This is a genomic window from Frankia sp. AiPa1, assembly GCF_023243075.1.
Classification (GTDB): Bacteria; Actinomycetota; Actinomycetes; order Frankiales; family Frankiaceae; genus Frankia.
Genome location: NZ_JALKFZ020000140.1, coordinates 115,343 through 173,013, shown reverse-complemented (window position 1 = coordinate 173,013; position 57,671 = coordinate 115,343). Strand labels below are relative to the sequence as shown.

The 57,671-nt window shown below is 71.3% G+C and carries 47 protein-coding genes (2 of these 47 running past the window's edge); 32 read left to right on the top strand and 15 right to left on the bottom strand.

Translation table 11 applies throughout. The features are described 5' to 3' along the window. On the bottom strand, positions 1-718 hold the 5' portion of the coding sequence (locus MXD95_RS15150; RefSeq protein WP_250641266.1) for an LLM class F420-dependent oxidoreductase. 239 nt of this gene lie to the left of the window's left edge; only the first 718 of its 957 coding nucleotides appear in the window; the start codon lies at positions 716-718; the stop codon falls past the left edge of the window. Between the two features lie 95 nt (positions 719-813). Next, a complete protein-coding gene (locus MXD95_RS15145) occupies positions 814-2,247 on the bottom strand; it encodes a FadD3 family acyl-CoA ligase (protein ID WP_250641265.1) in 1,434 nt (477 codons plus the stop codon). 460 nt (positions 2,248-2,707) lie between these two features. Between MXD95_RS15145 and MXD95_RS15140 the strand changes: the two genes are divergently transcribed. From MXD95_RS15140 to MXD95_RS15065, 16 genes are all read left to right on the top strand, one after another. Further along, on the top strand, positions 2,708-3,514 hold the full coding sequence (locus tag MXD95_RS15140; RefSeq protein WP_250641264.1) for a TauD/TfdA dioxygenase family protein: 807 nt from the start codon (positions 2,708-2,710) through the stop codon (positions 3,512-3,514). 229 nt (positions 3,515-3,743) lie between these two features. After that, positions 3,744-6,074: a branched-chain amino acid ABC transporter permease gene (locus tag MXD95_RS15135; protein ID WP_250641263.1), complete on the top strand. Its 2,331-nt coding sequence runs from the start codon at positions 3,744-3,746 to the stop codon at positions 6,072-6,074. Beyond that, positions 6,071-6,898, top strand: a complete 828-nt coding sequence (locus MXD95_RS15130; protein ID WP_250641262.1) for an ABC transporter ATP-binding protein — start codon at positions 6,071-6,073, stop codon at positions 6,896-6,898. Before MXD95_RS15135 ends, MXD95_RS15130 begins: the two co-directional genes overlap by 4 nt. Next, on the top strand, positions 6,895-7,605 hold the full coding sequence (locus MXD95_RS15125) for an ABC transporter ATP-binding protein (RefSeq protein ID WP_250641261.1): 711 nt from the start codon (positions 6,895-6,897) through the stop codon (positions 7,603-7,605). Before MXD95_RS15130 ends, MXD95_RS15125 begins: the two co-directional genes overlap by 4 nt. Then, positions 7,602-8,717: an NAD(P)H-dependent amine dehydrogenase family protein gene (locus MXD95_RS15120; protein WP_308301498.1), complete on the top strand. Its 1,116-nt coding sequence runs from the start codon at positions 7,602-7,604 to the stop codon at positions 8,715-8,717. The genes MXD95_RS15125 and MXD95_RS15120 overlap by 4 nt, the downstream gene beginning before the upstream one ends. A 237-nt stretch (positions 8,718-8,954) precedes the next feature. Further along, positions 8,955-9,905, top strand: coding sequence for an oxidoreductase (locus tag MXD95_RS15115; protein ID WP_250641260.1), 951 nt, complete (start codon positions 8,955-8,957; stop codon positions 9,903-9,905). Between the two features lie 341 nt (positions 9,906-10,246). Next, the gene (locus MXD95_RS15110) at positions 10,247-11,473 is read left to right on the top strand and encodes a toxic anion resistance protein (protein ID WP_250641259.1); all 1,227 of its coding nucleotides are present in this window, start codon (positions 10,247-10,249) and stop codon (positions 11,471-11,473) included. Between the two features lie 131 nt (positions 11,474-11,604). Further along, the gene (locus tag MXD95_RS15105) at positions 11,605-12,126 is read left to right on the top strand and encodes a hypothetical protein (RefSeq protein WP_250641258.1); all 522 of its coding nucleotides are present in this window, start codon (positions 11,605-11,607) and stop codon (positions 12,124-12,126) included. Then, complete coding sequence (locus MXD95_RS28545) at positions 12,126-13,745, top strand: TerD family protein (protein ID WP_285223642.1); 1,620 nt, start codon at positions 12,126-12,128, stop codon at positions 13,743-13,745. The genes MXD95_RS15105 and MXD95_RS28545 overlap by 1 nt, the downstream gene beginning before the upstream one ends. 209 nt (positions 13,746-13,954) lie before the next feature. Next, a complete protein-coding gene (locus MXD95_RS15095; protein ID WP_250641257.1) occupies positions 13,955-15,166 on the top strand; it encodes a cytochrome P450 in 1,212 nt (403 codons plus the stop codon). Positions 15,167-15,244: 78 nt separating this feature from the next. After that, positions 15,245-16,195 (top strand): alpha/beta hydrolase, encoded by a 951-nt coding sequence (locus MXD95_RS15090; protein WP_250641256.1) that lies wholly within the window; start codon positions 15,245-15,247, stop codon positions 16,193-16,195. Continuing rightward, a complete protein-coding gene (locus tag MXD95_RS15085; RefSeq protein WP_250641255.1) occupies positions 16,192-18,123 on the top strand; it encodes a flavin-containing monooxygenase in 1,932 nt (643 codons plus the stop codon). Before MXD95_RS15090 ends, MXD95_RS15085 begins: the two co-directional genes overlap by 4 nt. Positions 18,124-18,250: 127 nt before the next feature. Further along, on the top strand, positions 18,251-19,366 hold the full coding sequence (locus MXD95_RS15080) for a YihY/virulence factor BrkB family protein (RefSeq protein ID WP_250641254.1): 1,116 nt from the start codon (positions 18,251-18,253) through the stop codon (positions 19,364-19,366). An 81-nt stretch (positions 19,367-19,447) separates the two neighbouring features. Next, positions 19,448-19,702 carry a hypothetical protein gene (locus MXD95_RS15075; protein ID WP_250641253.1) on the top strand — a complete coding sequence of 85 codons (255 nt, stop codon included), beginning with the start codon at positions 19,448-19,450 and terminating at the stop codon, positions 19,700-19,702. Positions 19,703-19,879: 177 nt separating this feature from the next. Beyond that, positions 19,880-20,587, top strand: a complete 708-nt coding sequence (locus tag MXD95_RS15070; RefSeq protein ID WP_250641252.1) for a transporter substrate-binding domain-containing protein — start codon at positions 19,880-19,882, stop codon at positions 20,585-20,587. Then, positions 20,584-20,760: a type 2 periplasmic-binding domain-containing protein gene (locus MXD95_RS15065; protein WP_250641251.1), complete on the top strand. Its 177-nt coding sequence runs from the start codon at positions 20,584-20,586 to the stop codon at positions 20,758-20,760. The genes MXD95_RS15070 and MXD95_RS15065 overlap by 4 nt, the downstream gene beginning before the upstream one ends. On the opposite strand, the gene MXD95_RS15060 is transcribed toward MXD95_RS15065, so the two are convergent. Continuing rightward, complete coding sequence (locus tag MXD95_RS15060) at positions 20,739-21,359, bottom strand: GNAT family N-acetyltransferase (protein WP_250641250.1); 621 nt, start codon at positions 21,357-21,359, stop codon at positions 20,739-20,741. The genes MXD95_RS15065 and MXD95_RS15060 overlap by 22 nt on opposite strands. A gap of 169 nt (positions 21,360-21,528) precedes the next feature. On the opposite strand from MXD95_RS15060, the gene MXD95_RS15055 reads away from it, so the two are divergent. Next, a complete protein-coding gene (locus tag MXD95_RS15055) occupies positions 21,529-22,500 on the top strand; it encodes an oxidoreductase (RefSeq protein ID WP_250641249.1) in 972 nt (323 codons plus the stop codon). 25 nt (positions 22,501-22,525) lie between these two features. Here the strand turns inward: MXD95_RS15055 and MXD95_RS15050 are convergent, their stop codons facing one another. Further along, positions 22,526-22,915, bottom strand: a complete 390-nt coding sequence (locus MXD95_RS15050) for a PPOX class F420-dependent oxidoreductase (RefSeq protein WP_250641248.1) — start codon at positions 22,913-22,915, stop codon at positions 22,526-22,528. Positions 22,916-22,995: 80 nt separating this feature from the next. Next, positions 22,996-23,775 carry an SDR family oxidoreductase gene (locus MXD95_RS15045; RefSeq protein ID WP_250641247.1) on the bottom strand — a complete coding sequence of 260 codons (780 nt, stop codon included), beginning with the start codon at positions 23,773-23,775 and terminating at the stop codon, positions 22,996-22,998. Between MXD95_RS15045 and MXD95_RS15040 the strand changes: the two genes are divergently transcribed. Then, on the top strand, positions 23,762-23,947 hold the full coding sequence (locus tag MXD95_RS15040) for a hypothetical protein (RefSeq protein WP_250641246.1): 186 nt from the start codon (positions 23,762-23,764) through the stop codon (positions 23,945-23,947). The two genes, MXD95_RS15045 and MXD95_RS15040, sit on opposite strands and share 14 nt — an antisense overlap. 360 nt (positions 23,948-24,307) lie before the next feature. Beyond that, on the top strand, positions 24,308-25,951 hold the full coding sequence (locus MXD95_RS15035; protein ID WP_250641245.1) for an FAD-binding oxidoreductase: 1,644 nt from the start codon (positions 24,308-24,310) through the stop codon (positions 25,949-25,951). Positions 25,952-26,104: 153 nt separating this feature from the next. Here the strand turns inward: MXD95_RS15035 and MXD95_RS15030 are convergent, their stop codons facing one another. The 4 genes from MXD95_RS15030 to MXD95_RS15015 all read right to left on the bottom strand — a co-directional run bounded on the left by MXD95_RS15030 (position 26,105) and on the right by MXD95_RS15015 (position 29,595). Next, entirely contained in the window at positions 26,105-26,482 is a 378-nt protein-coding gene (locus MXD95_RS15030; RefSeq protein WP_250641244.1) for an antibiotic biosynthesis monooxygenase family protein, read from the bottom strand. Beyond that, positions 26,479-27,528: a 3-hydroxyacyl-CoA dehydrogenase family protein gene (locus tag MXD95_RS15025; RefSeq protein ID WP_250641243.1), complete on the bottom strand. Its 1,050-nt coding sequence runs from the start codon at positions 27,526-27,528 to the stop codon at positions 26,479-26,481. Before MXD95_RS15025 ends, MXD95_RS15030 begins: the two co-directional genes overlap by 4 nt. 9 nt (positions 27,529-27,537) lie before the next feature. Further along, entirely contained in the window at positions 27,538-28,737 is a 1,200-nt protein-coding gene (locus MXD95_RS15020) for an acyl-CoA dehydrogenase family protein (protein WP_250641242.1), read from the bottom strand. Between the two features lie 102 nt (positions 28,738-28,839). After that, positions 28,840-29,595 (bottom strand): TetR/AcrR family transcriptional regulator, encoded by a 756-nt coding sequence (locus MXD95_RS15015; protein WP_250641241.1) that lies wholly within the window; start codon positions 29,593-29,595, stop codon positions 28,840-28,842. Positions 29,596-29,688: 93 nt separating this feature from the next. Between MXD95_RS15015 and MXD95_RS15010 the strand changes: the two genes are divergently transcribed. Further along, complete coding sequence (locus MXD95_RS15010) at positions 29,689-31,335, top strand: MFS transporter (protein ID WP_250641240.1); 1,647 nt, start codon at positions 29,689-29,691, stop codon at positions 31,333-31,335. An 87-nt stretch (positions 31,336-31,422) separates the two neighbouring features. Here the strand turns inward: MXD95_RS15010 and MXD95_RS15005 are convergent, their stop codons facing one another. Together MXD95_RS15005 and MXD95_RS15000 are read right to left on the bottom strand one after the other, a co-directional pair. After that, positions 31,423-32,313, bottom strand: coding sequence for an AfsR/SARP family transcriptional regulator (locus tag MXD95_RS15005; RefSeq protein WP_250641239.1), 891 nt, complete (start codon positions 32,311-32,313; stop codon positions 31,423-31,425). A 664-nt stretch (positions 32,314-32,977) separates the two neighbouring features. Then, the gene (locus MXD95_RS15000) at positions 32,978-33,970 is read right to left on the bottom strand and encodes an MBL fold metallo-hydrolase (RefSeq protein ID WP_250641238.1); all 993 of its coding nucleotides are present in this window, start codon (positions 33,968-33,970) and stop codon (positions 32,978-32,980) included. A 173-nt stretch (positions 33,971-34,143) separates the two neighbouring features. Between MXD95_RS15000 and MXD95_RS14995 the strand changes: the two genes are divergently transcribed. The 5 genes from MXD95_RS14995 to MXD95_RS14975 are packed head-to-tail and all read left to right on the top strand — an operon-like array spanning position 34,144 to position 40,259. Further along, positions 34,144-34,722: a nuclear transport factor 2 family protein gene (locus MXD95_RS14995; protein ID WP_250641237.1), complete on the top strand. Its 579-nt coding sequence runs from the start codon at positions 34,144-34,146 to the stop codon at positions 34,720-34,722. Between the two features lie 38 nt (positions 34,723-34,760). Continuing rightward, positions 34,761-36,362, top strand: a complete 1,602-nt coding sequence (locus MXD95_RS14990; RefSeq protein WP_250641236.1) for an ABC transporter substrate-binding protein — start codon at positions 34,761-34,763, stop codon at positions 36,360-36,362. Continuing rightward, positions 36,359-37,432, top strand: a complete 1,074-nt coding sequence (locus MXD95_RS14985) for an ABC transporter permease (RefSeq protein WP_250641235.1) — start codon at positions 36,359-36,361, stop codon at positions 37,430-37,432. Before MXD95_RS14990 ends, MXD95_RS14985 begins: the two co-directional genes overlap by 4 nt. Next, positions 37,432-38,451, top strand: coding sequence for an ABC transporter permease (locus MXD95_RS14980; RefSeq protein WP_250641234.1), 1,020 nt, complete (start codon positions 37,432-37,434; stop codon positions 38,449-38,451). Before MXD95_RS14985 ends, MXD95_RS14980 begins: the two co-directional genes overlap by 1 nt. Further along, positions 38,451-40,259, top strand: coding sequence for a dipeptide ABC transporter ATP-binding protein (locus MXD95_RS14975; RefSeq protein ID WP_250641233.1), 1,809 nt, complete (start codon positions 38,451-38,453; stop codon positions 40,257-40,259). Before MXD95_RS14980 ends, MXD95_RS14975 begins: the two co-directional genes overlap by 1 nt. Positions 40,260-40,308: 49 nt before the next feature. Here the strand turns inward: MXD95_RS14975 and MXD95_RS14970 are convergent, their stop codons facing one another. From MXD95_RS14970 to MXD95_RS14955, 4 genes are all read right to left on the bottom strand, one after another. Beyond that, on the bottom strand, positions 40,309-41,190 hold the full coding sequence (locus MXD95_RS14970; RefSeq protein WP_250641232.1) for a DUF1684 domain-containing protein: 882 nt from the start codon (positions 41,188-41,190) through the stop codon (positions 40,309-40,311). Then, the gene (locus MXD95_RS14965) at positions 41,183-42,127 is read right to left on the bottom strand and encodes an aromatase/cyclase (RefSeq protein ID WP_250641231.1); all 945 of its coding nucleotides are present in this window, start codon (positions 42,125-42,127) and stop codon (positions 41,183-41,185) included. Before MXD95_RS14965 ends, MXD95_RS14970 begins: the two co-directional genes overlap by 8 nt. 65 nt (positions 42,128-42,192) lie before the next feature. Next, complete coding sequence (locus MXD95_RS14960) at positions 42,193-42,978, bottom strand: SDR family NAD(P)-dependent oxidoreductase (RefSeq protein ID WP_250641230.1); 786 nt, start codon at positions 42,976-42,978, stop codon at positions 42,193-42,195. Between the two features lie 104 nt (positions 42,979-43,082). Next, positions 43,083-44,162 carry a ketoacyl-ACP synthase III family protein gene (locus tag MXD95_RS14955; protein WP_250641229.1) on the bottom strand — a complete coding sequence of 360 codons (1,080 nt, stop codon included), beginning with the start codon at positions 44,160-44,162 and terminating at the stop codon, positions 43,083-43,085. A 248-nt stretch (positions 44,163-44,410) separates the two neighbouring features. On the opposite strand from MXD95_RS14955, the gene MXD95_RS14950 reads away from it, so the two are divergent. From MXD95_RS14950 to MXD95_RS14920, 7 genes are all read left to right on the top strand, one after another. Beyond that, positions 44,411-45,457 carry an acyltransferase domain-containing protein gene (locus MXD95_RS14950; RefSeq protein ID WP_250641228.1) on the top strand — a complete coding sequence of 349 codons (1,047 nt, stop codon included), beginning with the start codon at positions 44,411-44,413 and terminating at the stop codon, positions 45,455-45,457. Positions 45,458-45,576: 119 nt separating this feature from the next. After that, positions 45,577-46,848, top strand: a complete 1,272-nt coding sequence (locus MXD95_RS14945) for a beta-ketoacyl-[acyl-carrier-protein] synthase family protein (protein ID WP_250641227.1) — start codon at positions 45,577-45,579, stop codon at positions 46,846-46,848. After that, complete coding sequence (locus tag MXD95_RS14940; protein WP_250641226.1) at positions 46,845-48,146, top strand: ketosynthase chain-length factor; 1,302 nt, start codon at positions 46,845-46,847, stop codon at positions 48,144-48,146. Before MXD95_RS14945 ends, MXD95_RS14940 begins: the two co-directional genes overlap by 4 nt. A gap of 6 nt (positions 48,147-48,152) precedes the next feature. Next, positions 48,153-48,413 (top strand): acyl carrier protein, encoded by a 261-nt coding sequence (locus MXD95_RS14935; protein ID WP_250641225.1) that lies wholly within the window; start codon positions 48,153-48,155, stop codon positions 48,411-48,413. Between the two features lie 572 nt (positions 48,414-48,985). Beyond that, positions 48,986-51,859: a vWA domain-containing protein gene (locus tag MXD95_RS14930; protein WP_250641224.1), complete on the top strand. Its 2,874-nt coding sequence runs from the start codon at positions 48,986-48,988 to the stop codon at positions 51,857-51,859. 55 nt (positions 51,860-51,914) lie between these two features. Further along, positions 51,915-55,094: a tubulin-like doman-containing protein gene (locus tag MXD95_RS14925; protein ID WP_250641223.1), complete on the top strand. Its 3,180-nt coding sequence runs from the start codon at positions 51,915-51,917 to the stop codon at positions 55,092-55,094. Then, positions 55,091-57,671, top strand: the 5' portion of a protein-coding gene (locus MXD95_RS14920; RefSeq protein WP_250641222.1) for a hypothetical protein. It continues 842 nt past the right edge of the window; only the first 2,581 of its 3,423 coding nucleotides appear in the window; it begins with the start codon at positions 55,091-55,093; its stop codon lies beyond the right edge, outside the window. Before MXD95_RS14925 ends, MXD95_RS14920 begins: the two co-directional genes overlap by 4 nt.

Sequence of the window (57,671 nt, the reverse complement as noted above, 5' to 3'; positions counted from 1 at the left end):
CCTCGCCGAGGATCCGGTTGGCCCGCTCCCGGGCGACGTCGACCTCGTCCGGCCGGCACAGGCAGACCGGAATGCCGGCGACGATCCGCGGCGCCGGCCGCCCCGCCTGCTCGGCCGCCCGGGTGATCCGCGGTGCGATGTGCTCGGCGATCGCGCGGTCGTCGGCCAGCCACAGCACGGTGCCGTCGGCACGCTCGCCGGCCAGGCGCAGCATCACCGGGCCCAGCGCGGCCACCAGCAGCGGCAGCGGTGCCACCGGGCCGATCTCCAGCGGGTTGTGCACGGTGTACGTCTCGTTCTCGACGTCCACTGGCCCGGGGCCGTGCAGGGCGCTGGCCAGCACCTCCAGGTAGTCGCGGGTGAGCGCGGCGGGCCGCTCGTAGGGCAGCCCGAGCATGTCCCGCACGATCCAGTGATGTGACGGGCCGACGCCGAGTGCCAGCCGGCCGCCCGTCGCCGCCTGAGCGGACAATGTCTGACGGGCAAGCGCGATCGGATGCTGGGCCGGAAGCGGCACGACCGCCGTGCCCAGCTCGATCCGCTCGGTGTTCGCCCCCATCAGCGCCACCGCGATCAGCGCGTCGAAGTCGGAGGGAACCTGCGGGACCCACGCCGTGTCCATCCCCGCCTGCTCGGCCCAGCGGACATCGTCGATCATCCGTCCGACCTTGCGCGCCGTGTCACCCCGCTCGGGGCCGATCATCACGCCGAACCGCACGTACCCTCCCAGTGATCGCCATCCAGGCTGGCCGGCCTGGTCATCAGGGCCGGCCGGCTCCGACGTCCGGCCGCCTGGTCCCGCCGACGCCGGGCTCAGCGCAGGCGGTCCTTCATCACCTTGCCGCTGGCGTTCAGCGGCAGGGCCTCGAGGAACACCACGGAGCGCGGCACCTTGTAACCGGCGAGCCGCTGCTTGCTCCAGGCCGTCAGCTCGCTGGCCGACAACGGAGCGCGGGCGACCACGAACGCCCGGCCCACCTCGCCCAGGCGGTCGTCGGGCACCCCGATGACGGCGGCCTGGGCGATGGCCGGATGCTCGAGCAGTACGCCCTCGATCTCGGCCGGGTAGGCGTTGAAACCGCCGACGATGAACATGTCCTTCTTGCGCCCGACGATGCGCAGGCGGCCCCGCTCGTCGAGAGTGCCGGTGTCACCGGTGCGCAGCCAGCCGTCGGCGTCGATCGCCTCGGCGGTGGCGACCGGGTCGTCGAGATAGCCCTGCATGACCGAGTAGCCGCGCACCAGCACCTCACCGTCATCGGCGATGCTGACCTCGACGCCGTCGCAGGCGGTACCGACCGTGGTCGCGATGTCCTCGAACGAGTCCCCGGGCCGGGACGCGGTGGCCGTGCCGGCCTCCGTGAGCCCGTACCCCGTCATAATCGACTGGAACGGCAGCTCGGCCTTCATCCGCCGGATCAGCTCGACCGGAATGTCGGCGGAGCCCGTCACCGCGCAGCGCAGCGACGACAGATCGTGCTTCCCGGCGCCCTCGAGCAGCGAGTGGTACAGCGTCGGCGGACCGGGCAGCATGGTGACCCGCTCGCGCGCCACCACCTCGCGGACCCGGTCGACGTCGAAGACCGCCATCGGCAGCATGGTGGCGCCACGGGTCAGCGACGCCACCAGGCCGGCCTTGTAGCCGAAGGTGTGAAAGAAGGGATTGACCAGCAGGTAGCGGTCGCCCTGGCGCAGATCCGCGAGGTCGCACCATTCGTCATACAGCCGCAGCGTCTGCCGATGGTTCATCATCACGCCCTTGGGGCGCCCGGTGGTCCCCGAGGTGAACAGGATGTCGGCGACGGCGTCGCCGTCGACCTCGCGCTCGAGCGGGCGACCGCCGGCCAGGGCGTCCGACGTGATGTCGATCGCGCGGATGCCGGGCGGGGCGGTGTAGTCGCGCCCGAGGAAGCCCGGCGAGACCAGCACCGCCGCCGCGGCGCTGCGGGTCAGGACGTCGGCCGCCTCCCGCGCCGTCCACCGGGTGTTCACCGGGACGAGCACACCCCCCGCGGTGAGCACACCGAAGGCGGCGACGATCCACTGCGCGCTGTTGGGCGCCCAGATCCCCACCCGGTCGCCGGGGCGCACGCCCATCGCGTCCAGAGCGCCCGCCGCCCGGCGGACCCGCTCGGCAAGCTCGGCGAAGGTGATCCGCTCAGCCCCGTCGACGACCGCCTCGGCGGAGCCGAACCGCTCGCCGGCGCTCCGCACCAGCTCGGGGATCGTGTTCCAGCTGCCCTGCACATCCGCTCCTCGGTCATGGTGGCGAACGCGACCACGGGGTCTGGCGCTCGCCGCGGTACGCGCGCCAGCGGAGCCGACCGGGGTTCGCCCCGGCATCCACCCACCCCTCGACTACTGGAAACTACATTCTCGATATACGATAATCAACCTGCATCTAGCGAGAGCACTGGCCTTGCCCGTGGGAGAACGGGAGGCGCAGCCCGGTCGCGGCCGGCCCGGACTCGACCGGCCTGGCCAGCACGGCCCACTCACCCCGGAGGGTTCCATGGCCGTGACCCGTGGTCACAGACCTCGCATTTTTGGCGCCGCGAGTCCACCAGCAGGCATGATCTACGGATCACGGTGGCCCTGTACCGGGGCAACCGTGATCCGCCAGGCACCGCGTGGCGACGACGAGCGCGAGGGGTTATGTCCGAAAGCACCAGAGAATATAGTTTCCATCGCTAGAAGGGAGGTTCCCATGGCCGAGACCAGGGCGCTCAGCCCGCACCTGGGAGTGGAGGTCACGGATGCCCGGGACCTGCTCGATGACACCGTGATCGCCCGCTGCCTCGAGGCACTGAAATGGCGGGGGGTTCTCCTCGTCCGGGGCGCGGACCTGGACGACGCCGGTCAGCTCGTGCTCAGTCACCGGCTGGGTGAGGTCGTGGCGCCGGGCGGCCGGGAGATCTTCACGATCACGCTCGACCCGGCGAAGAACCCTTCGGCCGAATACCTCAAGGGCACCTTCCACTGGCACATCGACGGCACCACCGACCCGATCCCGGCGAAGGCCACCACGCTGACCGCCCGGCACGTGGCGACCTCCGGCGGCGGCACGCAGTTCGCCAGCACGTACGCCGCCTTCGAGAGCCTTCCGGCGAAGGAGCAGGAGCGCTACGAGCAGCTCCGGGTCGTGCACAGCTTCGCCGCCTCGCAGCGGCTGGTGAACCCGAACCCCACCGAGAAGCAGGAGGCCGGCTGGAAGACCGTGCCGGCCCGCGAGACCGCGCTGGTCTGGCGCCGCCATGACGGCCGGCGGTCGCTGGTGATCGGCGCCACCGCCGACCACATCGTGGGGATGGATCCGGACGACAGTCGCGCGGTACTGGACGAACTGCTCGACTGGTCCACCCAGGAGCGGTTCCGGTACCACCACGACTGGCAGGTCGGTGACCTGGTGATCTGGGACAATACGGGTATTCTGCACCGTGCCATGCCCTACGATCCGGCGTCCGAGCGGCTGATGCACCGCACCACGATCGAAGGCGAGGAAACCCTCCAGTGAGGACCACACCGATACCCACCCTCAGGGAAAAGGCACCGATGCCGCGTATTCCCGGTCAGAGCACCCGCTTACCCGAGGGAAGGTCACCTATGACACGCGTTCCCGGTCGAACCACCCGCTTATCCGCCGTGGTGGCGACCCACCGCGCTGCCGTGCTGCCGGGACGCGCGGACACCCTGCCCCGCCACGGCCACGGCCACGGCCCCTGCTGACCGGGACGGCACTCGCCATGGGATCCGAATCCAACTCGATCGGGCATGACTTCTTCCAGGCGATCCTGCAGGGCACCCCACCGGGTGCCGTGTACGCACTGGTCGCGCTGGGATTTGTCCTCACCTACAAGACGTCCGGCGTGTTCAACCTGGCCTTCGGGTCGCAGGCGTACATCTCGGCGGCGATGTACTTCAAGGCGCGGCAGGAATGGAACTGGCCCACCGTCCCGGCGGTCATCGTGTCCGTCTTCCTGCTGGCGCCCGCGATCGGACTGATACTCGAACGGCTGATCTTCCGGCCGCTGCGCACGGCGCCGCCGCTGTCGAAACTCGTGGTGGCGATTGGCCTGGCGGTGGCCATGCCCTACCTGTTCGACATCATCGCCGACTTCCATCCGCAGTCGGGCGCGACTCCGGTGGGCGTGGTCCCCAACGGCGCGGGGGTCTTCTACGATCCCTTCGGAGTGTACGCGTTCAGCCGCAATGAGTTGGTGGACATGGGTGTGGCGGTGATCGCACTCGTCGGGCTCGGTGCGCTGTTCCGCTTCGGCGGGATCGGGTTGCGGATGCGTGCGGTGGTCGAAAGCCCCCGGATGACCGAGCTGAACGGCATCGCCGCGGACCGGGTCTCCGCGCTGTCCTGGGCGCTGTCCTCGCTGTTCGCCGGCATCTCCGGAGTTCTGATCGCGCCGCGGTTCAACACGCTGGCCGCGGCGGACTTCTTCAGCCTGATGGTGGTCGCGATCGCGGCGGCGGCGGTGGGCCGGCTCGTCAGCCTGCCCAGGGCGCTGGCCGGCGGCCTCGGCCTCGGCATCGTCATCGCCCTGCTGAACACCTACCTCCCGCGCTGGTCGGACACCCACGCCTGGGTGAAGACGGTGCAGGACAACCTCACCCCGTCGGTGCCGTTCGTAGCGCTGTTCGCCGTGGTCGTCCTGGTGCCCAGCATCCGCCGGTCCCGGGAGGCCGGCGACCCACTGGCCGGCGTCGAACCGCCGCCGCCGTCACAGCGCGGCGCTCGTCGCGACCCGCGGAGCAAGCTGATCAGCGGGGTCATCGGCGCGGTGCTGCTCGTCATCGTGGCGTCGGTGGTCCTCAGCCGCGGCGACCAGCTCTGGGTCTATCTGGTCACCCAGGCCGTCGTGGTGAGCATCATCTTCCTGTCCATCACAGTGATCACTGGAATGGCGGGGCAGATCTCGCTGTGCCAGGGTGCCTTCGCCGCCATCGGCGGGTTCACCGTGTTCCAGATGGCGAACCGGTACGACCTGCCGGGCACGCTGAGCATGCTGATCGGCGCGGCCATCGCCGCCGTCGTCGGGGCGATCCTGTCGCTGCCGGTCCGCCGGCTCGGCGGAATCTGGACGGCTATCGCCACCCTGGCGTTCGCGTTCTTCGTTGACGCCGTCGTGGTGAAGCTGCCGTTCGTGGGCGGTGGCAACACCTCGCTGCTCCAGGGCACCGTCGTGCCGCGCCCGGTGATCGGTCCCTGGAACCTGGAGAACGACAAGAACTTCCTGGTGTTCGTCACGGTGCTGCTCGCGATCGTGGCGACCGTGGTCATCCAGCTGCGCCGCGGCACGTTCGGGCGGACACTGATCGCGCTGCGCGGCAGCGAGGTCGGTGCGGGCTCCATCGGCATCTCAGCCGGGCAGGTTCGCCTGGTCGCCTTCGCGGTCTCGGGCTTCATCGCGGGGCTCGGCGGCGCGGTGATGGCGATGTCGCAGCGCAACGTCAACTACAGCAACAACTTCGTGCCGTTCTCCGCCCTGTTCTGGATGGTCATCGTCGTCACCCTGGGCGCCCGGACGGTTCCGGGGGCGCTGAACGCGGCGGCCGCGTTCACCCTGTTCGACCAGCTGATCCTCAAGGGCTCGCTGTTCGCCTGGATCCTGCGCGGCCAGAGCAACCTGCCGGGCTTCTTCCCGATCTCGTCGAAGTGGACCTTCGTGCTGTTCGGGCTGGCCGCCATCCAGTACGCCCGACATCCCGAGGGGCTCCTCGAGCACGGCATGTCCGGACGGCTGATCCCGAACCGGCTGTCCCCAGGACGGCTGATCCCGGGCCGCGGGTCGAGCCCAGGCGTCGCGGCACCCGCCACGGCCGCGGGACCGACAGAGCCGACAGGGTCGGCACGGTCGGCGGAGACAGCAGAGACGGCAGAGACGGCACCGGCCTCCGCCAGAGCCGAGCGCCGGCAGCACGCCGCCGCGAGCGGCGCCGCGGAGACGACGGGAACGGCGGCGACAGGCACGGCGGCGGCGGACCGGGGCGAGCCGGCCGGCGAGGCGGCTCCCGACTCGCCATCGGCATCGGCATCGGTGGGATCGGAGGACTGGATCTCATGAAGCACGTGTTGAAGGCAAGCGGCGTCACCAAGAAATTCGCCGGAATCACCGCTCTCTCGAACGTCAGTATGCAGATCAGTGAGGGTGAGCGGGTCGGCCTGATCGGCCCGAACGGCGCCGGCAAGACGACCTTCTTCAACTGCCTGCTGGGCGTGCTGCCCACGGACGAGGGCAGCGTCGAGATCGTCGGGTCGGACGCGACCGGGCTGCCCGCCTTCAAGCGGGCCCGCCTCGGTCTCGGCCGGACGTTCCAGCGCATCGAGCTGTTCCCGGACTGCACCGTCCGTGATCATCTCTTCATCGCCGAACGGATCCGCCGGGGAACCGGCCGGTTCTGGAAGGATCTCATCGGCCTCGGCGGGCCGTCGTCGCAGGAGATCGCCCGCTGCGACGAGGTCCTTGAGCTGCTCGGGCTGCGCGACCTCGCCGAGAGCCCGGTCGGGACGCTCAGCCTCGGGCAGGGGCGCCTGGTCGAGGTGGGCCGTGCCCTGATGACCGAGCCCCGGATGCTGCTGCTCGACGAGCCCTCCTCCGGGCTCGACCGCGTGGAGACCGCGGCGCTCGCGAAGACACTCGAGGACGTGCAGTCCCGCGAGGGCTTCGCCATCCTGCTGGTCGAACACGACGTGGAGCTGGTCACCGGTTTCACGTCACGCTCCTACGTCCTGGATTTCGGCCGGCTGATCGCCGAGGGGCCGACCCGCGAGGTCATGGCCAGCTCCGAGGTCCGCGCCGCCTACCTGGGCGACTTCGAGCTGCCCGAATCCGAGTCGGACGAGTCCACGCTGGTGGAGACCGGCCCACGGTCCAAGGAGGCCCAGTGACACCCGTGCTCGAGCTGCGGTCGGTGTCAGCCGCCTACGGACCGTTCCGGGCCCTGTTCGACGTCTCGCTCACCGTGAACCCGGGCGAGGTACTGGCCCTGGTGGGGTCGAACGGCGTGGGAAAAACGACGGTCGCCCGCGTCGCGTCCGGTCTCGTCGCGCCGACCAGCGGATCGGTGTTCCTCGGCGGGGTGGACATGACGGGCCGCAAGCCCTACCGGTTCGCACGGGCGGGCGTGGCCCACGCCACGGAGGGGCGGTCGGTCTTCGCGACCCTGTCCGTCGAGGACAACCTCACCCTCTCCTTCGCCCGGGCTCGCGGTCGCAAGGGGGTGCGCAGCGGCCTGGAGATCGCCTATGAGCTGTTCCCCGTGTTGGAACGACGGCGTCGGCAGGCCGCCGGCACCCTGTCCGGCGGCGAGCAGCGGATGCTGTCGATGGCGCGGGTCATGGTGGAGGTGCCGAAGATCCTCATCGCCGACGAGCTCTCCCTCGGGCTGGCTCCGAAGATAACCATGGAGCTCTACGCGAGCCTGGAACGGCTGCGCGCCGAGGGCACCGCGCTGCTCATCGTGGAGCAGCACGTCGCGCACGCGCTGCGGCTGTGCGACCGGGTGGCCATGCTCGACCACGGGACGGTCTCCTGGACCGGTAGCGGCACGGAGGCGACCAGCGTCGTCGCCCAGTTCCTCGAGCCGTCCCATTGACCGCGGGCGATGATCGCGCCAGCTCACCCGGGCCGGTCACGAGCATCGCCGGCCGGGGAACCACGGTTGCGACCGGGGCCCGCCACCCGCTGCGGGTGGTGCAGTGGGCCACCGGGAACATCGGGAGCCGATCCCTGCGGGCCGTGATCGATCACCCCGACCTGTCGCTGGTCGGCCTGTACGTCCACTCGCCGGACAAGGTCGGCCGCGACGCCGGCGAGCTGTGCGACCGCGCTCGCACGGGGGTTCGGGCGACCCGGGACATCGGGGAGATCCTCGCGCTCGGCGCCGCCTGTGTCCTCTATATGCCGCGCGCCTGCGACGTCGACGAGGTCTGCCGGATCCTCGCGTCCGGGGCCAACGTCGTCACGACCCGCGGCGAGTTCCATCATCCGGCCAGCCTGGACGCCGAGGACCGCCGGCGGGTCGAGGCGGCGTGCGAGCGCGGCGGCACCTCGGTGCACAGCACCGGCAGCAGCCCGGGGTTCATCACCGAGGCCGTGCCGCTGGTGCTGGCCTCGATCCAGCGACGGCTGGACCGGCTCACCATCGAGGAGTACGCGAACCTGTCGAAACGCGACTCGCCCGGGCTGCTGTTCGACGTGATGGGGTTCGGCAAGCTGCCCGCGGCCATCGGCGAGGCACGTCTCAACCACGGGCGGACGAGCTTCGGCCCGTCCCTGCGGGTGCTCGCCGAGGCACTGTCGATGCCGCTCGATGGGGTGGTGGCCAGCGGCGAGGTCGCGGTGTCGCCGCGGGACGTCGTGATCGCGGCCGGGGTGCTGCCGGCCGGGACCGTCGCCGCCCAGCGGATCACCGTGTCCGGGATCCGGGCGGGCCGGGAGGTGTTGGCCTTCCACGCCACCTGGTACTGCACGACCGCGCTGGAGCAGGCATGGGACCTGCGGGAGACCGGGTGGCGGGTCCGGGTCGAGGGTGACGCCCCGCTCGATGTGGGCCTGCGGTTCGACGTGCCGCTCGAGCGGATGGCCGAGACCTCCCCCGGCTTCACGGCGAACCGGGCTGTCAACGCCGTCGCCGCGGTCTGCGCCGCCGACCCCGGCATCCGGACCTCGGTCGACCTGCCGCAGATCACCGCCGTACTCGCGTGAACACCCTGCCCCCGTGAACACCGGGCCGTCGTGAACACCGGCCCGCCGGCACGACCCGAGCCTCTCGCACTATACTTATTTCGTACTTATTTCGTCACCAGGAGTTATAGATCATAAGCGTAGCGTAGTTTGTATGCATGAGATTTTCGCGTCGTAGCATGTCGAACGTCATCACTGTCACATCTGTCACATCAGGCATGGCCGGGGCCTCGCCCCGTGGTGAGTGTGGAGGTCCACATGGCGGGTGTGCCCGGACGACGGCGCTGGACGGCGGCCGATGTTCCCGACCAGCGGGGTAGGACGGCCGTCATCACCGGGGCGAACACCGGGATCGGCTTCGAGGCGACCAAGGTGCTCGCCGCGCGCGGTGCCACCGTCGTCATGGCGTGCCGCAACCCGGCGAAGGCGCAGGCCGCCCGGGACCTCGTGCTCGCCGAGACGCCCGCTGCCGACATCTCGCTGCTGGAACTGGACCTGAGCTCGCTCGCGAGCGTCCGCAAGGCCGCCGACGCCCTGCTCGCCGAACGACCCGTCATCGACGTCCTCGTCAACAACGCCGGGGTGATCCTGCTGCCCCACAGCCTCACCGAGGACGGCTTCGAGCAGCATTTCGGCGTGAATCACCTGGCCCACTTCGCGTTCACCGGGCTGGTACTGCCCGCCGTGCTCGCCGCTGGCGCCGGGCGCGTCGTGACGGTCGGCAGCAACGGCCACCGCGTCGGCCGGATCGACTTCGAGGACCTCGCCTTCACCCAGGGCTACAAGCCGCTGCGCGGCTACGGCCGTTCCAAGCTGGCCAACCTTCTGTTCGCCTACGAGCTGCAGCGGCGGCTGGCCGCGGCGGACGCGGCGGCGATCTCCCTCGCCGCGCACCCGGGCGGCGCGAACACCGATGCCGGCGGCTTCGCCGGCGGTGCCGACGGCAAGCGCCGCGCGCGGATCAAGAGGCTCGTGGACCGCATTCCCAACCCGATCGTCCACTCGGCGCACATGGGCTCGCTGCCGCTGCTGCGGGCCGCGGTCGACCCGCAGGCAAAGGGTGGCGAGTACTACGGTCCACGCGGGCTGTTCACGATGACCGGCCCGCCCGTCGCCGTGAAGTCCAACGCCCGCTCGCGCGACGAGCAGACCGCCGGCCGGCTCTGGCAGCTCTCCGAGGAACTCACCTCGGTCTCCTTCCCGCTCTGACCACGCGGCGGCGCCCGCGCTGACCGGCCGCGAGGCAAGGGCCGGAGCCGTCCCCGTCGCGGTCGTGGACCGGCACGTGGCCCGCGCGCTCCTGCTTCGTTGGGCCGGTCAGAAGGGCGACTGCCGGTGTCCCGGTTGGCCCGGTGATCCGGTGGGCATCTCGCATAGGGTGACATTGGGCTGTACGCCGCCGGTCGCGCGCCCGCGCCGGGCGTCAGGCGCGGGCGGCGCGCGGCACGGTGTCCTGTCGGCACGGTGTCCCCGTCGGCACGGTGTCCGGCGGCACGGGTGTCCGGCGGCACTCGGCGAGGTGGCGGTCGGCGAGGTGGGGAGGAACGGCGATGTCGGAGCTGGACCTGGGAAAGTCACTGACGCCGCCGACGGTCGCGGCGGCGTCACCCGGTCCGGGCGGCGGGGCGCTCCAGCTCGCTCCCCCCCAGCCGGTGCCGGTGATCCCGGACGACCAGGTCGACAGCATGGTCCCGATCGACGAGGCGACCCGGGCGGCGCTGCGCACCCGGGCGGCCGGGTTCGCCCAGGAGCTCGCCACCCAGGACCCGCGCAGCCCCGCGTTCCAGGAAAAGATCAACGACATCGCGTCGATGGGTCAGCGGGAGATCGTCGCCAGCGCCCGGGTGTCGAACCGGATGCTCGAACGGCCCGCCGCGGCCCTCGCCTCCACCCGTGGGAAAGGGAGCGGTGACGCGCAGGGCCGGGTCGCGAGGACGCTCGTCGAGCTACGCGAGACGGTGACCGATCTCGACCCGGGCAAGGCAGACCTCAAGGGCACCCGCAAACTGCTCGGCGTCGTGCCGTTCGGCAACAGGATCTCCGCCTACTTCCAGCGCTACCAGTCGGCCCAGAAGCAGCTCGACGGCATCATCCGGGCGCTGGACTCCGGCCAGGACGAGCTGCGCAAGGACAACGCCGCCATCGAGCAGGAGAAGGCGAACCTGTGGGCGGCCATGGGCAAGCTCACCGAGTACGCCACGCTGGCCAAGGCACTCGACGGCGCGGTCGCCGGCAAGATCGAGCAGCTGCGCCCGGCCAACCCGGTCGCCGCCGACGCCCTCACCTCCGACGCGCTGTTCCCCATCCGCCAGCGCCAGCAGGACCTGCTCACCCAGCTTGCGGTGAGTGTGCAGGGCTATCTCGCGCTCGATCTGGTCCGCAAGAACAACCTCGAACTCATCAAGGGTGTTGACCGGGCGCAGTCGACGACGGTCGCCGCGCTGCGCACCGCCGTCATCGTCGCGCAGGCGCTGGCGAACCAGAAGCTCGTACTCGACCAGATCAACGCGCTGAACGCCACCACCAGCAGCATGATCGCCTCCACCAGCGAGATGCTGCGCCAGCAGACCGGCCAGCTGCACGAGCAGGCGGCCGGGAGCGGCGTCGGCGTCGAGGCACTACAGACGGCGTTCGACAACATCTTCGCGACGATGGACGCGATCGACGGGTACAAGGCCAGGGCGGTGGAGAGCATGGCAACGACGGTCGCCGCGCTCGAGACCCAGGTCGGTCGATCCCGCGCCTACCTGGAACGGGCCCGCGCGGACGAGCGCTGAGCGGCTCGCTCCGCGGCCCTGCGCAGCGCAGTGCTCCGGCGGGAGGCACTGCCCGCGGGAAGCACGGCCCGCGGGCAGGCAGGGATCGACCTGGGTGCGACGCGCGTGATCGGCATGCGGGAGGAGGCAGGGTGATCTTCCGTCGGCGTTCCGGCGCCGCCGAGGGTGACACGCGTCAGGCCGGCCCCGGCGGCGATCCACGAGGCGGCGGGGCCGGCGGCGGCGACGTACCCGCGCGGGTCCGGCAACTGCGCGAGGAACTGGCCGCGCTCGTCACCCGGGTCAACGCCGACGGCGGACGGCTGCCACCCGGCGTGGTGCCCACCGTGCGCGACATCGACGACATCCTGCGCCCACTGCTGCTCCACGTCGAGCGCCAGTCGGCCAGCGACGAGGAGATGCGCGGCCTGACCGCGATCATCCACGAGTACCTGCCGCAGGCTCTGGACGACTTCACCGCACTGCCACCGCAGTACGCCGACCGCCCCGGCGTCACCGGCACCACCGCGGCCGAGGACCTCGTCCGCCAGTTGCAGCTGCTCGACGAGGGCGCGGGCGACCTGCAGGATCTCGTCTACACCGGCGACGCCGCGCAGCTGGCGATCCAGGCCCGTTTCCTGGACGCCAAGTTCCGGCGCTCCGACCTCGACTGATGGCGCCCCGCGTGCTGCCCAAGGGCGGGAACATCGCGCTGGCCGACCTCGGCGTCGCCGACCAGAGCGCACCGCTGAGCGTGGCGCTGGGCTGGGACGACCGGCCGGAGCTCGCCGATCTGGAGCTCGACGCCGTCATCGCCGTCACCAGGCCCGAGGGTGCTGGTCCCGCCGGCCCTGCCAGCCCCGGCGGGACCGCGTTGCTGCTGGCCCAGCAGGTACCCAATCCCGAGGAGCGGCCCACGGCGACCCCGCCGCCACGGCCGCTCGTCGGCGATGCGGAACGGCTCGTGGTGACGCTCGGTGCCATCCCGTCCGACGTCGAGCGAATCCAGTTCGGCGTCGCGGTGTACGACGCCGTCGGGCGGCATCGGACGTTCCGCTCGGTGCACGGCGCCTATCTTCGGCTGCTCGGGGCGGACGGCACCGAACTGGTCCGCTGCTGTGTGGACGCGGAGACCGGGCGGGAGACCGCGATGGTCTTCGGCGAGCTCTACCGGCACCCCCGCGGCTGGAAGATCCGCTGCGTCGCGCAGGGCTACACCGACGGCCTGACCACCCTGGCCGCCGCCGGCGACGCCGCCCACCCCGTCGACGTCGCGGGTTTCCTGGCCAGGTCCTCCCCCGCCCGCAGCCATCGCACCCTCACCGCGCACCTACACCCGCAGCCGCAGCCGCAGGCGGTGCCCGCACCCTCACCTTCCCGGGCCGGGCCCGCGGCGCATCCCGCCGCGGGCGACCCGGTCCCGGTGCGCCCAGTCCCGGTTCACCCGGAGCCCGTTCGCCCAGTCCCGGTTCGCCCAGAGCCCGTTCGCCCGGTGCCGGTTCACCCAGAGCCCGTCCGCCCGAAGCCGGCCGCCAGACGATCCTCCGCGCTGGATCTGGGGGAAGCTCCTGGCGGTAGGCCCGAACCTGGAGCCGAGTTCGGATCGGAACCGCGGGTGGGCAGCGCGGGGCGAGGGCCGTCGCCCGCGGTGAGCATCGGGGTGCGGTCGTCCCGGCATCGGCAGCGGACCGAGCGGATCGACACGCTCGATGACGATCATCCGGCTACGATCTGGACCCCGGACGAGCGCGGGTCCGGGGCGATGACCGTCACGCTGCGCTGGTCAGCGCTGACCACACGCACCGGTCTGCCGCGGCCCAGTAACATCCACCTCGGCTGTCTCTGGCAGGCCGACACAGGGTCGGCCGGTGTCCTGCAGGACCTGGACGGGCTGGTCAGTGCCCCGGGGCACGGCGCGCGCCGCCAGGTGCTGCGGCTCGGCCGGCGCGAGGAACGCGACGGGCAGACGATCTTCGTGGATCTCGCGTCGCTGCCCACGTTCCGGCGGTTCTTCGTGTTCGCCTACGGCCTGCGTGCGGCACCGGACTGGGCGGCGCTGCGGGTGGAGCTCGCCGTGGCGGCGGGTACCGGCGAGCACCTGACGATCCGGCTCGGCGAGGCCCCGGGCGATGCCCGGCTCTGCGTCGTCGCATCCTTCCACGTGGTCGAGGACGACCTGGTCATCCGCCGGGAGAACGACTTTCTCACCGGCACGCAGGCCGATGCCGCCGCACGCTACGGCTGGACGTTGGAGTGGGGTCCCGACGGCACCACGCCGCGCGCACCGCGATGACCGGCCGCGCGCACCGCGATGACCGGCCGCGCGCACCGCGATGACCGGCGCCGGCCACCCCTGTGGCTCTTGACACGTTGACGCCGGCCATGAAAGCTTTCGGACAGACAATCATACATCTGTAGTTTTCGTGTATGTCTGATTTCGTGTCCGTCTGATTTCGGGCACGCCTGAGGCCAGACCGCGCGCCGACCCGAGGGAGACCAGCCATGGACGTCGAAGAGGCCGGCCGCGTCTTCACGATTCCCCGCGCCTACGCGGATGAGCAGTGGTTCCACTCCGCGACCGCGCTGCTGCGCCGCGAGTCGCCGGTGCACCGGGTCGAGGTGGACGACTTCGTCCCGTTCTGGGCCATCACCAGGCACGAGGACGTCTCAACCATCTCGCGCGCCGCCAACATCTGGATCAACGAACCCCGCACTGCCCTCGCCCGCGGCCCGATCACCCCTCGGGAGTCGTTGCAGGTGCGCACCCTCGTCCAGATGGACGCGCCCGACCATGGCGTCTATCGGCATCTGAGCGCGGACTGGTTCAAGCCCTCCGGCGTGCGCACGCTCACCGGCCGGATCGAGGAGCTGGCGAAACGCTACGTCGACCACATGGCCGACCTCGGTGGTGAGTGCGACTTCTTCACGGATGTGGCCTCCCACTTCCCGCTCTACGTCATCCTCTCGCTGCTCGGCCTGCCGGAGAGCGACTTCCCCCGGATGCTGAAGCTCACGCAGGAGCTGTTCGGCGCCGACGACGTCGACCTCGGTGACAAGAACGTGGTCCAGGCCCTCACCGAGTTCTTCCTCTACTTCCAGGGCACGATCGCCCGCGCCCGGGCGAACCCGACCGAAAACCTGGGCTCGGCGATCGCCAACGCCACGATCAACGGTGAGCTGATCGGCGAGCTGGAGGCGGTCGGCTACTACGTGCTCATCGCGACCGCCGGGCACGACACGACCAGCTCCGCGATCTCCGGCGGCCTGCATGCCCTGCTGGACAACCCCGACCAGTGGAAGCGGCTGTCCGACGATCTCAGTCTCCTCCCGACCGCGGTCGACGAGATGATCCGCTGGGTGTCGCCGGTCAAGCAGTTCATGCGCACCGCCACCGAGGACACGGTCGTCCGCGGCGTCACGATCCCCAAGGGCGACTCGGTGGTGCTGTCCTATCCGTCGGCCAACCGCGACGAGGACGTCTTCGACGACCCCCACCGCTTCGACGTCGGCCGGACACCGAACAAGCATCTGGCCTTCGGCATCGGCGCGCATTTCTGCCTGGGCACCCACCTGGCCCGGCTCGAGGCACGCGCGCTCTACGCCGAGCTGGTGCCGCGGATCCGCTCGATCGAACTCGCCGGCGCCCCGGAGTACGTCGAGACGCTGTTCGTCGGCGGTCCCAAACGCCTCCCCATCCGCTACACGATGACCTGAGCTGGCCGACCGGCCTCCTTGACACTGCTTGACGCCAGAAAGACACTCCGCAGTGTCAAGTCAAGTGGAGGTGCCCGCGTGGTGTTGTCCTTCGACCGGGTGGTCCGAGACCCCGATGCCGAGGCACTGGTCAGCAGGATCCTCACGCTCGGGCAGCCGTCGCTCGTGGAGCTCGGTGTCGAGGGTGCCCGCGCCTACCTGGAGGAACGGGCCCGCCAGGCGGGACCGGGCCCCGAGGTGGCCTGCGCCCGGGACGAGGCCGTACCCGCCCCGGGGCGCTCGATCGCCGTGCGCGTCTACCAGCCGGACGCGGCACAGGACCTGCCCGTGGTCGTGTACCTGCACGGCGGCGGCTGGGTGATCGGCAGCGTCGCCGCGTCGGACGCCTTCTGCCGGCGACTGACCCACGCGGCGCGGTGCGTGGTCGTCTCCGTCGAGTACCGTCTCGCGCCCGAGCACCCGTTCCCGGCCGCGGTCGAGGACGCGCAGGAGGCCGTCCGCTGGGCGGCACGCCACGCGCCACGCTGGGGCGGCGGCGCCGACCGGCTGATCGTGCTGGGTGACTCCGCCGGGGCGAACATCGGCACGGTCGCCGTACGCCGGCTGGTCGCGGCGGGCAGTCCGCTGGTGGCCCGCCAGATCCTGGCCTACCCGGGCACCCAGGCCGGCCGCGAGCCCTCGGCCGGACCCTACGGCCAGCAGTGGCCGCTCACCGACGCCGAGCGGAACTGGTTCTTCGACCAGTACGTGCCGGACGAGGCGACCCGCTCCCACCCGGACGTCGCGCCGCTGCTGGCGACGCTCACGGGCCTTCCGCCGACGACGCTCCTGCTCGGCGGATGCGACCCGCTCGTCGCGGAGGGACTCGCCTACGCCGAGCGTCTGTGGACCGCCGGCGTCTCGGTCGACCTGCACGTCTTCGCCGGGCAGATCCACGGGTTCCTCACCCTGGACCCGGCGGTGCTGCCCCGCGCCGAGGAGGCCCTCGGCCTCGTCGCCAACGCGATCCAGGCAGTGGGCACCGGGTGAGCCGGCATCTGCGCACCGAGCCGATCGGGGACGACGACGCCACGATCGCCCGGGCCCTGGGGTCCCTGTCGGTCTCGGCGTTGACCGCCGCGGTCGTGCAGATCACCGGCGACATGTCGCATGTGCGCGGGCCGATCCGTCCCCGGGAGTTCGTGCAGAACGAGTTCCAGGGCCGGCTGTCCGAGGACGAACAGGCCGCGTTACGGGCACGGGCGCTCACGGCGATCGCCGCCTGGCGCGACGCGGGCTGCCCGCCGACGCGGCCGCTCGACCCCCCACTGATCCGCGAGATCATGGACTGGATCGCCTGCGAGCCGGTCCCGGACGACTACGCGGCGATGTACCAGGAGGAGATGGACCTCGCGGGCCGCAACCCGCGGGCTCTTCCGGTCGCCGGCACGCCGGCCCACGACCGCGCGGAGTTACCGGTCCTGATCATCGGATGCGGCGAGGGCGGACTGCTCGCCGGCATCCGGCTGAAGGAGGCCGGCATCCCGTTCGAGATCATCGAGAGGAACGGCGACGTCGGCGGGACCTGGCTGGACAACAGCTACCCGGGCGCCCGGGTCGACGTCGCCAGCCACTACTACTCCTACTCGTTCGAGCCGGCCGACGTGTTCAGCGAGTACTACGCCCGCCAGCCCGAACTCCACCGCTACTTCCGCGAGATCTTCGACCGGCACGGCATCGCCGAGCACGTCCGCTGGCACCGCGAGGTGGAACGGGCCGAGTGGGACGAGGTCGCCTGGCACTGGCTGGTGACGATCCGCGGGCCCGAAGGGCTGCGCGAGACCCGCACCGCGCGGGTGGTGATCTCCGCGGTCGGCCTGCTCAGCCGGCCGTCCATCCCCGACCTGCCGGGTCTGGACGGTTTCGACGGCCCGGTCTTCCACACCGCCGAGTGGGACCACTCGGTCGACCTGCGCGGCAAGCGCGTCGCCCTGATCGGGGCGGGCGCCAGCGGCTTCCAGGTCGGCCCCGCCATCGTCGACGACGTCGAGCACCTGGTCGTCTTCCAGCGCACGGCGCAGTGGATGGCGCCGAACCCTCGCTACCACGAGCGGGTGCGACCCGGCGAGCACTGGGCGCTACGGCACCTGCCGGGCTACGCCCGCTGGTATCGGTTCATGCTCATGTGGCAGTCCAGCGACAGGCTGCTGGAACTCGTCCGCATCGACGAGCGGTGGCCGGACTTCCCGCACACCGCCAACGCGGCGAGCGCCGCGCGCCGCGAGGTGTTCCTCGACTGGATCATGCGGCACGTCGGGGACGACGCACGGCTCGCGGCCCTGGTCACGCCGGACTACCCACCGATGGCCAAGCGCATGCTCCAGGACAACGGCAGCTGGCTGCGGTGTCTGAAGCGGCCGCACGTCGAGCTCGTCACCGACCCGATCGCCGGCGTCGGCCCGTCGTCGGTGACGACCGCCGACGGTCAGCGCTTCGACGTCGACGTCATCGTCCTCGCCACCGGTTTCCGGGCCAGTGAGCTGCTCTGGCCGATGGAGATCGTGGGCCGCGGCGGTACGGCGCTCGCCAAGGCCTGGGACGGCAGGCCGACGGCCTACCGGGGCATCTCCGTCCCGGACTTCCCGAACTTCTTCATGCTGGGCGGCCCCGGTACCGGGCTCGCGCACGCTGGCAGCGTCATCCTCACCACCGAATGCCAGCTGCGCTACATCGGCGACGCGATCCGGACGCTACTGGCCGGCGGTCACCGGGCGATCGAGCCGACCCGCGCCGCCCATGACCGGTACCAGCAGGCGCTACAGCGGGAGATCAGCACGCTGATGTGGGGCCATCCCTCGATCGAGCACTCCTGGTACAAGGCGCGCGACGGGCGCGTCTACGTGCTGTGCCCGTGGCGCCTGGTCGACTACTGGGCGATGACCGCGACGGTCGACCCCGACGACCATCAGGTCAGCTGATCACGCCTCCTCAGACCACGCCCGCGCATGACGCCGGGCACCGCGAAGGCGGACACATCGCCCGTTGTGCCCACAGCGGTGGTACCGGCGACGTTTCACTCGCGCCGTGATGGTCAAATACCGTCTCATGGCAGCGACCTGGCGACCGCGCCGGCGGGAGAACGGCTCGACGGCGGTGTCCGGGTCCGGCGCCGGGCCGGCGTCGCCTGAGCAGGCCGCTCCCTCGCCCGGCCAGGAGATGCCCGCGGCGGACGCGCTGCCGCGACGGCCGTCGGAGCTGCGGTTCCGGTCGTGGTTCGCGGTGCTGCGGCGGACCGTGCGCGAGTTCCGCCACGACGAACTGCCCGACCGCGCCGCCGCGCTCACCTACTACGGCGTGCTGGCCGTCTTCCCGGCGCTGCTGGTGCTCGTCTCCCTGGTCGGTCTCGTCGGGGACGCCGAGGCCGACCGCATCCTGACCAACGTGCAGCAGCTCGCGCCCGGCTCGGCCCGCGACGTCGTACGGGACGCCATCACCAACCTGCGGGCAAGCCGCGGCACCGGCAGTGTCCTCGCGATCGTCGGCCTCGCCGGTTCGCTGTGGTCGGCGTCCACCTACATCGCGGCGTTCATCCGGGCCGCGAACGTCGTCTACGACGTCCCCGAAGGCCGGCCGATGTGGAAGGTCGTACCCCTGCGCATCGCGGTGACGATCGCCCTGCTGCTTCTCATCGGCGCCAGTGTCGCCATCGTCGTCTTCTCCGGTGGCGCCGCCGAGCGGATCGGGAAGATCCTCAACGTCGACGTCGGCTCCCTGCACGCCTGGTCGTACGCGAAGTGGCCGGTGCTCGCGGCCCTGATGCTGATCACGATCGCGCTGCTGTACTGGTCGACGCCGAACGTGCGAGTACCGGGCTTTCGCTGGCTGACCCCGGGCAGCATCCTCGCCGTGGTGATCTGGCTCGCGGCCTCCGCCGGGTTCGCCGTGTACGTGGCGAACTTCGGCTCGTACAACAAGACCTACGGCACCCTGGCCGGTGTCATCATCTTCCTGGTCTGGCTCTGGCTGTCGAACCTCGCGATCCTGCTCGGCCTCGAGTTCGACGCCGAGATCGCCCGCGAACGCGCCCTGCTCGGCGGACTGCCCACCGACGTCGAACCGTACGCCGAACCCCGCGACACCCGAGCCTGGAAACGCCGCCGCCCCCGCCCCACCGCCCACTCCCCCGTCCCCCGCCGCGACGCCGAAAGCGAACCGGTCTGATGTTCCGATGACGGACAGCCAGGGTCTCCCCGCCCCGCCGAATCCGCGGATAATGCGACGCCGGCAACCGAAGGAGACCCGTTGACGGACAGGGACCTGCGCGCCCAGGCCGACTATGACACCGGCGAGGTGCGCATCAGCCGGCATCGGCACGATGACGGCGAGAGCATCGGCAACACCGGCGTCGCCCGGCTCGACCGGCCAGACCACGAGGCCGACCTTGGCGAGCTCGAACGGGCCGCCGACCTGCTGCTAGCCGAGATCGGCCTGAAGCGCACCGGCCCATGGCGCCGGGGACGGCAGTGGAAGATCGCTGCGACGGTCACCGAAACCTAGCCGGTGCCGGCCGTCGGCGGAGCCGAACCCGGCGCGCTCCCCCGCGATCCGATGACCGTGTACAGCGGGTCGCGCACGACTCGCCACAGCATCCTCGGCCTGCTCCTGCTCACCGCATTCCTGACTGCCGGGAGGCCCGAAACACCCGCTCGAGTAGCACCCGAGGCGAAACGCAGGATGGCGGCCGGCGCATATGGAAGCATCCTTGTGGTCGGCGTCAAGCCGCTTGACCCGTTCGTCGACCGGGACAGTTCCGGGGCATACTCGGGTTTCAGTATCGACCTGTGGAACGACATCGCCCGGCGCAACGGATGGCAGCCGAGATACGTCTGGTTCACGGATATCCAGTCACCGCTCAACGCGGCGAGGAACAACGACGTCGACGTGGCGATCTCCGGAATCTCGATCACCGCCGACCGGAAGGCACAGGTCGATTTCTCCTTCCCGATGTTCGATGCCGGCCTGCAGATCCTCGCCGTCGACACCCCGGCCGGTCTGGACCTCTCCCATCAGCTGCGGAATCTCGTCTCGCCGGCGACCGGCCGGTACCTGGCGGTACTTCTGGTCATGCTCGTCCTCGCCGGCGCCGTCACCTCAGCCGTGACCCGGGCCGGCAACGAGCACCGCTGGCACCGGCGCAGGAGCGAGGGGATGTTCCGGGCCGCCGCGGTCGGCCTCGCCGGCGATCTGGGCGATCCACAGAAACCGGTCGGAAAGATCATCATTTTTGCCTGGCGCATCGCCGGCCTCGTGTTCGTCTCGCTGTTCACCGCGTCGGTCACGACCCAGCTCACCGTGCGGTCCATCCGGACGGGTGTCACCGGGGGGGTGACTCGGACGCCATCGTCTACGACTCACCCGTCCTGCGGCATCGGGTCGACGTGACGCACGACCGCGAGGAGACCCTCGCCGGTCCGGTCTTCGAATCCGAGGAGTACGGCATCGCCTTCCCCACCGGCAGCGCCCTGCGCAAGAAGGTCAACGCCGCCCTTCTGCGGATGCACGCCGACCGCACCTGCGACGAGCTCCGCGAACGCTATCTCGACGCCCACTCCTGACGCCCGCCGGTCCGCGCATGTACCCGCGCCGTCAGGCGTTCACGAACCTCGGGCCATTCGGTGTCGAGCACCGAGAAGACGACCGTGTCCCGCCAGGTGCCGTCACGTCTGCGGGCATGCCGGCGCAGCACGCCCTCCTCGGTCGCCCCGAGTCCGAGCACCGCACGGCGCGACCGCGCATTGCGGTCGTCCACGTTCCATTGCACCCGCACGGCCCGCAGCGTGTCGAAGGCATGCGTCATGAGCAGAAGCTTCGCCTCGACGTTGACGGGCCCGCCCCGCACGGACGCGGACAGCCAGGTATGGCCGATGGTCAGCTGCCGTCGCTGCCGGTCGTGCTGATGCAGGGAGGTCGACCCACACACCGCGCCCGAGCGCAGGTCCACCTGGGTCAGCACCTGCCGCCCGGAGGCGAGCGCGTACTCCACCGTCGCCGCCGACGGCGGATCGGACTCGACCCCGAACGGAAAGTACTCCAGGGTTCCCTCATCGTCGTACGCCGCCGCGAGCGGTCGCGCATCCGCGGGGACGGTCGGACGCAGCAGCACGAACTCACCCCGCAGCGTCGGCACCTGCTCCCAGCTGTCCGCTGCTGTCATCACCGTCCCATCATCGCGCATTTCCCCCGGCGCAGGGCTCCCCGGTCGCGGGCAACGTGGTCGGCGGTCGCGGAAAGCACCGCGGAGGGGCCGCGGTCCGGCGGGCCTGACGTGCTGGCGAGCCCGCGGTGTTGAGCTGGAGCGCGCTCGAGCTCCTATCGTCCGTGGCATGTCTGTCGTTGACCAGAAGCCGCTCGGGTCACCTTTCGGCGCCGCCAGCACGGTCGAGGACGTCCTGGCCGGCCAGGACCTGTCCGGTGCCACGGCCGTGGTGACCGGGGGCTATTCCGGGCTTGGCCTGGAGACCACGCGTGGCCTGGTGGCCGCCGGCGCCCATGTTCTCGTCCCGGCCCGCCGGCCGCTGGCGGCCCGGGATGCCCTCGGCGACCTGAAGAACTGCGACGTGCTCGGCCTGGACCTGATGGACCTGGCCAGTCTGCGCGCCGCCGCCGCGCAGATCCGCGCGCTCGCGTCGAGAATCGACCTGCTGATGGCCGTCGCCGGCGTCATGGCCACCCCGCAGCGCAGAGTCGGCCCCGGGTGGGAGAGCCAGTTCGCCGGCAATCACCTCGGGCATTTCACCCTCGTCGGCGAGCTGTATCCGCTGCTTGCCGCGGCCGGCGGGGCACGGGTCGTCGTGTACTCCTCGGCCGGGCATCTGCTGTCCGACATCCGTTGGCACGACCCGCACTTCCGCACCGGCTACGACAAGTGGGCCGCCTATGGCCAGTCGAAGACCGCCAACATCCTGTTCGCCGTCCACCTCGACACGCTGGGGCGCGACGATGGTGTCCGCGCGTACGCCCTGCACCCAGGCAAGATCATGACCGGGCTCCAGCGCGACCTCAGCCACGCCGAGCAGGTCGCGCGCGGCTGGTGGGACGAGCAGGGCACATTCGTCGGCGTCGGCTTCCGCACCGCCGCCCAGGGCGCCGCGACCGGAATCTGGGCCGCGACCTCCCCGCTTCTGGCCGGCCGCGGCGGGCTCTACCTCGAGGACTGCGATGTCGCCCGGATCGCGGTGCCCGGCGGGTCGACCGACGACGGCGGAGTCCGTGACTACGCCCTCGACCCGCTGGCCGCTGCCCGGCTGTGGGAGCTGTCCCTCGCCGCCACCGCAGCGCCACCGATCATCCGCTGACCGGCCGCATGCCGGCCCAGCGCCGCTACCCCAGCTCGACGATGCGGTTGGGGTTCAAGGTGACGACGACGCGGTTCTCCGTCGGCGCGGGGAAATGCTCGAGGTCGGTGCCGTACTTGGCGAGAATGCGCTTCAGGAAGGCGAGATCCGGGTCCTCGCCGATCTCGGCGGTGGCCCGGATCTCCAGGGTCCGCTGCGGGTTACCCGGGTCGATCACGAACAGGGTGACCCGCGGATGCCTCGCCAGGTTGCGATACTTCTGCCGGTCGGTGGTCAGCGACAGGCGCACGACGTCGTCCTCGAGCAGCGCCCAGACCGCGGTCACCTGGGGTTGCCCTCCCTCGCCGACCGTGGCCAGCGTGACCGGAATCGGTTCCTCGAGCAGGTCACGGAAACCCGGCGAGACAGTCGGCATCGTCCAACTCCTCCACGATTGAGACTCCGACCCTACGCGGCGCAGCCGCCGAGAGCCCACTCGGCACCGCCCGCCGAGACCTACGCGGCGGGGCCGCCGACGAGGACGGACCAGCCGGCATCGACGCGCAGGACGCTGCCGGTCGCCGGGCGCAGGGCAGGATCGAGCGCGAGCCCGACGGCCGCGGCGACGTCCGCCGGTTCGAGCACCCGGTGCAGCACGGAGTTGTCGGCCAGCGCCTTCTCCCGAGCCGCATCGAGAATCGCCGCAGTAGCCTCTGTACGCACGGCTCCCGGCGCAACAGTCAGAACACTGATGCCATCCCGGGCGGTTTCCGCGGCGACATGCCGAGCGAAGGTCGCGAGCGCCGCCTTGGCCGTGCCGTGGGCCAGCCGGCCGCCGCCCACATAGTCCGCGGCCGTGCTGCCGACGAACACCAGACGGCCCGAACCCTGCGCCCGCATCACCTGCACCACCCGCTGGGTGATGTGAAACGCGCCGGCCAGCTCACCGGTGACCTTGGCGGCGAAGTCCGACCAGGCCAGATCGGCGAACGCGGCGAACGGCGGCGGAGCGGTGTTGGCGTTCACCACGAGTGCGTCGATGCTGCCATGGTCGGCCCGCACCGCCGAGACCAGTGCGCCGACGGCGTCCGGATCCGTGACGTCGGCGGCCAGGGCCGTCGCACCACCCCCGGCCGCCTCGATCCCAGCGACGACGTCGGCCGCCGCATCGGCGTCCCGCCGGTAGTTCACGATCACATGATAGCCACGACGGGCGAGTTCGGGGGCGATGGCCGCCCCGATTCCCCGGCTCGCGCCGGTGACAATGACTGTGGGAATGACTGTGGAAGTCGTCATCTTCTCGCTCCGCCACCTCTTTCATCTCATCGATGTCCACCAAGCGTCCAACCCGCCACAAACATCGTGGCGCACAGATATCATGGACGCGATGATGATCGTCCTTTGCGATGCTATCAAGAACTCGTCGCAGGCCAGCTCCATCGGGCCGCGCCGCGCCGCCCGTCAATGAATGCAGCACCGCATTCCCCCGTTCCGTGCGGCACGGCGACCCGGAGAAGAAAGGAGGGGCATCTCGGAAATCGTCACAATTATCCGGCGACCTACCCCTGGTCTGTTGCTCCTCCGACCGGCCGATCCGTCGACCAGCGGAGAGTCTCAGCCGCGGAGCTCCGGCCGGGAACCAGCCGACGCGTGAGCCCGTCGGCACGCGGCGGATCGGATCATTCCCCTACGTCGACGCGGCCCAGGGCCTTCGTCAATCCGCGCTCCAGTCCGTCTCAATCCCCGGCCGGGACAGTGACCGCAGTGGCACAGGGACCGGCGTGACCTGGGCAAGGTCCGCCACGACGGCGAAGAGCGGGGAGCTCGGATGAGGAATCTGTCCCGTCGAGGACTGGTCGGTGGCACGGCGGTCGCGCTGGGCGGAGGCCTGCTGGCCTCGCCTGCCGCAGCCGCCGACGCACCGGTGGGCGCGACGGCACCGGCGACCACGTCGCCTGGCGGGGCGACGGTCGGCACGGCATCGACGATCGGTCGCGCCGACGCCCGCTATGACGACCTTGTCCGGGGTAACAACTACCGATTCGTCGGCCGCCCGGACTATCTCCGGCTCGTCACCAGCGTCGACCAGGTGCAGGCGGCGGTCGCCGACGCGGTGCGGGAAAACCGGCGGATCGCGGTCCGCAGCGGCGGGCACTGTCTGGAGGGCTTCGTCACCGATCCCGAGGTCAAAGCGGTCCTCGACGTCTCCCAGATGTCGGGTGTCTATTACGACGCGACGCGGCACGCCTTCGCCGTCGAGGCCGGAGCGAGCCTTGGAAAGGTCTACGAGACGCTGTTCAAACAGTGGGGGGTGACCGTTCCCGGCGGGGTTTGCCCGCAGGTCGGTGCCGGCGGCCACATCTGTGGCGGCGGCTACGGGGCTCTGTCACGGCTGTATGGCCTGGTGGTCGACTATCTGGACGCGGTCGAAGTAGTCGTCGTCGACGCGGCCGGAAAACCGCGGACGGTGGTCGCCACCTCCGCGTCCTCCGACCCGAACCGTGACCTGTGGTGGGCCCACACCGGGGGTGGCGGTGGGAACTTCGGCGTCGTCACCCGGTATTGGCTGCGCGACCCACGGGCCACTGGCACGGACCCGGCGAAGCTGCTGCCACGGCCGCCCGGGTCGTTGCTGCTCACCCAGCTCAGCTGGCCGTGGGCGAAACTCGACCAGACCAGCTACACCAGGATCGTCGCCAACTTCACCCGCTGGCATGCGGAGAACAGCGCCCCCGGCTCGCCTGCCTCGTCGCTGTTCGCCACACTGTGGCTCAACAGCATCCACACCGGCGACCTGCGGATGATCGTGCAGCTCGACGGAACGCTCCCCAACGCCACTACCCTGCTGGACGACTTCGTGTCGGCTGTCCGGGAGGGCACCAGCGTCCAACCGGCCGGAGGTGCTCACCGCACCTTGCCCTGGTGGGACGCGTTCCGTTACGCGAGCTTCGCCGATTTCGGCGCGAGCATCGGCCAGCGCACCAAGGACAAGTCCTCCTACCTCCGGGAGAGCTACACCGCCGCACAGCTGGCGGCCATCTATCGCCGCCTCACCCAGGCCGACTACACGGGGACGAGCGCGACCATTCTGCTGGCCAGCTACGGCGGGCAGATCAACAGTGTCGCTCCCGATGCCCGGGCGATTCCACAGCGAGATTCGATCATCAAGGCGCAGTATTCCGTCTCATGGACCGACCCGGCCGAGGACGATACTCATCTTTCCTGGGTGCGTGGCCTCTACCGGGATATCTTCGCCGACACCGGCGGCGCGCCCGTGCCGAGCGCGAACTGCGACGGCGCGTACATCAACTATCCCGACGTGGACCTCGCCGACCCGGCCTGGAACACGTCGTCGACGCCGTGGTCGAGCCTGTACTACAAGGGAAACTACACGCGACTTCAGCGGGTCAAGAAGCGCTGGGATCCGCAGAACCGGTTCCGCCACGCGCTGTCCGTCGAACCCGCCCGCTGACACCGGACCGCGAACGACATCGGACCGCGAACGCCCGGCGCCTCGGATAACCCCTCTGCGGCGCCGGGTTTCCGCCCGTCGCGCGCGCCGGGTCCGCCCTCGGTCGTAGCGATGGCGGGCCCGGCGCCGGCTCGTTCCGGAACGACAGGTCGTTCAACCACCCAGCGATGGCACAGCCACAGCCGCCGATGCCGCCGCGGCCTGCGCCGGAGCGCCTTGCGGGGCGCCGCGGCGAGCCAGCGTGGCGAAGAAGTCGGGGGCCACCTCGGTCAGTTCCTTGAGCTCCGCAAACCAGCCGAGGACTTCCGGCGAGCGCCGCTCGGCGGCCCGATGGTGAGCGTCCATATCGGCCCACTCGGCGATCATGTAGTAGCGATCGGTGTTCTGGTGCGACTGGTAAAAACGCAGCTGCACGAAGCCGGGCTGCGTGCTCATGTACTCCGAGATCAGATCGATGATCTGCCGGAACCGCACCGGATCCCCGACCACCCGAATCGGATTGATCATCGTTGTGGTCATCGTGGTCGTCATGCCGTCCGCTCCTCCTTGGGTGCGTCGTCTGGCTGGCCGGCCCGCGGCGCCGGCGATGCCGGCGATGCCGGCGCGGACTTCGCGGCCGCATCGGCGAGGGCGGCGAGTACCGCGGTCTGGCGGGCGTCCCGGTCGGCCACCTGGCGGTCGTAGGACTGTGCGCCGTAGCCCTGTTCGGCCTGACCGATGAGGTCGGCGCTGGTCTGCTCATCCAGCTGCGGAGTGCCGAGCAGGGACCATCCGGCGGCGAGCCCGGCGCCGACGTGCTCGAACCACGCGGCGAGGCCGCCGGCACCGCCGGCGAGATGCAGAGCATGAAAAGGACCGACCACCGCCCAGCGCAACCCGATCGAGTGAGTGACCGCGAGGTCGATGTCGGCGACGTTCGCGACGCCCTGCTGGACAAGGTGAACGGCCTCGCGCAGTAGCGCGGTCTGCAGCCGATTGACGATGAAGCCCGGGATCGGCCGACGCAGCACCACCGGTGTGCGGCCCACCGCGCGCAGAAACGCCTGGGTCCGCTCGATCAGCTCGACCGGCGTCGTCTCCGCGCCGAGCACCTCCACCAGTGGAATGACGTGCGGCGGGTTGAACGGGTGCGCGACGATGATCCGCCCGGACGTGCTTGCCGGGGCACGTGCTGCGAGGGCATCGGGCAGCAGGGTTGAGGTCGAGGACAGCAGCAGCGTGTCCGAGCCGGCAAGGTCGGCGACCGCGGCGAACAGGTCCTGCTTGGCTTCAAGCCGTTCGGAGATGCTCTCGATCACCACATCGACGCCGGTGACGGCGGTGGCCAGCTCAGCGGTGATGACGAGCCGGGTCAGGAGAGCCTGGGCCGGCCCGGTGCCCTCCGGCAGCGCGCGGGTGTGCAGTTCGACGTGGGCACGGATCTCCGGCGCCGATTCGGGCCGCCGGACGAGCAGGCGGACCTCGTATCCGGCGCCGAGCAGCAGCGCCGCCCAGCCCAGGCCGATCGTACCGGCGCCGAGAACCGCCACCGCCGCGGAGCCGTCCGGGGCGGTGGTGAAGGTGTCTGTCGTGCTCATCGCGCTCCTTTATGTCGTCTGGGCCGCCCGGTCGAGACCCGCCCCCGCCGTCCGGCCGAGGAGGTCGAGGTAGTTCGCCGCCGCCTGGTCGAAACGCAGCGCCACGTGGGTGGACGCGGTGTGGATGTCGCGCCAGAACCGCTGCAGCGGACGGTCGGGATCCTGCCCCGCCGTACCGGCGGCGGCGGCCAGCCGATCGACGGCGTCGACCAGACAGGTGGCGGCCAGGGCGCTGTCCCGCAGGCCGCGCGCGATCAGGGCCGCAGTCGGCTCCTGGTGGTCGGCGGTGTCCGCCACCCGGCGCAGCAGCAGGTCGGCGGCATCGATCTCACCGGCGGCGCGGGCCACCGACACCGGCGCGGGTGCGCCCGTGGGCCGACCGCGAAGGAAGTCGGCGAAGGCACCGCGGGCCGCGCCGAGCAGCGGCGCGGCGAAGGTGAGGCCGCTGATGGCACGCAGCGGCACACCGAACGGCGCGGCCGGATCGAGCGGGCTTCGTCCAGCCGCCGCGGCGGCGCCGCGAAACGTCAGACGCGATGCCACGGGAGCCTCGTCGAGGATCAGCGTCTGGCTGGCGGTCGCCCGCATCCCCAGGGTCCGCCAGGTGTTCTGGATCGAGAACGCGCCCCGGGGCACGGCGACGAACAGCGGGCCGTCTCCGGCCTCGGTGTCCGGCGGCCGCACGCACACCAGCGCCCAGTCCGCCCGGTCGACGCCGCTCGTATAGGGCCAGGAGCCGCTGACCAGCCAGCCGTCCGCAGTCGCCCGGGCCGCTCCGCCCGGCACCAGAGCGGCGGCGACCAGGGTGTCCGGCCCGTTCGCCCACAGCTCGGCCTGCCCGTCGGCGGGCAGGAAGGCACCCAGCCGGGCCGAGTAGGCGAACAGGGACGCAAGCCACGCCGCCGAGGTACAGGCCTGGCCGAGCTCATCGACCGCTCGGGTCAGCTCGGCGAACCCGCCTGCCCGCCCGCCCCAGCGCGCGGGCACCAGATGGCGGACGTACCCGGCCGTCTGGATCGCCGCCAGTACCTCGGCACGCACGGACCCCTGCTCGTCACTGGACCGGGCGTGCGCGGCGGCGACCGTCCGCGCGGCCGCCGCGTCGATCGTCGAAGCCCGCGGCGGGGTGACCGGGTTCGGCCCAGCGGCTGGCCCGGACCGATCCGTCACCGGCGTGGAGCCGGCCGACGCCGTGGTTGCGGGTGCCATCCGCGCCTCCCGAAGGCCGAGTGGATATGGGTCCCGGTCGATCCCGGGGACCGGTCGCATCCCAGCGTCACGCGGTGCGCTTGAGACGGGGTGGAGGGCCGCTCAGCCTGACCGGCGTGGCGTTCTCGTCGAGGCCGAGCCCGAGGGGTCGGACGCCGGTGTCGATCCTGCTGCTCCGCCAGGATGCAGGTCCGGCGCATCCGCGAAGACGACCTCCGCCCAGGACGGAGGCGGGCCGGCGAGGGTGGCCCGCGGTTGGGTGCCGGGGGCCGCGATGCCCTGCAGGACCACGTCGAGGTAGCGCAGCTGCAACTGCTCGGCCCGCTCGGGCGTGCTGTCCGGCGTCGAGCGCAGGTGCGCCAGCAGCAGGTAGATGTCCGTCGCGACCACCTCGGGGCGCAACGCACCGCAGTCGTGGGCGGCGGCGACCAGCTCGTCGATGGCGCCGCGCAGGTCGGTCGCGCCGTCCTCGATCTCACCGCCGACCGTCGCCGAGTTGCCGATCAGGACGAACAGGGCGCACGAACGGGCCTCGACCATGCGACGCATGAAGCGCCGCAGCGCCTGCCATCCGTCCGGCTCGCCGGCCAGGGCGTCCCGCGCCTCCTCGGCGGCCCGGTCCATCGCCCCGAGGCACATCGCCCGCAGCAGATCGGTCTTGCTCGGGTAGCGGCGGTAGATGCTGCCCATGCCGACGCCGGCCCGCGCGGCCACGGCGGAGACGGGCGCGTCCCATCCGAGCTCGATGAACACGTCGCGTGCCGCGGCCAGCACCGACACGTCGTTGCGCTCGGCCTGCGCCCGGCGACCGCTGCGGTCGGATCTGGTCGTCGAGGTCTTGGTCCTCTCGGTAGCCACACCTGGAGTTTACGGGGAGCGGAGCAGTCCGTTCGACAACTTTCAATCGGAACGGTATGCTCCGATCCGATTCAATAGTCGCGAGGAGCAGGCATGTCGTCACAGGTTGACCGCACGCAGCCGCCCGCACCGCCGGGTGGGTCCGTGGATGCCCGAACCGGCCAGACCGCGAGAACCCAGGCGGTCAACACGCGGGCCGTGGACTCCCAGGCCGTCGACACCCCCGCGGGGCAGACCGGTCGGCCATCGGGCGCGGCGGGCGCCGGCCCGCCGGCGGGGGGTGAGCGGCCGGCCGGGTCGGCGCCCGCCGCGACCACTGATCCGAATCCCGAGGAACCGCCGGGTTCCCCGCCGATGGGCGGACTGATCCTGGCGGTCTGCTGCGCCGCCCAGTTCATGGTCGTGCTCGATGTCTCGATCGTGAACGTGGCGCTGCCGACGATCCGCAGCAGTCTCGGGTTCGATGCCTCGAGTCTGCAGTGGGTCATCAACGCCTACACGATCGCGTTCGCCGGGTTCCTGCTCTCGGGCGGCCGGCTTGCCGACCTGTTCGGCCGGCGCCGCACGTTCCTGATCGGGATCACCGTGTTCACCGCGGCGAGCCTGCTCGGTGGATCGTCCACGTCAGCGGTGATGCTCGTGATCGCCCGGGCGGTGCAGGGCCTCGGCGCCGCGGTGGTCGCGCCGGCCACGCTCACCGTTCTGGCCACGACGTTCACCACCACGAAGGCCAGAACTCGGGCGTTCGGCATCTGGGGCGCCGTCGTCGGCGCGGGTGGAGCGGTCGGTGCTCTGGCCGGCGGGGTGCTGACCGAATGGCTGTCCTGGCGATGGATTCTGTTCATCAACGTGCCGATCGGGGTCGTGCTGCTGCTGCTCGCGGCGCGTGCCATCACCGAGCTTCCCGGGCTCCGGCGGGAGCGAACGCTGGATCTTTGGGGCGGGCTGTCCGCGACCCTCGGCGTGATGGCCCTGGTCTACGGCATTGTCGGGGCGCAGCAGCACGGCTGGGCCTCCACGCGGACCATCGGCGGGCTGGCGGTCGGGGTGGTCATCCTCGGGCTGTTTCTCGTGGACCAGGCCCGGTTCGCGACCGAACCGCTACTCCCGTTGGGAATTTTCCGGCATCGATCGGTGGTGACCGCGAACCTCATCGTGTTCGCTAGCGGCGCCGCGCTGTTCGCCATGTTCTATTTCCTGACCCTGTTCCTCCAGCAGGTACTCGGCTACAGCCCGATCCGGGCGGGCCTGGCGTATCTGCCGCTCGCGGCGGCGCTGATGGTGTCCGCGCGGGGCACGGCCCGACTGCTGGCCAGGCTTGGGCCGGGAACGCTGCTGCGGGCGGGCCTGGTGCTCACCGCGGGCGGCCTGGGCTGGCTGGCGTTCCTCGACGAGCACTCGTCCTTCGTCGGTGGGATTCTCGGCCCGACAATCCTGGTTGGCATCGGCCAGGGTGCGGTCATGGCCTCCGCCACCATGGCGGGCACCGCGGGACTGCCGATGAACCAGGCCGGTCTGGCCTCCGGGCTGATCAACGCCACCCGGCAGTTGGGGGGCGCGCTTGGTCTCGCCGTGCTGGCGAGCCTCGCCACCACCCGGATCACCCACACCGCTGGTTCGCCCGCCCACGCTCAGGCATCCGGTTACGCACTGGCGCTCGCCATCGCCGCGGCCATACCGGCCGTTGCCGTGATTCCCGCCATTTTCGCGCCGGGCCGCCCACGACCTGACGCTTCCTGAGATGTGTCCGGGTACGCGACGCGTCCTGACCCACGCGTCGCGGCCTGGCGATCCGGACCCGTGCCATGCCGCGACGCCTGGACGACGTCAGATCGTCGAGCCTTCCAGGCACTTCGCGTAGCCGGGAAGGGCGGAGGCGAACCCCCCACGCCGCTCGCTGAGCAGATCGAGCGACAGCACCGCCTCGGGGACCTCCACCGGCGCGTCGAGGCGGGGGTCACAGGCCAGCAGCGCCTGGTGAAGTCGCCGCATCCGTGCGGATGGCTCGATCCCCAGCTCCGTCGTGAGTACCTCGCGCAGTCGGGCTACCACCTGCAGCGCGTGCGCCTGCCGGCCGCAGCGATACAGCGCGACCATCACCTGGGCGTGCAGGTTCTCGTGGGTGGGATGTGCGGCGACGAGCGCGGTGAGCTCGGCGATGAGCTCATGATGCATTCCCAGCCGCAGCTCAGCCTCGATGCGCTGCTCGAGCGCGCTGAGGTGACGCTCCTGCAGGCCGGCGATCCAGGCTCGCAGCCGGGGCCCGGCCTGGACATCGGCCAAGGGCTCTCCCTGCCAGACCGCCAGGGCACGGCGATAGAACAGCGCGGCACAGCCGTTGTCGCGGCGGGCAAGCGCGGCCCGGCCGCTGGCACAGGCCCGGTTGAACTCGTCGACGTCCAACTGCGCGGGCGAGACTCGCAGGAGATACCCCCGTGACCGGGTCATGAGCAACTCCTTTGCATCGGGCACGGAGCCGATCGACGGCAACGATGCCAGCAGGCGCCGCAGTTGCAGGATGTACGTCTGCAGTGTGGACGAGGCGCTGCTGGGCGGCTCGTCCTCCCACAGCTCGCTGATACATGCGTCCGCGGACACCACCGTGTTCGCGTTCAGCAGGAAGAACGCGAGAAGCTGCCGTTGCTTCGGCGCGCTCGGTGTGAAGGACCGGCCGTCATCCATCACACCCAGCGGGCCGAGTACCTCATAGGTGACCATCGACCAGGAACCCTCTCTTCATGCACGCGGTCAGACGTGTGGTTCGGAAAGGAATGACTGCCTGCCGTAAATTGCCTATCAAGAATCATCGTTAACCCCCAGACCACGTCGCGCTGCACCTCCGCTGCGACCTCAGCGCGATGATGGACATACTCCGGCGGCCGCGGCGAGCCCGGGATGGCGCACCGTGGGCGGGGCTTCGCCGCACAGCTCCAAACGCCCGCTCATCGCATGCCGGCGCCCCGACTGACATCTCCACGAAGAAGTCGATCGACAGGCCAGGCCCGACCACCCGCTCTCGCGGACATTCATCGCTACCAGAGCAGTGCAGCCGGCCTACAGAGCGCACTCGAGATCCGACTGAAATCGATAAATGCTCGACGAACCAGCCGTACGCACTCCGCCCGCACAATTTTCGGTTGCACGCGTTTCGGTTGCGCGTGTTTCGGATGTACGCGGCCGCCCATACGTTCGACAGTAGATTCCGTACAGCGGGATGTCAACCAAAGTCGGGCAGATTGTCCGCCACGCAGGCCGCATAGGCCTACACTCGGCGTTTGGTGCCCGCCCGGCGCCAAAGAGCGGACACACCTAGACGGCTACGCTCGTCTCCTGGCAATGAATTGGCAGCGTCATTGACCGGCGGCACGAAGGCCCGGTCTGGCTACGCGTGGCAGGTCGGCAGCGAGCCGTTGAAAGCGATGATCTCCGCGAACGCCGCACCGATGTCGAGCGGCTCGCCGGGTGCCGCCCCCGCCGCCTCGGCGAGGCCACGCCGGACGTTCGCGACCAGCCGCTCTCCGTCCAGCCAGGTCCGGAACGGGCCTGGCTCCGCGTGGCGAGCGATGTCCAGTGCGCTGCGCCGGTCGCGTTCCCCGGCGTGGACGAGCTCGGCCACCCACCGGAAGTACGCGATGTTGGCGTCGAGGACCTCGGGCCCTGCCACCGGACCATGGCCGGGAACCACGACGTCGGGCTCCAGCCGGCGCAGCCGCTCCAGGGCCGCCAGCGAACCATCGACCGAGCCCATCAGGGTGAACGGCGTCACCTGGGAGAGCGCCACATCCCCGGCGAAGAGCACCCGCCGATCCGGAATCCAGATCACCAGATCGGCCACGGTGTGGGCGGGGCCGACGCTGAACAGTTCCAGCCGCAGCCCGCCGACCCGGACGGTCAGCGCCTCGTCGAAGGTGAGCGTCGGAGGACGCACCCCGACCTCGCCCCACTGCACGTCCGGCCACAACTGCTGCAGATGCAGGTCGTTTTCGATGATCTGGGTCCGGGTTCGCTCGTTCGCGACGACGAGCGTCTCCGGAGAGAACACCACGTTGCCGAAGGTGTGGTCGCTGTGGTGGTGGGTGTTGACCAGCAGGGCCGGTTCTGCCGGGTGGAGGGTGCGGAGCGCGGCGCGCAGACCGTCGGCACGAGCCCTGGTCGCCGCAGTGTCCACCACAGCGCACTGGCCGCCGTCCACCACGATGCCGGCGTTGTTGACGCACCATCCGCCGGGTGGCTGCACGTAGGCGTACACCCCGTCCGCCACCTGCTCCAGGCGTGCGGCCAACCGCCCGGAACCAGCCAGACCAGCCGCTGCGGCAGCCAGGTCGCCGCGCTCGGCGCCACCGGACTCCCCGCTGACTATGACATTCCGGTTCACTTGGGCCTCCCGCTCGTCGCCCGCGCACCACCAGACACAGGGAAGGCTCGCAGCGGCCGGTGGAATCGGGCTGGAGACACCGTCGAGCCACCAGGTGCAGCCAACCTCCAGCGAGGTTCCAGTCGCCTCGCCCAGGGTTGGGCTCAGCGCTCGACCGTCCCGGGAGGTATCTCATGACGCCCAGGCTCGACGTTCACGACCGCGGCGCGGCCTACGCCGAGGTCCAGCACTTCTACGCCCGGCAGATCCGCCAACTCGACGCCGCCGACGTCGAGGGCTTCGCCTCCACCTTCACCGCGGACGGGCTGATGTGGCACGCCTCCAGCGGCGCGAGCGCGACAGGACCGGCCGAGATCGCCGCCACGCTGCGGGCGAACTTCGCCCGGCACACCGGCGTCGTCCCCCGCCACTGGTTCGACAAGCTGCTGATCGAACCGACCGCCGACGATGAGCTGCGCGTGTCCTATTACGCGCTGCTGACCCTGACCGCCGCGGACGGCTCGGTGAGCCTCCAGCCGACCTGCCTCGTCGACGACGTTCTCGTCGTCACTGCGGACGGCGACCTGCGCACCCGGTCGCGGCGGATTCACCGGGACGACCTGCTGCTGTCCCCGGTGAACCCCGCAGACCCCGCAGACCCCGCAGACCCCGCAGACCCCGCAGACCCCGCAGACCCCGCAGACCCCGCACCTGGCGCAGCCTCAGCACGACCGGCCAGGGCGGGTGCGGGGGCCGGCGCCGGTCCGGCCTGAGCCCGCGACGCCCTTGCCTGCCCGACAAAGGAGAGCGCATGTCCCGCCCAGTCCGCCGACGACCACGTACAGGTGCGGCGCTCGCAGCCGTTGTCACTGCGGCCGTGGTCGTGCTCGCGGCGTGCTCCTCCGGTCATGCACGCTCACAATCTGTCGGCGGATCAGCGGCCGGTCCCTCCCGGCAGGGCGGAACACTGCGGTACGCGCTGTTCTACTCGCCGACCTGTCTGGACCCACAGCAGGCCGGCGAGGGGCCGGACCTTGGCGTGGTGGAATCGCTGACCGCCCAGAACCCGAACACGGGCGCCGTCGTCGCATCGTTGGCGGCGTCCTGGGAGGTACGGGGGGACGCCACCTCCTTCACCTTCCATCTCCGGCCCAATGTCACGTTCAGTGATGGATCCGCGCTGACCTCCACCGTGGTGGCGCAGAATCTCAACGCGATCCGCCGGCTGGGCGCGACCGCGAGCCACGCCGGCGCCTATCTGGCCGCGTTGACATCGGTCGACACCCCGGACCCACGGACAGTGACGATCACGTTCAACCGACCCAACGCCCAGTTCCTCCAGGCCACCGCGACACCTGCGCTGGCGATCGAGTCGGCGGCCTCACTGGCCAGGCCGGCCGGGGAGCGCTGCGCCGGCAAGATCGTCGGAACCGGGCCGTTCGTCGTCGACAGCTACACCCCCAACCAGCAGATTGTCATCAAACGGCGGGCAGGCTACGCGTGGGCGCCGAGCTCCGCCGGTCACCAGGGTCCCGCCCGACTCGACCAGGTCCGAATCGCGATCGTCACGAACGAGACCACCCGAACCGGCAGTCTGCTGTCCCACCAGTTCGATGTGATCAGCAACGTCACCCCGCAGGACGAGCCGCGAGTGCGGGCAGGCGGGTTCTCGGTACTCAGCCGGACCGATCCGGGTGTCGTGCTGAGCCTGTGGCCGAACGAGAAACGGCCCACCCTGGCGAACCGCGACATCCGGGTGGCGATCTCCAGGGCGATCGACCGCCAGGACATCATCGCCACGCTGTACACGCCGCAGTACAAGCCGGCCACCAGTGTTCTGTCGTCGACCACCCCGGGATACACCGATCTCGGCCGGGACCTCGCCCGCGATCCGGCCAGCGCACGCGCGCTTCTCGACGCCGCCGGCTGGAAGCCCGGCCCGGACGGCATCCGGGTGCGTGGCGGGCAGCGGCTCACCCTTGACGTCATTTTCGGCCTGCCCCGCAGCCTGGAGCTGATCCAGCAACAACTGCACGCGGTGGGCGTCGACCTGCGGCTGCGGCAGCTGTCGATCTCGGAACTGCAGGCACAGTTCGCCGCCGGCAACTACGACTTCTTCCTCGGGAACTCCGCCCGAGCTGATCCGGATGTGCTGCGCACGCTGTTCGCCGGGTTCACGATCACCGGCGCCTCGGCGGATCCACTGACCGCGGCGCTGAACGGGCAGGCCGCCTCAGTGGACACCGCGGTGCGTAACCGGGATGCGGCCATCGCACAGCGCCTGCTCGTCACCGACGCACACGACATTCCGATCACCGAGCTGGCCGAGGTCGTCGCCGCGTCGGACAAGGTGCATGATCTGCGGTTCAACGCCAATGCCAGCCTGAACTTCTACGACGCGTGGTTGTCATGACCGCGTTCGCGATGGCGCGCGAGGCCCGCCGGCCCCGGCACCCGGCCGGAGGTGTCCGCCCGCGCCGTCGCGGCGCGGGTCTGCACGGGCTGGCACGCCGATTCGTACAGGTGGTGTTCGTGGTGTGGGCCGCGTTCACCGGGGCGTTCCTCGCGCTCTACCGCATGCCGAGCGACCCGGTCACCCTGATGCTCGCGCAGCGTTCGGGTGGGCCGAACGTGGTCGTCGACCCGGCGCAGGAGGCGGCGCTGCGCGTCGAATACGGCTTTGACCAGCCGCTATGGCGCCAGTACGGCACCCTGCTTGGCCGCGCGCTGCGCGGCGACCTCGGCACCTCGGTGCAGACCGGCCAGCCGGTGCGCGAGCTGCTGACCGACGCGTTGCCGCAGACCGCGCAGCTGACTGCGGCAGCGCTGCTCGTCGCCATGCCCCTGGGCATGGCGGTGCCGATCGCGTCCGCGCACAGCCGGCGCCGGCGCATCCGAGGCATGCTGGACGCACTGCCGGCGGCCGGAGTGTCCATACCGTCCTTCTGGCTGGGGATCCTGTTGCTGCAGGCGCTGTCGTTTCACTGGGCTCTGCTTCCCGCAACCGGCAACGCCGGGCTGCGCAGCCTGGTGCTGCCGGCGATCACTCTCGGGCTGCCGGCTGCCGCGGTGATCGCTCAGGTGCTGGGCCGCGGCCTGCGGTCGGACCTGGGCTCGGCCTATGTCGAGCTAGCCCGGGCCCGCGGCGCCAGCCAGTCGCGAATCGTTTTCCGACATGTGCTGCGCAACGCCGCCCTCCCGGCCCTCACGGTCGCCGGTCTACTGGTGGCGAACCTGTTCGGCGGGGCCGTCATCGTCGAGACGGTGTTCGCGCGGGCCGGGCTCGGTCAGGTCACGGTCGCCGCCGTGACGAACGAGGACCTGCCGGTGCTGCTCGGGCTGGTCGTGCTCGCCGCGATGATCTATGCGGTGCTCAGCCTGCTCGTCGAGGCGCTGTACCCCCTGCTTGATCCCCGGGTCCGCCGCGACAGCGGCGAGGTGTCCCGTCGTACCTCGGGAACCCGGACGCAGGAGGCCGCCTGATGGCCGGATCCACCGACCTCGCCGATGCCGACCCGCGTGGCGATCACACCGACCCTGGCAGCAGGCAGGCGTTCACCATCACCAGTCGCCCCGGTCCCAGCCACGCCGACCCCAGTGGCAGCGACGGCGGGGTCCGCGGCAGCGACGCCGACACCGACCCCGGCCGCCGGCCGGCGGCCGGGGCGCGGATCGGCCCGCGAGTGCTGCTGGCGCTGGTCGCGCTGGTACGCAACCCCGGTCTGGCCGGGTCGATCCTGGTGATCGGCGTGGTACTCGCCTGGGCAGTCGTGCCCGGCTGGTTCTCCCACCAGAACCCGCTGCAGGGCGTGACCGCGCAGCGATTGCAGGCGCCCAGCTCTCGGCATCTGTTCGGAACCGATCACCTGGGTCGCGACCTGTATGCCCGGATGGTGCACGGCGCGGCGCTGTCGCTGGAGGCAACGGTTGTCGCTGTCCTTGTGGCCGTGCTCGCCGGTGCGGTGGTCGGGACGGTGGCCGGCTACCTCCAGGGGTGGATCGACACGGCGCTCATGCGGGTCATGGATGTGCTGCTGGCCATCCCCGGCCTGCTCCTCGCCCTCGCCGTCGTCTCCGCGATCGGGTTCGGCGTCATCCATGTGGCGATCGCCGTCGGCGTTGTCAGCGTCGCCAGCTACGCCAGGGTGATGCGCGCGCAGGTGCTCGTCGTGCGGGAGGTCGGCTATGTGGAAGCGGCCCGGGGCGGGGGCGCCCGCGGCGCGCGGATACTGCTCACCCACGTCATCCCGAACGCCGCCGGACCGCTGCTGGCACTGGCCGCCCTCGACGTCGGGACGGTGCTGCTGACCGTGTCCGCGCTGAGCTTCCTCGGCTTCGGCGCGGAGCCGCCCACACCCGAGTGGGGCGCGCTCGTCGCCTCCGGCGAGCCCTACCTGTACGCGGCATGGTGGCTCACCACCTTCCCCGGGCTGACTGTCGCGGCTGTCGTGCTGTCCACCAACCGGATCGCCCGCGCTCTCGAAACGGACAGCCACCACTGATGACCACCTCATCCGACGCCGACGGTCAGACCAGGCCGGTTCCGGCCGATCCGCCTGCGCCGCGGGCCGTGGCCGCCGCCCAGCCCGGAAGGACGGATCCGACCGGCGCGCTGCTGCAGGTTTCGGGTCTGCATGTCGCCTACGCGGCCAAGCGACGCAGGGTGGCCGCGGTACGCGGCGTCGACCTGACAGTCGCGCGAGGCGAAGTCGTGGCGCTCGTCGGCGAGTCCGGGTCCGGAAAGAGCAGCCTGGCGCACGCGGTGCTGCGGCTGCTGCCCGCCGCAGGGCAGATCACCGCCGGTGCGATCCATTTCGACGGCCACGATCTGCTGGACCTGACGCCGGAAAGGCTGCGCGCGCTGCGCGGCACCCGGATCGCGCTCATCCCGCAGGATGCCACCGCGTTCCTCAATCCGACTCGGCGCATCGGCAGCCAGGTCGCCGAGGTGCGCCGCATCCATGGCCTGGCCGACCGGCGCACCGCTGCCCAGGATGCCGTCCACCTGCTGGACACCGCCGGGCTACCGGATCCCGAGCGGGTGGCCCGCCAGTATCCCTACGAGCTGTCCGGCGGGATGCGGCAACGGGTGCTCATCGCCGCGGCCCTCGGCGGCGAACCGGATCTGATCCTCGCCGACGAGCCGACCAGCGCGCTCGACGTGACCGTGCAGCATGCGGTGCTCGACCATCTGCGCAGGCTCGTCGACACCCTCGGAATCGCACTGCTGCTCATCACCCATGACCTCGGCATCGCCGCGGATCGTGCGCACCGAGTGCTGGTCATGCACCAGGGGACGATAGTGGAGGCCGGCCCACCCAGCCGGGTGCTGCGCGCTCCCACTCACCCCTATACCCGCCGGCTCGTCGACGCCGCGCCCCGCCCGACCGGGCCCCGGCTCATCGTCACCGTCCGAGACCGGGTCGCCGCCGCCACGGAACACCGGCCGCACGCCGAAGCCCAGCCTAGCGGCGCGGACTCGCCCCTTTCCCCGCAACCTCGGGCCACCATCGGCCTACCGGCCGCGCCGGACCCGGTGCTGACGCTGGACCGGGTTTCCCACCTGTACAGCCGGCCGGCCACGGGCGGCGGAAGACGGGACTTCCCCGCCGTCGACGATGTCAGCCTGGTCCTTGGCCGCGGGCAGTCGCTAGGGCTGGTCGGCGAGTCCGGCAGCGGCAAATCCACGCTGGCCCGGATCGCCGCCTGCCTGCAGATCCCGTCCTCGGGCAGCGTCCAGATCGCCGGGCAGGACGCGGTGCGCCGACGGGCAGCCGAACGTCGCCAGCTACGCAGGCAGGTCCAGCTCGTGCAGCAGAGTCCATATGCGTCACTCGATCCGCGTATGCGGGTCGGCCGCAGCATCACCGAGCCGTTGCGGGCCTTCGGGGTCGGCGACCGGGCCAGCCGGCGGGCCGCCGCAGCGGACCTGGCCGATCAGGTCGGACTGCCCGCGGTCCTGCTGGATCGGCGCCCCGGCGAGCTGTCCGGCGGGCAGCGACAGCGGGTCGCGATCGCCCGCGCCCTGGCCCTGCGGCCGGCGTTGCTCATCTGCGACGAGCCTGTCTCCGCGCTCGACGTCACAACCCAGTCCCAGATCCTCGACCTGCTCGCGCGGCTGCACAGCGAGCATGGCGTCAGCTACCTGTTCATCTCCCATGACCTGGCCGTCGTCCGCCAGATCTGCGAACGCATCGCGGTCATGCGGGCGGGACGCATCATCGAGGCCGCCGACACCACCACCATGTTCGACCGGCCCGCCGAGCCCTACACCCGCCGGCTCCTCGAGGCGATCCCAGGCCGCCGGTAGGGGGCGACACTCGAAGGCCTCGAGGCAGCGCAACGGTCGCCGTCAGAGATCAGCGGGCCCACTCGGACGGCTGTTCCATCCACAGCGGCAGCTTCTCACCGGCCTCGATCGCCACCGGCAGGGTGTTTCCGGGCGGCGGCAGCGCGCACGTCGTGTACGGGGAGAATCCGCAGGGACCGTTCACCGCCCGGTTGAAATCCAGCTCGAAGTCGAAGGCCGCACCGCCAGCGGACTTGGGCTGCGGCGCGAACACAAGCCGCGCACCGGCGAACGTCGTGTGCCCACTGGTGCGGTCCCGGAACGGGATGTGCAGTTCGTAGTCGGGCCCGGCGTAGACCTCCAGAAAGTACGAGTTGCCGTCGAGGACGAAGCTGACCCTGCCGAAGACCGAAAGGTCCTTGATTTTTCCTTCGACCACCGAGCGCAGTGTCACGGGACGCCGTTCCGGGAAAGGCTCGTAGCGGGCTGGCAGGATCCATTTCGGATCGTAGGGATAGGTGGGAACGCCGAGCTCGAGGCGGCGACTCGCCACATACGGATCGTGCACCTGAATGCCGAGTTGGGCCGCCTGGCCGGTCTGCGTGGGAAACAGCGTCGGGACGACCAGCACGGTGTCGTGCCAGGCCGGCCGGGCCGCGTGCGGCGCCGCGGCGTCCAACAGCGTGGTCCGATCTTTGATCGGCTGGTCGTCAACCGTCAGCCGGTCCTGCGCCGAGGCGTCCACGACGATACGCCGCCCGCCCTCGACCGACCAGGATCCGGGGATCTCGTCGAACGTCTGCGGGTCCTCCCCGAGCCAGTACAGGCCGACCGGCGACAGTGGGCCGTAGGGCCGAGCGAGATAGTCCAGCCACGCGCGGCGGAACTCGTACCACTCGCCCTGCAGTTCATCGACCGGCCGGGCCGAAAGCCCGGCGTGGTACTCAGACATGAGTCGCCTCCACCGCCTCCTTGGCCAGGGTGAGTGTAGCCCTGCTGTTCGCGCCCAGAGCGGCACGCACCGCCTCTCGAGCCTGTGCCACGGTCGCCTCCGGGCCGAGTAGTTCGGTCAGCTTCTCCGGACGCAGCACCACCGTGTGTTGGGAGGACACGCGCACCACACCGTCGTCCTCACGGAACTCCCAACGGCCGATGTGCGCCGACATGATCGGCGGGACCGTCGTCTGCTTGTAGACGATGTCGTCAGGTAGGCAGATCCGCACCGACCGGGTGGTGTGTACCGTGCCGTCGGCGGCCCGGGTGTCCATGTCGATGGTCTGGATGCCCGCGGTGTCCTCGGTGAACGCCAGCCGGGCAACGTGCGGCAGCCGCTGTTCCCAGGTGTCGGCCCGGTAGATGAAGTCGTAGGCGTCGCGAGCCGAGCCGCGCACCGACACGGCGTCGGTGAAGCTGAGAACAAGCTCCTCCCGGGCCGCACCCAGTTCGGCAGCGACGCGCAGCGCGTCGAGCTCCGCGGTGGTGTTGCGCTCAATGGCCACGTTTACCCAGGCGACCTGCGCGGGGTCGTCGTCACGCACGAAGAAGTCGTGGTGGAACACCACCTCGGTACCGCCGTCGCCGTCGCCGTCGATCCGCCATTCGCCGCCCAACGCCGTCACCGGCGGTGAGGTGACCTCCTGGCGGAACCGCACCCGGCGCGCCTGCGGATCCAGCTGCCGCCGAGAGGTCCAGGTACGGACCTCATCACCGGCGAATGCCCAGATCTGCAGCAGTTCGGCATGGTCGTCACCGTCAAGCCGTCGCACATGGACGGTCGGCGAGAACGTGTGCGGCCAGCCGGAGGTGTCCGCGACAAGCTGATAGACCAGATCGGGCGGTGCCGCGATATGCACGGCGTGCCGGGTCCGGTGAATTCCTGGTTCCGACATGAGGCGTCGCCTCCTGTATTCCTCGGTCGATGGGATCGATCGCGTGTGCCGGTGTTACCGGCGGCTCAGTAGTTGCCAAGACCACCGCAGACATTGATGGCCTGCGCCGTGATGGGACTGGCGGCCGGGGTGACCAGATAGCCGACGAGCCCGGCAACCTCGTCGGCGGTGGAGTATCGGCCGAGCGGAATCTTTGCCTGGAACTTCTCCAGCACCTCCTGCTCGGAGACGTCCCAGTGTTCGGCATAACCTTGCCGGACCCGTTCGGCCAACGGAGTCTCGACGTATCCGGGGCAGACCGCATTGACGGTGATGCCGGTCCTGGCAAGTTCCAGGCCGACCGCCTTGGTGAATCCGACGACACCGTGCTTGGACGCCGAATAGGGCGCGGCGAGTATCACACCCTGCTTACCGCCGGTCGAGGCGATGTTGATGATGCGCCCGGCGGGCCCGTCCAGCATCCGCCCGGTGGTGAGTACCTCCCGAGTGACCCGGAACACGCTGGTCAAATTCGTGTCTATCACGTCGAGCCAGAGGTCATCCGGGATACGTGCAGTCTCGCCGCCACCATTACGGCCGGCATTGTTGACGAGGACGTCAATGCGGCCGTACCGCTCGGTCGCCGCGGCGACGGCGGCCCGTATGTCGCCGGGCACCGTGACATCGGCCGCGACGCCATCGACCGCCAGGCCCTCGCCCCGCAGCTTGTCCGCCACGGCAGCGACGTTCTCCGCATGCCGCGCGATGCCGAACACGGAGATGCCGCGCTCCGCGAGTGTCCGGGTGACGGCGAGGCCGATACCGCTGGTCGCGCCGGTGACGAAGGCGACCTTCGGGGTGTACACGCTCACGATTCCGCTCTCCCTGTCGATTCCGATGCGAGTTCGTCTGCGAGTCCGTCGGATTCCGGGGCAGGTCTGCGGTGGCGTCCGGCTGGTCGGGCGCCACCCCGCTGTCAGCTTGAGACGGGCGGGTCCAGATCACCTGGAGGGCGTCTGGAACTCGTCGCCGTGGACCAGTCGGGCCGGTCGAGCACGTCGAGGACGGCACAGGACCAGGTGAACCCCGCGCCCACCCCGGCCAGCAGGCACCGCTGGCCGGGCCGGACCTGACCGCTGAGCACGAGATGCTCAAGCCCGGCGTACTGGTCACCGGCGCCGAGATGGCCGACGGTGCGCGCCCACGGCCAGGTCGTGGCCGCGACGTCCACGCCCCAGGGACGCAGGTAGCCGGCGGTCAGCCGGCGCCGCCCGAAGTGCGGCAGGATGAACCAGTCGATGTCGGAAAGGTCCGCATCGGCATCCTTGAGCGCCAGCATCAGGGCGTCCTGCTGGCCGGCGGCCACCTTACCCACGGTGCCGCCGATGCCAGCCTCGGCGAGGAAGTCGCGTTTGAGCACGTCGAGGTCCATCGGAGCCCGGACACTGAACGGTGCGGGGCCGAAGGGATCGCGGCCGCGGTGCATCCGTTCCAGGGCCGGGTCGGACACGGTCGCGATGCTGCGCACGGCGGCGAACCCGGCCGTGTTGGACAGCACCGCGGCGGTGCCGCCGTCGCCGTACACCGTGCCCGGATCACTGCGCCACCGGTCAAAACCGGGCGGGTGGAACGTGTCGCCGGTGGTCACCAGTACCTCGGCCGGCCGGCTCTCCCCCCGCAGCACCAGCGAGGCGAGCTCGAGCGCGGCCATGCCGCCGTTGGACAGCTGGCGGATCTCCACCGCGGGGCAGCGGCAGCCCGCCACCGACTCCTGCACGTGCGAGGCCGCGGCCCACAGGTCGTGCCCCTGGTAGTAGACGTCGGCGTGCAACAGGAGGCGGATCTGATGGCCGGCGACACCGCAGCGTCGCAGCGCCCGCGCGGCAGCGGCGGCGGCGAGCGCCGTAGGCGGCGCCGTAGACGTGGACACCGCGTGGATGCCGGTCTGCTCGGCGGTGTGTGCGTCGCACAGCCCTGCCGCCAACGCGGTCCCGACATCGAGGCGAGTCGGCAGCTCGCTCGATACCGCGGCCAGGTAGAGATCGTGCGTGCGCACAGCGCACCTCCGAAGTTCGGACGTCGGCCCACCTCCTTACGGTGGCGGCGCCGGCTGGAGGCACGGTCGAGAACGCACTGACTATCTCTCCGGCAGGACTCCAGTGGATCGCCAGGACCGGGCGTGAGCATGCTCTACAGGAACGGTGAGACCCACCGTCGAACCCGAGCCATCTGGTCACGGAATCCAGACAGCACCGGACCAGACAGCACCGGACCAGACAGCGACGACGAGCCCGGAGGTGCGCGATGGCGCGATCGGTGGTGCTGCTGTTTCCGGGTCAGGGCGCGCAGTATCCGGGCATGGCAGTGGATCTTTACCATCGTCACACCACGTTCCGCGCGGCGATGGACGAGGTGCTGTCGCTGTGGGGGAACGAGGGCCGGGCCATCCGCGCCGACTGGCTCGCCGACTGGCCACTCATCGACCTGGACGATCTCCGGCGGGCGCAGCCGCTGCTGTTCGCGGTCGACCACGCGTTGGCCGTCACCCTGCGGGAGGCCGGTATCGTCCCGGTGGCGCTGCTTGGCCACAGTGTCGGAGAAGTGGTGGCTGCGGTCGCGGCCGGAGTCCTGAGCCTGCCCGAAGCCGCCGGCCTGCTCGCCGAGCGGATCGCGCAGTTGGGAGACGCGCCGCCTGGCGGCATGCTGTCGGTGGCTGCCTCACCCGCCGATGTGCGGCCGTTCCTGACCGACGAGGTGGCGCTCGGCGCCGTCAACGCCGCGCGCAGCGTCGTGCTCGCCGGTCCGGCCGCCCCGCTCGAGGATGCGCGGGCCCGGCTGCGCGCCGCTGGCTTCACCACGCTCACCGTGCCCGCGCGAGTCCCGTTCCACAGCCCGGTGCTCGGCGGGCACGCGGCCCGATCTCTCTCGTCGGTCCGGCGGCTGACCTGGGCGCCGCCGGCGGTGCCGCTGTACTCCGGGTACACCGGCGGGCTGCTCGGCCCCGCCGCCGCGACCGATCCGGACTTCTGGGCGGCGCAGCCGGCCCGGCCGGTGTACTTCGCCGACGCGCTCGCCGCGGTGGCCACCGCGGGCGATCAGCTCCTGGTCGAATGCGGGCCGGGATGGACGCTGACGATCCCGGCCCGGCGCAGTCCGCAGGTGCTCCGGGCCGGTACACCGGTCATTCCACTGTTACCGCGGCGCGCCGGGGCGTCGGGCAGCGACCTACGGCACGTCGCCGAGGCGATCGCCGGCATCGTCGAGGCCGCGGGCACGCCCGGGTCCGACGCCGTTGATCTCCCGACGAGCGTTCCCCCGACGAAGGTCACCGCCACCCAGCTCTCGGGCTGACGCTCCGCGGCTCTCCCGCGCACGCCCCGCGCCGTGCGCCTGCTCCACGCGTCCGTTCCCCGTCCGGGCTTTTACCTCACACCCCCACCGCAATCGCCGAACAGCGAGGCCACAATTTCATGACCACACGACGAGCAGTCATCACCGGGCTCGGAGCCGTCGCCCCGGGAGGGATCGGGGTCGACGCCTACTGGAAACAGCTGACGGACGGGCAGTCGGCCACCGGTCCGATCACTCTGTTCGACCCCTCCCCCTATCGGTCGCGCATCGCCGCCGAGGTGGACTTCGACCCGGTGGCAGCCGGTCTCGGCCCCCGGGAGGTCCGCCGGATGGACCGGGCGACCCAGTTCGCGGTCGTCGCCGCCCGGGAGGCGCTGGGCGACAGCGGCCTGGAACCGGAGGCCACCCCGGCCGAGCGGACCGCCGTCGCGCTGGGCACCGCGGTCGGCTGCACCACCCGCATGGAGCAGGAGTACGTGATCCTCAGCGACAGCGGCCGTGACTGGCTCGTCGACCCGAGCTACGCCGTCCCCGAGCTGTACAGCCAGTTCGTGCCCAGCTCGATGGCCGTCGAGCTGGCCCGGCTGGCCAGGGCCGCGGGTCCGGTGTCGGTGGTCTCCGACGGCTGCACCTCCGGGCTGGATGCGGTCGGGCATGCCGTCGACCTCATCCAGGAGGGCAGTGCCGACGTCGTCGTCAGCGGCGGCACCGACGCCCCGATCGCCCCGATCACCCTCGCCTGCTTCGACGCCATCAAGGCCACCAGCCCCCGCAACGACGACGCCGAGCATGCCTCCCGCCCGTTCGACCGCACTCGCAACGGCCTCGTTCTCGGAGAGGGCGCCGCGGTCCTGGTCGTCGAGGAGCTCGAGCATGCGAGGCGGCGCGATGCGCACATCTACGCCGAGGTGTCTGGCTTCGCCACGCGCTGCAATGCCTACCACATGACGGGTCTGCGGGCCGACGGGATCGAGATGGCCGAGGCCATCCGGATCGCGCTCGACCAGTCGGCCCTCGCTGCGGACGACATCGACTATGTCAACGCCCACGGCTCCAGCACCAGGCAGAACGACCGGCATGAGACAGCCGCGTTCAAGCGCGGCCTCGGCGCGCATGCCCGGCGAGTCCCGGTCAGCTCGATCAAGTCCATGATCGGGCACTCGCTCGGCGCGATCGGTGCGCTGGAGCTGGTCGCCTGCGCGCTCGCCATGGAGCACGGCGTCATCCCGCCCACGGCCAACCTGCACGAGCCGGACCCCGAATGTGATCTCGACTATGTGCCGCTGGTCGCCCGCGAGCAGCCGGTGGACAGCGTGCTCAGTGTCGGCAGCGGCTTCGGCGGATTCCAGAGCGCCGTCGTGCTCGCCCGTCCCGACCGGAGGACCCCATGACCGACGCCCGCGCAGCGGGGACCGCGGTGGTGACCGGCATCGGAGTCGCCGCGCCCACGGGGCTCGGCACGTCGGCGTACTGGGCGGCGACGCTCGCCGGCGAGTCGGGGCTCAGACCGATCACCCGGTTCGACGCGACCCGCTATCCGGTCCGGGTGGGCGGTGAGGTCGACGGGTTCGTCGCTGAGCAGCATGTGCCGTCCCGGCTGCTGCCCCAGACCGACCACTCCACCCGGCTCGCTCTGGCCGCCGGGGCACAGGCCCTGGCCGACAGCGGCCTGACCGCCGATGACGCCCCCGAGTTCGGCATCGGGATCGCGACCGCCTCCTCGATGGGCGGATTCGAGTTCGGCCAGCGGGAACTCGGCCATCTCTGGGCGCTCGGCGCCCAGCATGTCAGCGCCTACCAGTCGTTCGCCTGGTTCTACGCGGTGAACACCGGCCAGCTCTCGATCCGCCACGGACTGCGCGGGCCCGGCGCCACCGTGGTCTCGGACCAGGCCGGCGGCCTGGATGCGCTGGGCGCCGCCCGGCGGCAGATCCGCAAGGGCACCGCGGCGGTGCTGGCCGGCGGGGTCGACAGCGCGTTGTGCCCGCTGGGCCTCGCCGGGCAGCTGAGCACCGGTGAGCTCACGGCCAGCGACGATCCTAGCCACGCGTACCTGCCCTTCGACCGGGCCGCGTCCGGGCATGTACCAGGCGAGGGCGGGGCGTTCCTGATCCTCGAGGATCCGGCCTTCGCCCACGCCCGAGGCGCGACCATCCACGGCGAGATCGCCGGCTACGCGTCGACCTTCGACCTGTCCCCCGACGATCCTGACGCCGACGGGCTGCTGCGCGCCGCCCGGCAGGCACTCGCCGACGCGGGCCTGGCGCCGGCCGACATCGATGTGGTCTTCGGTGACGCGGCCGGGCGGCCGGACGCCGACCGGGCCGAGGCCGCCGCGCTCGTCGCCCTGTTCGGCCCGGGCGGCGTGCCGGTGACCGCGCCGAAGAGTGCCACCGGGCGGCTGTGCGCCGGCGCGGGAGCGCTGGACGTCGCCGCCGCGCTGCTCAGCCTGCGCGACGGCGTCATCCCGCCGACGGTGCACGTGCGCGAGGTCGATCCCGACCACCAGATCGACCTGGTCGTCGGCGCACCCCGCCGCCCGGCGGACCGGCCGCGTTCCGCACTCGTCCTCGCCCGCGGCCACGGCGGTTTCAACACGGCTCTCGTCGTACGCCGGCCGCCCGCGATCGCGGCAACGCCGAGCGGGTCACCGGCCAACCCAGAGCACGCCAATCCTGACGGAAGGTGACAACCGATGGCAACCAGAGAACTGACGATCGACGACCTGACACACCTCCTGCGCTCGGCGGCCGGCGAGGAGGAGGGGGTGGACCTCGACGGCGACATCCTGGACACCGAGTTCGCCACCCTCGGCTACGACTCGCTGGCCCTGCTGGAAACGGCGTCCCGCCTCGGCGTCGAGTATGGCGTCACCCTCACCGACGACGACCTGGAGGTCATCACCACCCCCCGGGCCCTGCTCGACCGCGTCAACACGCGTCTGGGGCGCGGCTAAGCACGGCGGGAGGTTGTTCGCGGGGGCCGGGGCCGGGAGACGGCGTAGGACGACGCCCTATGCCGTGCGCAGGCCGAGGAATTGCGCCGACGCGGCAACGACATTCTGACTTGTCATCCGCGGCCGTGGAACCGGTCGAGCCACGACGTCGAGCCACGACGTTGTCGCGACAGTCGCCGGTTGCCCTGACCGGCCGCCACAGCCTTCCCAACGGCGACCGGCCACCCGTTACCGGTACATGTCCGTACGTTGGTCGGACAACTCCGACCGCCATTCTGACGGCAAGCAAAATATGGCCTCTGACCTGCATGAATTTCCGCGACAGGGGGTCATGGGACAGACTGAACCCACTGCGATGCAGCATGATCGTCAAAAGTGGCCGACAAGTTGGCCCATCGACGCACGCAACACGACAGAACACGGTGTATCTTGCGTCCGTGCGCTGCCATACCTCGCCGTGCCGCACCGGGACGTGTTTCGGTGGGTATCCCGCGGTCGGCTCGTGAGCGCATGAGCGACCTGGCACCTGGGGGGTCGGGCGCTGCGTGAGCCTTGGGGGAGGCCACACATACATGGCGAACCAACCGGCCGGGGAAGCCCGCTGGATTGTCCGCGTTCTGACGGCGGCGGCCAGCGCCTTTCTCCTGGTAGCCCCGCTGGGCGTGCCCGCGCTTGCCGCCACGCCGGTACCCAAGAGCGCTCTGCCGGCTCCCTCACCGAGCGTCACCAGCCCTGCCAGCGCCGCCAGCCCTGCCGAGGGCGCCGGTGCGGCCGGCGGTCCCGCCACGGTGGGTGCGGACGGGCGGCCGCGGGTGCATGCCGTGGTGCTCGTCGACGAGTCGAACAGCGAGACCCCCGGGACCGTCCGCCAGGAGGCTGACGCCGCCGGACTGATCGCCACCAGCCAACAGCTGGACAAGGACTCCAAGGTCGCGGTGGTCGGTTTCGGCACCGACGACTTCCCCGAGGTCAGCAGGCAGCAGCATGGGGCGACCGACGAGGTCTGCCCGCTCGCGACCGTCGGCAGCGCCGGCTTCCGTACCTGCCTCGCCAGCCTGCACCGGCGCACCGAGGAGGAGGGCAACGGCACGGACCACGCCGCGGCGCTGACCAAGGCGCTCGACATCCTCGAGGCGGCGAAGGACCCCGGCTTCTTCAACGTCGTGTTCCTGCTCACCGACGGTGGACTGCGCGTGGACAACGTCCAGCGCTATGGCACCCGGCTGCCCGACCAGCAGGCCCGGGAGCAGGAGCGCGGGACGGCGGCCATGAACGAGACGGCCACCGTCATCGCGCCGCGGGCCAGAGCCCTGGGCGCGCAGATCTGGCCGGTCGGGTTCGGCACCGTGCTCAACCGGGACTGGATGCGGCGCCTGCCCGGCTTCGGCGCCGGCACCAGCCAGAACTGTCAGAAGGTGCCGGTGGCGGCGCCCGCCGCCTCCTACGCGAACACAGCCGCGGACATCGCCCTGTCCCTCGACCGGGCGCTGGCGAACGCGAGCTGCATGGGCTTCGACACCGACCAGGACAACGGCGGGCCCGGCAGCCCGGTGACCCTCTCGCTGAGCATCCCGGCGATCGCGTCCAGCGCCACCATCAACGCGCTCAAGCGCGATCCCGGCATCAAGGTCGAGTACATCGACCCGCGGGGGCACAGCGTGCGGGGCAGCGGCAGCCAGGACGGCTCGTTCTTCACCCTCAACAACAGCGCGGCCAACTCCGAGTCGCTGTTCGTCACGAGCCCCTACCCGGGCACCTGGAAGATCCGGTTCACCTGGCCGGCGAACGCCAGGGCGCAGACGGTGCAGGCCGACCTCTCCTGGATCGGCCAGCTCTCCTCGACGGTCCGCCTCACCCCGGCCTCACCGAAGCCGGGCGAGCGGGCGACGGTGCACATCACCCTGCAGACCAGCCGCAACGAGCCGGTCAACCCCAGGGACCTGACCGGACTCGTCTTCGATGCCCAGCTGACCGGCGACGGGTTCGCCCCCGTGCCGGTGCCTCTCGCCGACAACGGACAGGGTGGCGACGACAACGCCGGCGACGGCGGTTACGCCGGTCAGATCACCGTCCCGGCCACGGCCTCCGGGCTGCTGTCCGTCACCGGCAGGATCATGGGCTCCGGTCTGCGGGGCACCGTGCAGCACGCCACCTATCGGATTCCGGGGCGCAGCGGCGGCGGGGCGGTCGTCGAGCTCCGCCCGCCCGGTCACGTCCACCGCGGGGCGACGGTCAGCGGCACGCTTCGGGCGGACAACCCCACCGGGAGCCCCCGTCAGATCGAGCTACGTCCCGACGGCCTGGCCGGCGTCGGCGTCAGCCCGTCGACGGTGACGGTGCCGGCCGGAGCCAGCGGCTTCGCCCAGGCGCTGAAGCTGTCCGTCGCCTCCGACACGGGCTATGGCAGGCGCACCGGTGTCGTGCGGGTCTCCGACACCACCGAGGGATCCCCGGGCTCCGGGTCCGGGGTCGTGCTCACCGAGGAGCCGGTGAGCTTCGAGGTCGAAGCGCCACCCGGCACGCTCGAGAAGATCTGGCCGTTCCTGCTGATCGCCGCCGTGGTACTACTGCTCGCGATCGTCGCGGCACTGCTGGCGCGTGCCCGGTGGCGGCGCGCGGTGAACGTCTCCGACCTGCAGGCCTTCGCGGCCCGTAGCGACGGGACGACGGCCGACCTGCCGGCCTCCCAGATGTGGGCGTCGGCGTTCCGATTCGTGATCAACGACGTGCCCGGCCAGTTCTCCCTCGTCCTGGCCGGTGCCGGCGAGGGCGGCGCCTACACCGTGCGCCGCGCCAAGCACGGTCAGCTCACCATCTCCACCCCGGCCGGGGAGACGCGCACGGTCTCGGCCGGCGCCCGCGTCCCCGCGGGCAACGGCGGTCAGCTGTGGATCGCGGACCGGCGGGTCGGGAGCACGGCGAGCTCCCAGGGCACCGGGGGCGTCGGCGCCGACGCCTTCGGCAACCCCATCTCCGGGGGCACCGCTGTGGACGCCTTCGGCAACCCGATCCCGGGCGGCGCCGACCCGAACGGCAACCCGTTCGACAGTAACCCGTTCGACGGTAACCAGTACGGCGGCGACCAGTACGGCGGCGGCCCATACGGCGGCCAGTACGGCGACGATCCCTGGGCCACCATCCCGGGCCCGAATCCGCCCGGGCCTGGGCCCGCTCCCAGCGGATTCGGCGGCAACGGCCAGTACGGGGCCAACGGCCCGTTCGGCGCCGGCCAGCCCGCTGGGGGCGGCGGGTACGGCCCGCCGCCCGGCTACGGTTCCGCTGCCCACGACCCGGGGCACGTCGCCCCGGGCGGCGGGGACGAGTACGGGACGATCTCCGAGGCGCCGACACTCCAGCCCGGCGGTGTCCCCCGCCGGCCGTCACCGGCGCCCCCGACGCCCCCGGCACCCCCGTCGTCCGACCCCTGGAACGAGACCCAGTTCTGACCCATCTCCACCCAGACAGCGGGCACGACCAGCGCAGATGACGGATCGGACACGCATGGAGACACGCGACACCGCCTTCGGGCTGAACATCTACCAGCCGTTGGTCTTCGTGGGGCTCGGGGGAACTGGCTGCGCCATCGGCACGGAGCTCGAGCGGCGGCTGCGGGAATCGCTGTGCGGGCCGGACGGCAGCGCGTTCGCCGAGCGGATGGGCACCCACGGCAACTCGGGCTACCTGCCCTACCAGCTGCCCGGCTGCCTGCAGTTCGTCTACGCCGATCTCAACGAGGCCGAACTCGACCGCATCCACGGCGCGACCGTGCCGGCGGCGAGCCACCATCAGGCGGCGGCGCGCAACGCTCATCTGGTCCGTGGCCTGGTGCCGAAGTTCCAGACCTATGCGGAGGTCGCCGCCAACCTGCGGATGACCGCGGGGCCGTTCATCCAGTCCTGGCTGCCGCCCATCCTGGACGAGCCGCTGGTCGCACCGATCACCAAGGGCGCCGGCCAGCTGCCGACGGTGGGCCGGGCCGCGCTGTTCGAGACGGTGCGCGAGGACATCGGCCCGGCCCAGCAGCCGCTGCGCGACGCCATCGACGCCGTCAGCCGGGCCGGGGCGGAACTCGGGGTGCTCGGTGGGCGCTCCAACCGCTCCTGCGACGTGTTCGTCGCCTTCTCGGTGGCCGGCGGCACGGGTGCCGGCATCTTCTACGACTACCTGCACCTGATCGCCGACGCGTTCGACCGGGCCCGGATCGGCGCGCAGATCTACCCGCTGGTGCTCATGCCGAGCGCCTTCGACGAGGGCCGGGGCGGCGGCCGGTCGGCGCAGCTCAACGCCGGCCGAGCCCTGCTCGACCTCTACCGGCTGGTGGACGACCAGAACGCCCGCAAGGCCCAGCGGGTGCTGGGCCATTCGGACAACATCGGCCGCCCGATCGACGTCGCCTACCCCGGCCGGAAGATCCAGATCGCCTCGGGCACGGTGCAGACCGGCTTCCTGTTCAGCCGCACCCCGGGCATGGACAAGGACGACATCCACCGCTCGATCGCCTCGCTGGTGCTCTCGCTGATCACCTCCGAGCAGCAGTCCGAGAAGTCGGCGGCGGTCGGCCAGTCGTTCCAGTCGTTCGCCGACTCGTTCATCAACAGTGCGGCGGAACGGCACACCGCCGCCGACTCCGGCATCGGCCACCGGGGAGTGTCCACCGCGCTGGTCGCCTCGCTGACGGTGCCCGGGGACGCGCTCGCGGAACTGGTCGCCGGGCGGCTGCTGGCCCGCGCCGTCCCGCAGCTCGACGCCCCGAACCCGGGCGGGGAGCGCAACGTCCCGCTGATCGGGCGGATGGCCCGGGCGGCGAACCTCGGCGAGATCCTCGACCGGCCCGACCTGCCGGTCGGCTCGCCGCGGGTCACCGACGGCGCCGCGGAGATCAAGCGCTCGCTCAGCGACTACTCCGAGGGCATCGGCGCGGTCCTGCGCGCCCAGTCGGCGCAGCTCACCGGGCTGGTGCAGGAGATCGCGGCGCAGCGGTTCCAGCCGGTGCAGGCCGCCGGGATGATGCTCGGCGAGACCGACGTGTTCCGGCTGCGGCGGATCATCCGCGGGCATCCGGAACTGCTCGACCCGCCGGACCGCTCCGGCCTGCTGGGCCTGCTCGAGGCGCGCAAGAACACCCCGCCGCAGGTGCCGAACCGGCCACCGGTCAGCGCCGCGGCGCCCGTGCTGCCCGACATCCGCAACCGGTTCGCGAGCAAGGCCAAGTGGGGCGACCCGCCCGTGCAGCTGGCGGTGGCCACCCTGCAGCACTGGCACCGCTGGAACACCTGGCGGCTGTGGCACGAGGCGTGGAGCCGCCAGTCGCGGGTGTGGCAGCCGAAGGTGAACACCGCCGCCGGTCATGTCGACGACCTCGCCGAGGCGATGTGGGTGTTCGCCCGCGCCGAGCCGGACGAGTTCGACCGGCGGACGATCGCGCTGAGCCAGGACCGCACCGGTATCCGGGCGCTGCTGCCCGCCGGGGGCAACCTCGACGTCTTCTACCGCACCGTGCTGCGGGCGTTCCTGCAGCGCGGCGGCCTGCCCGAGGGCGCCGGTGAGGCCGACGTGCTGCGGCTGCTGCTGCGCGGCGCCGACTGGCAGAAGGCCTTCGAGGAGATCACCGAGCGTTCGTCGCCGCAGCGGGCGGTCGCCCTTCTGCGCGACCGGCTCAAGCAGGAGGTCCGTGCGCTGTTCGCCGAGGCCGAGGGCGCCGCGGTGCCGCTGCTGCCGTCGATGGGCCGGCTGCTCGCCCGGGCCGCCACCAGCGCCGCGCCCGACGTCGACCCGCTGGACCTGCGCCAGTTCCTCGACCAGCTGCGCGCGCTGCTGCCCGGCGGATTCAGCCCCGACGGTGCCGGCAAGCTCAAGATCCTCATCGCGCATCCGGCGGTGAAGCACGCCGGGGCGGGCGAGGTGGAGTCCTGCCTGCGCCGGGAGCTGGCGCTGCCCGCCGACCAGGGGGTCAGCCCAAGCCTGCGCCCCGGGCAGCCCGACTCGATCGTCGTCGTGCTCTTTCGCAGCTCGATGGCCGTCAACGAGGTCCGCGAGGTCCGCGAGCTGTTGCGCTACTGGTCGCAGTCGGTCGCCCACCACGACCCGACGGACTACCTGCGCTGGCGGCAACGCCTGAGCTACAACTACGGCTGGCTCGCGATGACGGAGGACAATCGCACGACGATCCTGCACCGTCTGCTCTGCGCGATGTGGAACGGCCGGGTCGTGGTCAACGGGCAGCTCGACTCCCCGGAGTCCATCCAGGTCAGCGCGGTCGAGTACGACGAGGCGCAGTCGATGTACCTGCCGCTGCACCGCATCGGGCAGACCTCCTCCTGGGGGTCGCTGCTGCGGGTCTACGAGCAGGCGATCGTCGAGGACGACGACGAGGCCCGCCGCGCCTTCACCCGCAGCCTGCGGCTGATCCGCCCCGACGGCCTGACCAGCGAACCAGTGCCGCCGGCGAAGGTCTTCCGGATCTTCGTGGACATGGCCGGCGCCGAGGGAGCCCGGATCGAGAAGTTCCGCGAGGGACTGCCGCCGGCCAGCCGCAGCCGCCTGGACCAGGTCCTCGAGTTCTGGTCGACCACCGTGCCCGCGGCGCTCACCCGCCCGTTCACCGAGGAGGGCGCGATCCGCGGCAATCTGCGCGACCTCTACGCGTACACCACCGACGTCGAGTGGGTGGACGAACGATGACGACTCACCTGGGCCCGCCCAGCTCCGGGAGCTCCGGCGGCTCCGGCGGCGCAGGCCGCGCCGGGAGTGGCTATCCGAGCCGCCAGGACGACGACGGCGCGGTGGTCGTCCTCGACCTGCGCGACGACCCGCGCCGGGTGCTGTCCACCTCGATCGGCGCACTCCAGCGCGAGTTCGCGGGCCGGCTGGGCCGTCGCGGCGTGGACACCGGACGGGTGCTGGTCGTCAGCGACGTGGAGCGGCTGGACGAGTACCGGGAGCTGCTCGTCCGCCTGTCCGGGTCGGCGTCGGTCACGCAACTGCTGGTCCTGGCACTCGGCGCGCGCCCGGACAGTGACCGGCTCTACCTGCCGCCCGTCTCCGAGCTGCCCGTGCTCTGGGTCGGTGACCTGCGCGGCCTGCGCTGGAGCCCCGGTCGCACCGGGCGGATACTCGGCCCCGACGAGGACGCCGAACCCAACCTCGCCGCGCTGCTGCAGGCGCTCGGCATCCCCAGTGTGTTCAGCCGAGTGCGCACCGAGGTGCTGGGCTGCAACCACCAGGCCGCGGCGCCCGCGATCCACCTGCTGCTCGGCCGGGTGAGCCGCGAGATTCTCGACGAGGCCGCCGGCCACGCGTTCGGCCACTTCACCCAGCCCGACACCGGCGCCCTGTCCGGCGGGCCCGGCCTGGCTGGCGGCTCGGGGCTGCTCGGCGGCTCGGGGCCCGTCGGCGGTTCGGCGCACCCGGGCGGGGTCCGCACGGCCCTGCCCGAGGAAGCGCTCAAGATCGACCGTCTGCTCACCGGCGCCGCGACCGAAAACGACGCCGGGGTCGGAACCATCATCAACGACGCCGGCCAGCTGCCCACGGCCGCCCGGGGCGCGCTCGCGCATCTCACCAGGGCTGAGACTCTGCTCGCAGCGCTGCGCGAGGAGCCGTTCGGGCGCCGCCGTCAGGTCACCGGCCAGGGCCCGGTCCCCGCCGGCTCCCTCGTGTGGACGGAGATCGTCGCGGCCGGCGAACAGCTGGGCCAGTTCGCCGAGCGGCTGCACACGGCGCTGCGTGACATCGGCGGCCACGAGGGCATCGGCCCGCAGCAGCGGCAGGCCCTCGCCGTCCTCGGCGTCTCCATGGTGCCCGTGGAAGCGGCGGCGCCCGCCGCGGTGCGCCAGGCGCTACGCCAGCAGACCGATGCGGCGCTCGACCACCGCGAGCCACTGGCCGCCACCGCCCGCTGGCTGCGCGACCTCGCCGGACGCGCCCGTCCCGCCGGCAGCACACCCCGGGCCGACCAGGTCGGCCAGATCTGCCCGCCGCAGCTCGTCGCGGCGCTGCGGACGCCGCCGCTGTTCCCGCGCTGGCTGCATCCCGGCATGCTGTCCACCGCCTTCCTGGGCACGCTGCTCGCCGGACTCTGGTTCCCGATCGGGATCATCGGTGCGCTGCTCGCCCTGCTGCTCACCGTCGGGCTCGCCGTACGGCTCTACCAGCGCCGGCCGATCCCCCAGCCTCGTCAGCCCGGCGACCCGCGGGACATGCCGCGCAGCGCCCTCGTCTGGTACGGGCTGGACGCGCTGATCGGCGGCATCGCCGGCATCGCGGGCGGCGCGGGCCTGCCCAGGCTCGGGACGGCGATCGGCGTGGTGCTGCTGCTGGCAGGACTGGCGCTGGCGTTCGCGCCACTGATCTGGTGGCGCCGGGCGGTGTCCACCTGGCAGAGCCGGCTGCGACTCGGTGACGCGAAGGCCGCCGTCGGGGGCCTCGGCGCGCTGCTGGTCTCGGTCGGTCTCAACGAGTGGGTGCTGGCCGAGGCCCGGCTCGGCGGGGCGCGTCTGGCCAGCGCCGTCGCCGACGCGGTCGACGCCGCCGAGGCGACCCTCGCCGGGCTGCGCCCAGCCCCCGCCGGCCCACGCGGTTTCGGCCCGGCCGGCCCGTCCGCCACTGTCGGCCCAGCCGGCCGCACCGGCATACCCGGCGGGTACGGACCGCTGGGCGGGCCGGGGCATCCAGGCGGTTTCGGACCGCCCGGCGGCGGGCCGGCCTTCCCCGCCGCAGGCCTGCCGGGCGACGGTTCGACCCTCGGCGTCGGCTCCGCGGTGGGCCGGCAGCTGCTGGCCAACCGCGGCGCACTCGCCGAGATCGTCACCGACGACGTCGCCGCCGCCATCCGCACCGTGCTCAACGAGCACGGCTACGAGATCGCCGGGATGCGTCGCGACGACATCGACCGGGACGTCCAGAACAATCTGCGCACCCTGCTCGCCGCCTACGACGAGCACCTGGAGCGGCGCGGGCCGCTGGCGCCGCCGCCGTTCGAGGCGGACCTGGGCCGACGCACCGAACTCGCCCGCCGGGTCTGGCTGAACTCCCAGGAGCTCGGCCGGCTGCGTCGGGCCACCGCCAGCTTCCCGGACCTGCTGCAGCTCACCAACGAGGAGGACCTGCGGCTGCTCAACCAGACCCCGGACACGGCACCGTTCGTGCGGTTCATCCCGAGCATCGCCGACCCCGGCCTGGACGAGGGCACCGGCTCCCCCGACATCGCCGGCATCATCCGGCTGACCGAGCTGAACCCCAGGTCCGCAACACGCGCGA

Coding starts and splice junctions, on each gene's coding strand:
- MXD95_RS15140 (WP_250641264.1), top strand. CDS start 2,708: ATGGCCGAGACCAGGGCGCTCAGCCCGCACCTGGGAGTGGAGGTCACG.
- MXD95_RS15135 (WP_250641263.1), top strand. CDS start 3,744: ATGGGATCCGAATCCAACTCGATCGGGCATGACTTCTTCCAGGCGATC.
- MXD95_RS15130 (WP_250641262.1), top strand. CDS start 6,071: ATGAAGCACGTGTTGAAGGCAAGCGGCGTCACCAAGAAATTCGCCGGA.
- MXD95_RS15115 (WP_250641260.1), top strand. CDS start 8,955: ATGGCGGGTGTGCCCGGACGACGGCGCTGGACGGCGGCCGATGTTCCC.
- MXD95_RS15110 (WP_250641259.1), top strand. CDS start 10,247: ATGTCGGAGCTGGACCTGGGAAAGTCACTGACGCCGCCGACGGTCGCG.
- MXD95_RS28545 (WP_285223642.1), top strand. CDS start 12,126: ATGGCGCCCCGCGTGCTGCCCAAGGGCGGGAACATCGCGCTGGCCGAC.
- MXD95_RS15095 (WP_250641257.1), top strand. CDS start 13,955: ATGGACGTCGAAGAGGCCGGCCGCGTCTTCACGATTCCCCGCGCCTAC.
- MXD95_RS15080 (WP_250641254.1), top strand. CDS start 18,251: ATGGCAGCGACCTGGCGACCGCGCCGGCGGGAGAACGGCTCGACGGCG.
- MXD95_RS15070 (WP_250641252.1), top strand. CDS start 19,880: ATGGCGGCCGGCGCATATGGAAGCATCCTTGTGGTCGGCGTCAAGCCG.
- MXD95_RS15060 (WP_250641250.1), bottom strand. CDS start 21,359: ATGACAGCAGCGGACAGCTGGGAGCAGGTGCCGACGCTGCGGGGTGAG.
- MXD95_RS15055 (WP_250641249.1), top strand. CDS start 21,529: ATGTCTGTCGTTGACCAGAAGCCGCTCGGGTCACCTTTCGGCGCCGCC.
- MXD95_RS15050 (WP_250641248.1), bottom strand. CDS start 22,915: ATGCCGACTGTCTCGCCGGGTTTCCGTGACCTGCTCGAGGAACCGATT.
- MXD95_RS15045 (WP_250641247.1), bottom strand. CDS start 23,775: ATGACGACTTCCACAGTCATTCCCACAGTCATTGTCACCGGCGCGAGC.
- MXD95_RS15035 (WP_250641245.1), top strand. CDS start 24,308: ATGAGGAATCTGTCCCGTCGAGGACTGGTCGGTGGCACGGCGGTCGCG.
- MXD95_RS15030 (WP_250641244.1), bottom strand. CDS start 26,482: ATGACGACCACGATGACCACAACGATGATCAATCCGATTCGGGTGGTC.
- MXD95_RS15025 (WP_250641243.1), bottom strand. CDS start 27,528: ATGAGCACGACAGACACCTTCACCACCGCCCCGGACGGCTCCGCGGCG.
- MXD95_RS15020 (WP_250641242.1), bottom strand. CDS start 28,737: ATGGCACCCGCAACCACGGCGTCGGCCGGCTCCACGCCGGTGACGGAT.
- MXD95_RS15010 (WP_250641240.1), top strand. CDS start 29,689: ATGTCGTCACAGGTTGACCGCACGCAGCCGCCCGCACCGCCGGGTGGG.
- MXD95_RS15005 (WP_250641239.1), bottom strand. CDS start 32,313: ATGGTCACCTATGAGGTACTCGGCCCGCTGGGTGTGATGGATGACGGC.
- MXD95_RS14995 (WP_250641237.1), top strand. CDS start 34,144: ATGACGCCCAGGCTCGACGTTCACGACCGCGGCGCGGCCTACGCCGAG.
- MXD95_RS14990 (WP_250641236.1), top strand. CDS start 34,761: ATGTCCCGCCCAGTCCGCCGACGACCACGTACAGGTGCGGCGCTCGCA.
- MXD95_RS14985 (WP_250641235.1), top strand. CDS start 36,359: ATGACCGCGTTCGCGATGGCGCGCGAGGCCCGCCGGCCCCGGCACCCG.
- MXD95_RS14980 (WP_250641234.1), top strand. CDS start 37,432: ATGGCCGGATCCACCGACCTCGCCGATGCCGACCCGCGTGGCGATCAC.
- MXD95_RS14975 (WP_250641233.1), top strand. CDS start 38,451: ATGACCACCTCATCCGACGCCGACGGTCAGACCAGGCCGGTTCCGGCC.
- MXD95_RS14970 (WP_250641232.1), bottom strand. CDS start 41,190: ATGTCTGAGTACCACGCCGGGCTTTCGGCCCGGCCGGTCGATGAACTG.
- MXD95_RS14965 (WP_250641231.1), bottom strand. CDS start 42,127: ATGTCGGAACCAGGAATTCACCGGACCCGGCACGCCGTGCATATCGCG.
- MXD95_RS14950 (WP_250641228.1), top strand. CDS start 44,411: ATGGCGCGATCGGTGGTGCTGCTGTTTCCGGGTCAGGGCGCGCAGTAT.
- MXD95_RS14945 (WP_250641227.1), top strand. CDS start 45,577: ATGACCACACGACGAGCAGTCATCACCGGGCTCGGAGCCGTCGCCCCG.
- MXD95_RS14940 (WP_250641226.1), top strand. CDS start 46,845: ATGACCGACGCCCGCGCAGCGGGGACCGCGGTGGTGACCGGCATCGGA.
- MXD95_RS14935 (WP_250641225.1), top strand. CDS start 48,153: ATGGCAACCAGAGAACTGACGATCGACGACCTGACACACCTCCTGCGC.
- MXD95_RS14930 (WP_250641224.1), top strand. CDS start 48,986: ATGGCGAACCAACCGGCCGGGGAAGCCCGCTGGATTGTCCGCGTTCTG.
- MXD95_RS14925 (WP_250641223.1), top strand. CDS start 51,915: ATGGAGACACGCGACACCGCCTTCGGGCTGAACATCTACCAGCCGTTG.